Raw genomic sequence first — 57,671 nt, forward strand, 5'->3', positions numbered from 1 at the left:
ACGACGTCCGCTGGTCCGGCGAGCGGGGCAGGACGATCTTCTTCCAGAACGAGAAGTCCTACGACGCCCCCAACCAGGCCGCCGTCCAGAACGGCAGCACCAAGGGCTTCGCCGCCTACAAGGTCGACGACTCCGTCAACGAGCACGAGGGCTGGGGCCTGGGCAGCTACTGCTACTACAACGTCGACCCCACCATCCGCCAGGACCACGGCTTCGAAGCACCCGTCAAGCCCGGCGTGAAGTTCCACGACCTGCTCGTCGTCTCCCTCGGCGGCCAGGGCCAGTACGAACACGTCATCAACAACACCGGATCCCCCACCTCGGGCACCTCCACGGTCCCGTCCAACGTGGTGTCGTTCCCCTGACCCACAGGGATCCGCACCCCTTCGGGGCGTCCGCATGACGCGGGGCCCGGCAGCCGCTGCCGGGCCCCGCGCTCATATCAACGGCGCCGAGGGGGATCCGCCGAGCTTCTGCTCGGACCAGATGACCTTGCCGCGTTCGGTGTAACGGGTCCCCCAGCGCTCCGCGAACTGGGCGACCAGGAACAGTCCGCGCCCGCCCTCGTCCGTCGTCGCCGCGTAGCGCAGATGCGGCGAGGTGCTGCTGCAGTCGGCCACCTCGCAGATCAGGGCGCGGTCGTAGAGCAGGCGCACGGTGATCGGCTCGGTGCCGTAGCGGATGGCGTTGGTGACCAGTTCGCTGAGGATCAGTTCGGTGACGAAGGCCTCCTCGTCGAGTCCGTGGTCGTTGAGCCAGCGGATGGCCTCCTTGCGGACTCCGGCGACCGCGGCGGGGTCCGGGGCGACGTCCCACTGGACCCGGCGGGAGGGATCGAGGATGCGGGTGCGCGCCACCAGCAGGGCGACGTCGTCGCCGGGCCGGCTGGGCAGCATCGCCTCCAGCACGTCGTCGCAGGTCTCCTCCGGCGTGCGCACCTCACCGGCCAGGGCCGCGCGCAGCGCCTCCAGCCCCTCGTCGATGTCCCGGTCGCGCCGTTCGACCAGCCCGTCCGTGTAGAGCACCAGCCGGCTGCCCTCGGGCACCTCCAGCTCCGTGGCCTGGAAGGGCATGCCGCCGATGCCGAGCGGCAGACCGGGCGGGATGTCGGGGAAGCGCACGGTGCCGTCCGGCAGGACGAGGGCGGGGCCGGGATGACCGGCCCGAGCCACCGCGCAGCGCCCCGAGACCGCGTCGTAGATCGCGTACAGGCAGGTCGCCCCGGTGATCGCGCCCGCGCCGTCCTCCTCGTCCTGGTCCATCCGCACGACGAGTTCGTCGAGGTGGCCGAGGAGTTCGTCCGGGGGGAGGTCCAGCGTGGAGAAGTTGTGCACCGTGGTGCGCAGCCGCCCCATGGTGGCCGCGGCGTGCAGTCCGTGGCCGACGACGTCACCGACGACGAGGGCGACCCGGGCGCCGGAGAGCGGGATCACGTCGAACCAGTCCCCGCCGACGCCCGCCTGCGCCGGGAGGTAGCGGTAGGCCACGTCCAGGGCGTTCTGCTCGGGCAGACCGCTGGGGAGCAGGCTCCGCTGGAGGGTGACCGCCATCTGGTGCTCGCGGGTGTAGCGCCGGGCGTTGTCCACGCTGACCGCCGCCCGCGCCACCAGTTCCTCGGCGAAGGAGAGGTCCTCGTCGTCGAAGGGGGTCTCGGTCCCGGCACGCCAGAAGTTGGCCATGCCGAGGATGACCCCGCGCGCGTGCAGCGGGACGGAGAGCAGCGAGTGGAATCCGTGGGCCAGGATCCGTTCGGCCTGCTCGGGGTCGGCTTCGCGCCACTGCCGCGATGTGGTGAGGTCGGGCACCATCCAGGTGTGGCCGCCGCTGGTGCCGAGGCCCTCGGCACTGGTCGGCACGAAGCCGATGACCCGGCCGAGCGGATAGACCGGGAGGTCGGGCCCGGTGCCCCGCACGGCGGTGCGCCGCATGTCGAGCACGTCCCCGGAGGGCCCCTCGGGCTCCTCCCCGCGCACCACGGCGTCGGCGAGGTCGACGGTGACGCAGTCGGCGAATCCGGGCGCGGCCACGTCCGCGAGTTCCTGTGCGGTGGTGGTGACGTCGAGGGTGGTGCCGATCCGGGCCCCGGCCCGGTAGAGGAGGAGCAGCCGTTCCCGTACGGTTTCGGCGCGGCCGGTGACGGCCTGGAGTTCGGTGGTGTCCCGGAGGGTGGCGACCGTGCCGGGCTGGCCGCCGCGTTCACCGGTGCGGCGCAGGTTGACGGCGAGGAGCCGGTTCCCCGCGGGGCGCAGTTCGTCGGTGGCGCCGTGCCCGGAGGCCAGCAGGGCGGCGGTGCGCGGGTCCAGTCCCAGATCGTTGACGTCCCGGCCGTCGGCGTCGGCGGGCAGGTTCAGGAGGCGGCGTGCCTCGTCGTTGGCGAGGACGAGACGGCCGTCCGCGTCGATGATGAGGACGCCCTCGCGCACGGCGTGCAGCACCGCGTCGTGGTGTTCGTACATCCGGGTCATCTCGGCGGGTCCCAGGCCGCGCGTCTGGCGTCCCAGGCGCCGGCTCACCAGAGCGGCGCCGCCCGCCGTGAGGGCGAGGGCGATCACGGCCGCGCCCAGGGCGAAGGGGACGCTGGGGTAGGCGAGCCGGTTCACGGTCTCGACCTTGATGCCGACCGAGACCAGTCCGGCCGGGGTGCCGTCGCGGCGGTCCACGGGCACCACGGCGTTGACGGAGAGGCCCCTGCTGGCCTTGATGGTGCGGGTGATGCCCTCGCCCTCCAGGGCCGGTTTGTACGGGCCGATGATGGTCTTCCCGATCCGTGCGATGTCGGGGTGGGCGTAGATGATGCCGTTGGACCCGGCGACGACGACGTACTCCACTCCGGTGCTGCGCCGGATGGCCTCGGCGCGCGGCTGGAGCACGAGGGAGGGGTTGCGGCTGTCCAGGGCGGCCGCCACCCCGGGGGCGTTGGCGAAGGTCCGGGCGACGCTCAGCGACTGGGAGCGTGCCTCCTTCATGCTGTCGCGGCGGCCCTGGACGACGAGCGCGACGACGGCGGCCGCGACGAGCATCGCCACGATGCCCAGCATCAGGAAGAAGACCTGGCCGGCCACCGTGCGGACGCTGAAGAACGCGCGGAGCCTGCCGCCCCGGCCGGGGCGGGGGGCTTCGGGACGGGAGTTCCCGGGGCGGGAGGGCCCAGCCCCTTCACCGCCCGGGGGTCCGGTCTCCCGCCGATGCGGCTGCCGGGCCGAGCGGTGTATCCATGTCCGGAACCGACCTGTACCAGCCACATCTTCAGGTTTAACAACGATTTACGGCCTTCGCCTGTTCGGAAGCGATCACCCCTGCCCGCCGACGTGTGAACGGCTCACGGCCAGGGCATAGGACGGATTACCGACAGGAGGTGGTGTCCGTGGGCCGCATCAGGATCGTCCGACGTCCGCAGCTTCCCTCCAAACCGCCGCCACTCGACCTGCGCACTCCCTCCGGGCGCCCGCTGCCGTACTGACCGCCGGCGTCCGTCCGTCGCCCTCGGGGCCGCACTCCGTGCGGCCCCGAGGCGCGTTCCGGTGCCGGCCGGCACCGTCCCCCACGAAAGGCTTCCCATGCACGATGCGCACACGGACCGTTCCGCCCCGGACGAGGGCCCCGCGCCCGGTTCCCCCGGGGTCGCCGAGGAGGCCCGGGTGATCGTGGTGGGGGCGGGCCCGGCCGGCTCGTCCGCCGCGTTCCATCTGGCCTCGGCGGGGGTCGATGTGCTGCTTCTGGAGAAGTCCGACTTCCCCAGGGAGAAGGTCTGCGGGGACGGTCTCACCCCGCGCGCGGTCCATCAGCTGATCCGGATGGGCGTCGACATCGACGCGCCCGGATGGACCCGCTCGCGCGGGATGCGCTGGGTGGCCGGGAAGCACCAGGTGCACATCGACTGGCCCTCGCTGGGGGCGTACCCGGACTTCGGGCTCACCCGCAGCCGGCACGACTTCGACGACATCCTGGCCCGGCACGCGGTGGCGGCCGGGGCCCGGCTGCGGACCGGGGTGAAGGTCACGGGGCCGGTGACCGACGGCTCGGGCCGGATCACCGGGGTCACCGCGGTGGCCGGTTCCGGAAAGCCGGTCGTGCACCGCGCCCCGATCGTCGTCGCGGCCGACGGCGCCTCGGCGCGGATGGCCCTGGCGATGGGGCTGGAGCGCGACACCCGGCGGCAGATCGCCACGGCGGCGCGGCGCTACTACCGGAGCCCCGAGCGGTCCCGCGAGGAGTTCCTGGAGCTCTGGGCCGATCTCCGTTTCCCGCGCGGGGACGCCTATCTGCCGGGGTACGGCTGGATCTTCCCGATGGGCGACGGCCGGGTGAACGTCGGACTGGGGGCGCTCCCCCACCGCAGCCACGGCAAGGCCGATCTGCGTGCGACGCTGGACCGCTGGCTGGCGCGGACGCCGGAGGAGTGGGGGCTGCGCGAGGAGAACGCGGAGGGGCCGGTCCGCAGCGCCGCGCTGCCGCTCGGGTTCAACCGCCATCCGCTGTACACCCGGGGGCTCCTGCTGGTCGGCGACTCGGGCGGCATGGTCTCCCCCTGGAACGGGGAGGGCATCGGCCAGGCGCTGGAGGCGGGCGAGGTGGCCGCGGAGACGGCCGCGCTGGCCCTGGCCCTGCCGGCGGGCCCGCGACGGGAGCGGGCGCTGCACCATTACCCGGTGGAGATGAACCGCCGCTGGGGCCGCTACTACCGGCTCGGCAACACCGCGGCCGACCTGGTCTTCAGCCGGTCGGGGTTCCAGCCGCTCCTCAACCGCTATGTGATGGGCTCGCCCCGGCTCCTGGACGCGCTGGCCCGGCTGCTCACCAATCTCACCGAACGGCCCTCGCGGGACGCCGTGGACCATGTCCTCAACACGGCGGTGCGTCTCGTCCCCGCGCCCGGGGTGCGGCGCCGCTGAGGTCCGGGGGCCGGCGGGCGGCGAGCAGCAGGGCGATGTCGTCGGGGCGGTCCGGCTCCTGTCTGGCCCGGCCGATCACATGGTCGGCCGTGTCGGCCAGACAGGTCCCGTCGCACCCCTCGATGATGCGGCGCAGCCGTTCGACGCCGACGTCGATGTCGGTGCCCGCCTCCTCGACCATGCCGTCGGTGTAGAGGGCGAGAACGGCCCCGGGTTCCAGGTCCAGTGCGGTGACCGGGTAGACCGCGTCGGGGTCGACGCCGAGCACGATGCCGCCGGGCAGGTCCATGACCTGCGTGGTGCCGTCGGGGTGGCGCAGTACGGGTTGCGGATGGCCGGCCCGTACGGCGCACGCGGCGCCGGTCGCCGGGTCCAGGCTGATGTAGCAGCAGCTGGCGAACTGGCCGGGGTCGAGGTCGATGAGCAGCCGGTTGGTGCCGCTCATCACCTCCTGGGGGCCGTGCCCGCTGAGCGCGAACGCGCGTACGGCGCTGCGGAGCTGGCCCATGGTCGCGGCGGCGGCGACGCCGTGGCCCTGGACGTCCCCGATGACCAGGGCCAGCCTGCCGCCGGTCTCGATGACGTCGTACCAGTCGCCGCCGACGTCCATGCCCTGGGTGCCGGGGAGGTAGCGGCCCGCGGTCTCGACGCCTTCGACGACGGCGAGCCGCCGGGGCAGCAGGGCGTCCTGGAGCCCGCGGGCCAGGGCGGCCTCGGTGTCGTACCGCTGGGCCCGTTGCAGGGCCTGGGCGATCAGTCCGGCGAGGGCGGTGAGGACCGTACGTTCCTCCGGGCTGAAGCCGCGCGGCCGGTCGAAGCCGAGGATGCAGGAGCCGACGTGCCGGCCGGAGGCGATCAGCGGCAGGAAGGCCCTCGCTCCGTAGTCGGTGTCCATGGGCAGGCCGGGGTAGGCGGCGGCGAGCCGGTCCATGGACTCGTAGAAGAGCGGCCGGCCGGTGGTCAGCGTCTCGACGCCGGGGATGCGGACGTCCAGGCCGACGCCGTCGAACCGGTCGAGGAAGCCCTCGGGGAAGCCGGTCTCCCATTCCAGGTAGAGGTGGTGCTCCTTGAGCAGGTAGATGGCGAGCTGGCGGCCGCCGAAGGCGGGGAGCAGTTCGTCGGTGACCATGGCGGAGACCTGGCGGGCGGTGACGGCCTCGGTGAGGGCGATGGCGAGGGCGACCGGCCGGTAGAGGGCGGCGGAGCGGTCGGCCGGTGAGCCGAGGCCCAGTCCGGGCGAGGCGACGGAATCGGGGGTGTGCGCCGGCCGGTCGGTGGGGGTGAGGACGACGGTCAGGCCCTCGTTGCCCGGGTACAGGGAGACGGTCAGCCAGTCGGGCGGAGGGCGGCGCACCAGGAAGTGGACCGGGGCGTCGGAGATCATCGCGGAGCGGTACTGGTCCTCGTGCGCGGGGTCGGCGAGCCAGGGCACGACCTCCCAGAGGACCTGTCCGACCAGCGCGGACCTGGGCATGCCGAGGATCTTCTCGGCCGGCCGGTTGGCGTAGGTGATCCGGGCGAAACGGTCGAGCGAGAAGATGCCGGCCGGCAGCCGGTCGGCGGCCTCGGGGACGACCGGGGCGGTGCCGAGGTCCACGAGGAAGCCGGTGAGATGGGTGGTGGTGCCGGGACGGGCGGTGTTCGCCCGGCGCCCCGAGACCTCCAGCAGATGGGAGCGTCCGTCGGGGCCGCGCAGCCGCATCCGGCGGACGACCGGGCCGCGGGAGCCCTCGGCCCGGCGGGCCAGGGTCCACAGCCCGTAGACGTCCTCGGGGGCAAGCCGCGCGGCGAGCGCGTCGATGGTGCCGGGGAAGGAGTCGCGCTCGCTGCCGAGGATGGCGCAGAGTTCCTCGTCGGCGACCACGGCTCCGCTGCCGAGTTCCCAGTCGAAGCGGCCGATGCGCATGGGCGGCGAGCCGGCGGCGGGCAGCTGGACCGGGAGAGGCTCGTCGTCCCAGGTGGCCTCCGTCCCCGCGGACCGCAGTCCGGCCAGTGCGGAGCCGAGCCCTTCGGCGACGCCGCGCAGTCTGCGGCGGTCCGCGGTGCCGACGGGGCGGCCGGGGGTCGCCGCGCGCAGGACGACGAGGACCCCGACGGGCTCGCCGCCGGCCGAGACCGGGACGTAGAGCGAGCCGAACGGGAACGGCAGCCCCGCCATGAGCTGCGGGAAGCGGCGCATCGCCTCCTCGGTGTCGGCGAGGTGCACGGCGTGGCCGGAGCGGAAGGCCTCGGCAACGGGGAACGGGCGGTTCACATGCATCCGCCACCAGGGGCGGAACAGCCGGCCGGGCAGTCCGGCGAGGACGGCCAGCCGCAGGAGCCCGGGGCTCCGGGAGCGCAGATAGACGCCTCCGGCCTGTCCGCCGGCGGCCTCGATCGCGTTCACCACGGCCTGTGCGAGGACCAGCGACAGTTCGTCGGGCGCCCGGGTGTCGTCCTTCTCGCCGGGGCGGCCCTGACTGCCGGCCGGTGCGGTGCGCCGGGCCGTGCCGTACCGGGTCACACCGCCAGCATGCGCCAGGGGCGCCGCGACGCGCTATTCGGCGGAGGGGGCGGGGCCCACCGGCATGCGGGGGTTCGTCCGTCGTGCGAATCTGAAGGGTGCCCGTCGTCCGCGATCCGTCGAGGAGGCACGATCATGGGCAAGAAGCAGAGCCGGCAGAACCGCGGCGCCCGCACCGGGGGCCACGCGTACGGCGCGCCCTCGGAGAGCAAGGACCAGAAGTCCACCGACCAGGCGTCCGACCCGGCGAAGGCGATCTCCGAGCAGGTCTCCCACAAGCGCGAACGGAAGTTCGGCCACAACTGACCCGGGAGCCCCGCGCGACCGGTCCGGAAGCCCGTGCGACAGGGAAATTACTCTCAGGTATGTAGTGACTTCTCACGCATGCGCCAGTAGAACTCGTTCCCATTCGAGTGAGAGTGAGGAACGTCACATGGCGGCTGCAAGCTTACCGGACAAGGAGTCCAGCGGAGTATCCCGTCGCGGATTCATCGCGAGAACAGGTTTCATTCTGGGGGCGGCGGCGCTCTCCACGAGCGCCACCGCCCCCCGGGCGCGTGGGCGTACGGCCCCGGTCATCGGCAACGGGCAGCAGGTTCCGGTCCTGGTGATCGGCACCGGCTACGGCGGCTCGGTGGCCGCACTGCGCCTGGCCCTCGCCGGGGTCGACGTCCACATGGTCGAGATGGGGATGGCCTGGGACACCCCGGGGCCGGACGGCAAGATCTTCGCCAACACCACCTCGCCCGACGCGCGTTCGTACTGGCTGCGCACCAGGACCAAGCAGCCCCTCAGCAACTTCCTCGGCTTCCCGATCGACCGGTCGATCCCGCGCTACACCGGGATTCTGGACGCCGAGGAGTTCAGCGGGATCACGGTGTACCAGGGGCGCGGCGTCGGCGGCGGCTCACTGGTAAACGGCGGCATGGCCGTCACCCCCAAACGGGAGAACTTCGGCGCCATCCTGCCCACGGTGAACGCCGACGAGATGTACGCGACGTACTACCCGCGTGCCAACGCCGGTCTCGGCGTCTCCACCGTCGACCCGGCGTGGTTCGAGACGGCCGACTGCTACAAGTACGCCCGGGTCGGCCGCAAGCACGCCCAACGCTCCGGTTTCCCCTTCGTCTTCGTGCCCGATGTGTACGACTGGGACTACATGGAGCAAGAGGCGGCCGGCACGGTCCCGAAGTCGGCGCTGGCCGGAGAGATCCTGTACGGCAACAACTACGGCAAGAAGTCGCTCCAGAAGACCTATCTGGCGCAGGCCGCGGCGACGGGCCGGGTGACCGTCTCACCGCTGCACCAGGTGACCTCGGTCGCCCCCGCGCCGGGCGGCGGCTACACCGTCGTCATCGACGAACTGCGCACCGACGGAAGCGTCGCGGGCACCAAGACCGTCACGGCGGGCAAGGTGTTCTTCGCGGCGGGCAGTGTCGGCACCAGCAAACTGCTGACCCGGTTCAGGGCGACCGGGCTGCTGCCCGGTCTGAACGACGCGGTCGGAGCGGGCTGGGGCGACAACGGGAACGTCATGTGCGGGCGGGCCAACCACCTATGGGACCCGACCGGTTCGGTCCAGGCCAGCATCCCGTGCGGCGGGATCGACAACTGGGCGGCCGGGGGCGCGTTCGCCGAGGTGGCGCCCCTGCCGACCGGGATCGAGACCTTCGCCTCGTTCTATCTGTCCATCACCAAAAACCCGCACCGCGCACGGTTCACCTGGAACGCCGCGGCGGGCCGGGTCGACCTCGACTGGCAGACCGCGTGGAAGCAGCCGTCCATCGACATGGCGAAGACGATCTTCGACAGGATCAACTCCAAGGAGGGGACGATCTACCGCACCGATCTCTTCGGCGTCTACAAGATCTGGGGCGACCACCTCACGTACCATCCGCTCGGCGGCGCCGTCCTCGGCGAGGCCACCGACAACTACGGCCGTCTGCACGGCCATCCGGGGCTGTACGTCATCGACGGCGCGCTGATCCCGGGCAACACCAGCGTCAACCCGTTCGTCACCATCACGGCGCTCGCCGAACGGAACATCGAGAAGATCATCGCCACCGATCTGTGACCGCCGGACCGGGACGCGAACCGGCCCCCGCCCCGCGGTGACCGGCCCTCCCCCACGGTTCCGCGCCGCGACCGGGCTGTCCGCCGGCAGCCCGTTCAGTGGCCCGGCAGCACGCACACCGCGTCGAGTCCGAGCACATGGTTGAGCCGGCCGAACGCCAGCCAGGACCCGATGCTCATGCTCAGTTCCACGATCTCGCGCTGGCTGTACCGCGCCGTCATCCGCGCCCAGAACGCCTCGTCGAGACCGTGGTGGTCCAGCGCGTACCGCTCGGCGTACTCGGCGGCGAGGCGGGTCCGTTCGTCGAAGGCCTCCGTGGTGCGCCATTCGGTCACCGCGTCGGCGAACTCCTCCTCGACCTTTCGCCCGTCGCGTTCGGTGCGCCAGTCCAGGCAGAACAGACAGCCGTTGATCTGCGCGATGCGCAGCCGGGCGGCCTCGAACTCGCGCAGCCCCAGCGTGGTGTGCTCGTACACCGACAGCGAGAAGTTCGCGGCGGCCGTGCCGATGCCGGGGACCATGTCGCCCCAGACGTAGCCGATGGGCTCCTGGCCCTCGGGGATGTCGATGATCACGGCTGTTTCCTTCCCAGTCGGCCGGTCGCGGGGCGCAGCGGCACGTCGAGTGCGTCGTAGAGCCCGGGTTCCGCCTCCACCAGCCAGTCGATGGCGTTGACGAGCCGGCCGACGGCGGTGGCGTTGCCGCCCGCCGAGCGGTTCTCCCCCTCGTCGCTCGCCTCGACGGTGACCTCGATGCGGGGGCGGCCCTCGACGATCACCCGGTGGGCGCCGGAACCGTCGGGCGGGGACGGCCAGTCGGGTGCGCAGGAGGGGTGGATACGGGTGATGTGCTCGATGACGATGCGGGGTTCGCCCCCGACGATGCCCTGCACCTCGAAGCGGACGGCGCCCTGGGTGCCCGCCTCGAACACGCCCATGGTGCGGGTGGTGACGGTCGTCTCCAGGGCTCTGCGGGCCATCGTCTCGCGGATGTCGTCGAGTTCGACGCCGAGCGCCCGTGCCATCAGGCGTATCTGACCGCCCCACACCATGGTCGGGACGGAGGGGGCGAGCATCAGCGGCTCGTACTCCATGGGGTGTCCCATGCCGATGAGGTCGCGTACGGAGTCGGGCTGGTCGTACGTGGAGTAGTCGAAGATCTCCTGGCAGCGGATGGCGTCCACGGTGGTGCCGAGCCCGCTGATCAGCAGGGGCAGTACGTCGTTGCCCCAGCCGGGATCGACGCCGGAGACGAAGAGGGAGCCGCCCCCGCCGGCGACGGCGGCGAGCACCGGTTCGCGCAGTTCGGGCGGGGCGCCGCGCTGGTCGTAGAGGGCGTAGAGGGCGGGGGTGACGACGACGGAGCCGCCGGCGACGGCCCGGGTGATGTCGGCCAGGGCCTCGTCGGGGCGGATGTCGCCGGAGGCCGCGTAGACGACGGCCCGGGGGGCGGTGGCGAGCACCGCGTCGATGTCGTCGGTCGCCGTGACGCCGAGATCGCGGTCGAGACCGGCCAGCCGGCCGGCGTCGCGGCCCCTCTTGGCGGGGTCGTGGACGAGGACATGGGCGAGCTTCAGGGCCGGATGCGCGTCGACGGCGCGGATGGCCGCGCGGCCGACGTTGCCGGTGCCCCACACCACCGTGGGAATCATGCGGCGGAGGGTAGCGCGCGGGATGAAAGGTTCATAGTGCCGTCGCGCACCGGATTCAGCGGGTGCCGGGCGGCCTTCCGGAGCCGCCCGGTCCGCTCTCCCGGGCGCTGCTACTCGTCGATGGCTCCGCCGTACCCGGCGCCCTTCTCCGCGCCCCCGAAGGTGCCCGCGTCGAAGGTGCGGGAGCCGGTGGCCGTCACGCCGCCGGGGCCGGCCGGCAGGATCCAGACGATGCCGTCGCCCGCGTTCTCCCCCGGTGCGGCGGCGAGCAGGGCGGCCCGTCCGTCGCCGTCGTCGTCGGACAGCCGGACCTGGCCGCCCCAGCGGTCGCCCCGTTCCGCGGCGCCCGGGATGCCGGGCGCGTCCTGGTCCCAGGAGGCGGCGCCGATGGCGGTCAGCCCCTGGGCCGAGCCGCGCAGCAGCCAGACGGCGCCCGCGTCGGCGACCGTGCCGATGTCCTCGCCGGGCGCCCCGATCGCCACGTCGGCGAAGCCGTCCCCGTCGGTGTCCGCGACGGAGAGGTCGGCGCCCCAGCCGTCGCCCGCCTCCGCTCCGCCGGGGACGCCGGGGGTGTCCTGGGTCCACCACACGGGCGGGGTGCCGGGACCGCCGGCGCCGACCGGGCCGTCCCCGGCGCTGCCGTGGTACACGCCGACGACCCCGCCGGTCGTGGTGGCGCCGCCGTCGTCGGGGCTGTGCGGCTCCCCGGTGACGAGGTCGTCGTAGCCGTCGTGGTCGAGGTCGCCGGAGGCGACGGCGGGGCCGCCGCGCAGGTCGTGGTCGAAGCGCAGTCCCTGGACCTCGCCGAGCAGGACGGCGGAGCGGCCGTGCCCCGGTTCGGTGCCCGTGGTGACGCCGGACACGACGAGGTCGGCGAGGCCGTTGCCGTCGTAGTCCCCGGTGGTCAGGGCCCGGGGCGCGATTTCGTGCCCGGGGGTGCCGGGGACACGGTCGGTGCGGGTGGCGGGCGCCGTACGGGTCCGCTCGTCGTACTGGAACAGGGTGAGGTCGGCGCGGTCGATGACGGCGAGCTGGTCGCCGGGGATGTCGGGGCTGAAACGGGCCGCGGCGAGAGCGCTGCCGAAGGCGGCCCCGGCAGCGGGTGCCTGGGCCTGCAACCAGGCGCTGTCCGTACCGGAGAGGCCGGTGGGCGATCCCCAGAGGACGACGGCACCACCGGCGTCGGCCAGTGGCTCGATGTCCTCGCCGGGCACGCCCACGACCGCGTCGGCGTACCCGTCGCTGTCGAGGTCCCCGGTGGCCAGGGCCCGGCCGAAACCGTCGCCGGTCTCGGCGGCGCCGGGGACGCCGGGGGTGTTCTGGTCGAGGACGGCGCCCCGGACCGTGCCGATGCCGTCGGGGCCGCCGTACTGCACGGTGACGTAACCGGCGCCGGTGCGGCCGCCGGCCGTGCCGCCGGGGGCGCCGATGAGGACGTCCTCGTAACCGTCGCCGTTGAAGTCCGTGGCGCGGTCGCCCGCGCGGAGGCCGGCGGAGGGGCCGGCGTGGGCCGGGGGCGCGGCGACGGCGGCCCCGGACAGCAGGAGGAACGAGGCCGCGACGACGGCGGCGGGACGGTGGGTGCGCACGAGCGGCTCCTCGGCTCGAAGGCGACCGGGCGGAGTCCGAAGGGGGGTGGCCGGGAAGGGCCCGTCACCCTCCTGGCGCCGTGTTCGACGGCCGGTGCGGCACAAGGGTTGTACGGCACATGCGGACAGGGGTGGCAAGGAGCGGGTCCGCTCCCTGCCACCCCTGTTCATGCCCGGCTGTGCGGGCGGGTGACGTGTGTCCCGGTGGCTCAGTAGGCGCCGAAGACGTTGTCGATCGAGCCGTACGTCGCGGCGGCGTAGTTGCACGCGGCGGTGATGTTGGCGACCGGGTCGTAGATGTCCAGCGAGGTGCCGGAGACGTGGTACGCGTCGAAGGTGGGCTGGATCACCTGCAGCAGGCCCTTGGACGGGGTGCCGGCGACGGCGTTGGAGTCCCAGTTGTTGATGGCCTGGGGGTTGCCCGTCGACTCCCGCATGATGTTGCGGTAGATGCCGTCGTAGCTGCCGGGGATGCCGTGCTCGGCCATGACGGCGAGGGATTCCTTGATCCAGCCGTCGAGGTCGTTGGTGTACGTGGTGGCGGTCTTCTCCGCGACGGGCGCGGCGGCGACGGTCTCCTCGGCGACGGGGGCGGCCGTCGTGCGCTCGGAGCGGTCGGCGCGGTCGGTGTTCTCGGCGCGGTCGGCCGAGGCCTCCGCCTTCTTCTCCACCGGCTTCTCGGCCTTCTCGGCCTTGAATTCGGCACCGGTCTCAGCCTTGGGCGCGGCTGCCTCGGAGGTGGCGCCGACGACGAGCTTCAGACCGGGGTGGATGAGGTCGGGGTTGGATCCGACGACGCTCCGGTTGTCCTTGTACAGACGCTCCCAGCCACCGCTGAGGGAATGCCCCTGGGCGATCTTGTAGAGCGAATCGCCGGAGACCACGGAATAGGTCGTGGGCGCGGCCTTGCGCACGGCGATTTCCTTGCCGGCGAAGGAAGTCGGGGCCGCGGCCTTTTCGGCGACGACGGTCTTGGCGGGGGCGGCGGAGGCCGATCCGGCGGCGATCAGGGGAAGTGCGAGAACGACTCCACCCGTGCTCACGGCGATGAAGCCGCGGGTCAGGGCGGTGGACTTGGCACGACGGTGCTTACCCACGATGGGCATGGCGCTTTTCCTCTCCGTCGCCTGCGAGGTGAGCTGTCGGGTTCGGACTGGAGATGTCCGGTCGCACAAGGCGACTTCACCCCTAGCCGTTCCGGATTTCCGGACCGGCGGCAAACCTGGTTCCCCCGCTCCTGCCGTACGTGTGTGGTCGGGTGTCCGGACGGCGGCAGGATTCGGCGTTCCATCCGGATGGACCGTGACCGTAAGCGAGAAAGTCCGGGCCGAACAAGCCCGGAATTCCTGATCATTATCGAATTCCAAGATCAATGAACCGCGATATGTGTCACCGGCCACATGCGGGGACGTCATTTTTCTTGGCGCGCCAGGGAACCGGAATTGGCGATCTTGCGTCCGGGGCGGCAAACGTGACGCTGGCCACTGAGTCCGATATGGGTGATTTGATCCCTCGATCGAGGGCGTGACCCGCGAACGGGCACCCGGAACGGCCCCGTTGACAATCGGCGCGATCGGAATGATCAGGATAATTAGTGTGATTCGGACTATTCGCCCAGGCGTGGCGCGGCTCCGCCGGGGTGCGCCGTGCGGAAGGCCCCGGTCCGGGCGCGCGGGACCACGACCGGGGAGCCGTCCCCGGGGGCGCTCAGGATGTCCGCGTCCAGTGCGTAGACCTCCTTCACCAGGGCGTCGTCGACCGTCTCGCGCGGAACACCGGACGCGACGATCCGGCCGCCCTTCATGGCGACGAGCAGATCGGCGTAGCGGGCGGCGGCCGCCAGGTCGTGCTGGACCATGACGACGGTGCGGCCGGCCGCCGCGACCTCGCGGACGAGTTCCAGCACCTCGACGGCGTGGCCGAGGTCGAGGGCGCTGGTGGGCTCGTCGAGCAGGACGACCGGGGTCTGCTGGGCCAGGACCATCGCGAGCCAGCAGCGCTGGCGCTGGCCGCCCGACAGCCGGTCGAGCCGCTCGCCGGCCAGGTCCGCGGTGCCGGTGGCGTCCAGCGCCTCGCGCACCGCCCGCTCGTCCTCGCGGGACCACTGGCGCAGCAGGCCCTGGTGCGGGCTGCGGCCGTAGCGCACCAGTCCGGCCACGGTGACCGCCTCGGGGGCGCGCGGCGACTGGGGCAGCAGGGCGACGCGGTGGGCGGCGCGGCGGCGGCTCGTCGCCCAGATGTCCGTGCCGTCGACCAGGACGCTGCCGGACGCGGGGCGGTGGAGCCGGGCGGCGGTCCGCAGCAGGGTGGACTTTCCGCAGCCGTTCGGGCCGACGATCGCGACGACCCGCCCGGCGGGAACGGTGAGGCTCACCCGCTCGACGACGGGCCGGCCCGGGTATCCGGCGGAGAGGTCCCGGATGTCGAGGCCCGCCCCCTCGCTGGTCGGATGCGCGGTCATATGCGGTTCACACCTTTCCGGCGGCCCGGTCGGGACGCAGCAGTACCCACAGCAGGAAGGGGCCGCCGAGGACGCTGGTGACGACCCCGACGGGCAGTTCGACGGGGGCGGCGACGCGTCCGAGCGCATCGGCCGCGACGATCAGGGCGGCGCCGGCCAGCGCCGATCCGGTGACGGGCACCCGGGTGGGGCCGACCGCCCGCTGGGCGAGGACGGGCGCGGCCAGCGCCACGAAGCCGACCGGCCCGGCGACCCCGACGGCGGTGCCGGCCAGCACCACGGCGAGGGCGAGCGCCGCCGTGCGCATCCGGCGCAGGTCGACCCCGAGGGAGGCGGCCACCTCGTCGCCGAAGCGCAGCAGCTGGAGGCGGTGGCCGACGGCGAGGGTGGGCGGGACGAGGAACAGCAGGACCACGGCGAGCGGGAGGGCTGCGTCGCCGTCGCGCCCGTTGAGGCTGCCGACGGCCCAGAGGAACACGCCGCCCGCGGTGTTGTCGTTCTCCCTCGACATGATCAGATCGCTGAACGCGCCGATGAACGTGGAGACGCCGATCCCGGCCACCAGCAGCCGGTATCCGGCGCCGCCGGCCCCGCCCGCGCAGAGCACGACGAGGACCGCGGCACCGATGGCGCCGAGGGGTCCGAGCCACCAGAGCCCGACCATGCCCGTCGTGGAACCCGCGGCGGCGGCGACCACGGCGGCGGTGGCGCCCTCGTTGACGCCGACGAGGTCGGGGGTGGCGAGGCGGTTGCCGGCCAGGGTCTGGGTGAGGCAGCCGGCGATGCCGAGCGCGGCGCCGACCAGCACGCCGGTGAGGATCCTGGGCAGCCGGATCTCCCGCACGATCATCACGGTGCCCGCGTCGCCGGTGCCCAGCAGTCCGGAGAGGGTCGCCGACAGGCTCATCCCGGTCGAACTCGCCGTCACCGCGAGCACGACGAGCAGGACCAGCAGCGGGACGAGGAGGGCGGCGGCGAGCGCGCTGCGCCGGGGCAGGAGCCAGGAGAGCGTGCCGGTGCGGACGACGACGCTGTCGGGCGGGGTCACCTCCGCGTGGCCGGGGCCCCGGCCACGCGGGACGGTTCCGTCCCCGGGGCGCGCCGCCGGTGCGGGTGCCGTGTCCGTCATGCCGAGGCTCCGGCGGTGGAGAAGCGGGAGGAGCGGGCGATCCACACCAGAAGCGGGCCGCCGACGAAGGCGAGCAGCACGCTGACGGGAGTCTCCCAGGGCCGGATCACGACCCGCGCGAGCACATCCGCGACGAGCATGATGTCGGCCGCGATCAGGGCGGACAAGGCCAGTGCGGCAACCGTCCGGGCTCCGGCCAGGGCGCGCGCGGCATAGGGCGCGAACAGTCCGAGGAAGGCGATGGGCCCGGCCACCGCGACCGCGCAGCCCGCCAGCAGGGAGACGGCCGAGGCGACGACGAGCCGGATCCGGCCCGGGTGGTGGCCCAGCGAGCGGGCGCCGTCGTCCCCGAGTCCGAGCGCGGCGAGCGGCCGGGCGCTGCCGAACGCGACGAGCAGACCGAGCGCGATCAGGGGCAGCAGCGGCAGGAGGTCGGAGAGTTCGATCCCGGCGAGCGAACCGATGGTCCAGTAGCGGTAGGTGTCGAACGTGGAACGGGTGCCCAGCAGGACGTACGAGGTGAGCCCGTGGAAGGTCGCGGCGAGCGCCGAGCCGGCCAGCACGAGGCGCAGCGGTGATCCGCCGCCCCGGCCGGAGGCGGCGAACAGCAGGACGGCCGCGCTGGCGACCATGCCGCCGGCCAGCGCCCAGGCCAGGAGCGCGGTGGTGGACTCCGCGCCGAAGAAGGTGAGTCCCAGGACGACGGCGAAGGCGGCCCCGGAGTTGACCCCGAGGAGTCCCGTCTCGGCGAGCGGATTGCGGGTGGCCGCCTGGAGGAGGCAGCCGGCCGTGCCCAGACATGCTCCGACCAGGAGTGCGGCCAGGGTGCGCGGCAGCCGCACGTCCACGACGGCGAGGCGGAGTTGGGCGTCGGCGCGGGCCGCCGGGTCGCCCGTGAGGTAGCGCCAGGCCGCGCCCGGCGAACTGGATCCGGTGCCGATGAGCAGGGACAGCAGGGCGAGGAGGGGCAGCAGGAGGACGAGGACGGTCACCGCCCGGCGGGCCGTGCGCCCGTCCTCCGGTGGATTCCCGGTGGGGCGTGCCCCGGTGACGGGCCGTCCCCCTTGCACGATCGACATATGGTTAGCCTAACCTAAGTAAACCGACCGGTAGTCGGCGCCCCCCGGGCTTCCCCTGTCCGGAAGCGGCTCCCCCTGCCCGGAAACGGATTCCCCGGTCCGGGAAGCGGCCCGCGCCCGGTCCGGTTCCGCTCCCGGTCAGGCGGCACGTCCGCCGGACCACCCCTCATCACTCGAACGCATACGGAGACTTCTGGCCATGGCGCCCCATTCGACCCTCTTCTCCCGTGGCCCCTTCCGCTCCTCGCCGGCCGTGGCGCTCGTCGGCCTCTGCGCCCTGGCCCTGACGGCCTGCGGCTCCTCGGACCCGGACGGTTCCGGCGATACGGCCGGCAAGGCCGCCGGCACCCGGGTGACCGACGCGACCGGCACCTCGGTCGAGGTCCCCTCGGCTCCCGAACGCGTGGTGGTCCTCAGCGAGATGGACCTCGACGCGGCCCTCACCCTCGGGGTGAAGCCGGTGGGGCTGACGGCCGGCCGCGGTCAGAAGGGCGCCCCCGGCTACCTCGCCGACCGGGCGAAGGGCATCCCCGTGGTGGGAGCCGTCACCGGACCGGACATCGAGAAGGTCGTCCAGGCCGACCCCGATGTCATCCTCGCCGGACAGATCGCCGACCAGCAGGTACTCCAGCAGTTGCGCAAGGTCGCCCCCACCGTCGTGACCATCGGCGGGGCCAAGGACTGGAAGAAGGCGCTCACGCTCACCGGCAAGGCGCTGGGCCGGAGCAACGAGGCGGCCACCTTCCTCGGCGACTACGAGACCCGGGCCGCCACGCTCACGAAGGACCTCGGGTCCGAGGCCGGTGCGAGCGTGTCCGTCGCCCGCTACTCCGCCAAGGGCTCGGCCGTCATGCAGCAGGGCGTCTTCATCAGCGACGTGCTGAAGGACCTGGGCTTCACCCGCCCCGGCATCCAGAACGACAAGGGCGAGGGACACTCGACGCCGATCAGCGACGAGAACCTCGGGGAGATCGACGGGGACTGGCTGTTCATCGGCACCCTCACCTCCACCGCTTCCGACCGCGGCCTGCTGGACGAGCTGTCCCGCAAGCCCGCCTACCAGCAGCTGAAGGCGGTCCGCGCCCACCACGCGACCGTCGTCGACGGCAGCAAGTGGACGAGCCTGGGCGGCGCGCAGGCGGCCGTCTCGGTCCTCGACGACATCCGCGCGGCCATGGCCGGCTGACCCCGTGCCCCGTCACTTCGGTGACGGGGCACGGCACTCCGCCGCCCCTGCCCCCCGTGGATCAGGGGGCGGCGGTGGGTCCGCCCAGCAACTCCACAAGCCCGTCCGCCAATTCCGAACGCCACCACAGATAGTCGTGACCGCCGTTGAACTCCCGGTACGTGGCATCGGTGTAGCCGGCCGTCGCGAGGGTGTCGCGGAGGCGGCGGGCGGCGGGGAGCGCGACCCATTCCTGCTGCCCGAACGAGAGCCGGAAGCGGACCGGCAGCCGGGGGGATTCGGCGATCCGGGCGGTGAGCCACTCGGCGTCCGGACCGTCCGGCCACCAGAACGAACCCGACTGCGCCAGAACGGCGCCGAAGCGGCCGGGGGCCGACAGCGCGGTGTGGGCGGCGGTGAGTCCGCCCAGGCTCTGACCGGCGATCACCGTACGCGCGGGATCCGCCGTGACCGGCAGACGCGCGGCCGCCCAGGGCAGCAACTCGTCCGCGAGGAAGGCCGCGAAGTGCGGGGCGCAGGTGAGGTCCGCCCAGCGGGTGGCCGCGTCGACGGAGTCCGGCAGCAGGGCGACGAGCGGCGGGATCCGGCCCGCCGCCACGAGGTTGTCCAGCAGACGGGCGACGGCGAGGTGCGGCTGCCAGTGCTCGCCGTCCAGAAGGACGAGCACCGGAAGGCCGCTCGCCCCCTCGGTTCCCGCCGAACGGTACGTCCAGACCCGGCGGCCGCCGCCGAGCCGTGCGGAGTCCACCGTGTGCACGGAGACCTCGCCCCGTGCGATGTCCGGGCGCGGCTGCCAGTCGCGGTCGTCCGGAGCACCCGGCAGCCGGGCGAAGGAGACCGGGTCGCCGCTCCAGCGGCGGGGCAGCCACCGCCGGTTCAGCGGGTCGTGGCGGCGCCGGGTGCGCAGCCACGGCCAGTAGCCGGGGTCCCCGCGGTCCGGTCCGTCGCCCTCGTCGACGTAGAAGTCGTACGTGCCCTGCCAGTCGCGGCGCAGCCGCAGCGTCCAGTGCCAGACATCGGTGCCGGGCACCCGTTCCATGAGATTGGCCTCGGGTGCGCGCGGGTCGCCCAGTTTGTTCGGCAGCACCTGCACGGCGCGGGTCCCGGGGGCCCCGCGCCACAGGAAGGTCACGGCGGCGTGGTCGCCGGTGCCCAGGGGATCCGCTCCGACGAGCGGCGTTCCGCCCGCGGCCGCCGCCGCCCAGAACTCCTCGACGGCGTCCGGGGCCGGCAGGGTGCCCGCAGGTTCGGCGAGCCGCTCCAGGGGTTCCGGTCGCGCCGTTCGGGGCGGTCGCCGCGGGGTGTCCCGCGGCGGCACGGACGTGATCATGAGCGAGGCTCCAGAGGACGGGACGGGCAACTTAGGGTCACCTTACCTTTCGCGTCGAACGGTGGCCTCGCCCACCGGACCCGGGCCTCCCCGCCGCCGGCCCGCTCCCGTCCCCCGCTCCTCAGCCCTCCAGCAGCGCCCCCACGGCCGACGCGGTCCGCGGATACCTGCCGACGAGCACCGCGCCCGCCGTCCCCGTTCCGGCAGTCGCCCACGGCTCCTCGCTGCCCAGCAGCGCGGCGACCGCGTCGCACGTCTCCCGGTGGTTGCCGAGCAGGGCGCAGCCGGGCGCCCCGCCGGCGTCCGTCCCGTGCGGGGACACGGCATCCGGCACGACGCGCCACGGCGGTATCCAGCCGTCCAGCTCCGCCAGCCGGGCGGGGAAGGTGCGTCCGGCCTCGCGGATGAGCAGCGGGGCGAGGTCGACGCCGCCCGCCCGCAGGGTGGTGATCAGGGTCGGGAGCCACGGCAGGAGCACGGGGTCGGGCAGCCGGCCGAAGGCCTGGGACACCGCTTCCACGACGAGGTCGCAGAGCGCGGGCACCGGCTCCAGGGCATGCACCAGACCGCTCAGGTAGCGCGGATAGGCCGGCACGACCAGGGGGTTGTCCAGCAGTCCGGCGAACCGGGCCCGCAGCTCCTCGCGCGAGAGGTGGCCCAGCTGGACCTGCGCGGCCCACAGCAGGGCCGTCCTCGCGGGGTCCTTCGGGTGCGACTGGGCCAGCGCCAGCCGGAGCTGGGCGCGGTCGCAGCCCAGCGAGAGCGCCAGGCCCTCCATGCTGAACAGGAAGCCGAGCATGGCCGCGACCTGTCCCACGGTGGCGTCCTCGTCGGCGCACGCGGTGGGCAGCAGGGTGCAGTAGTGCGCGTAGCCGGTCTTGACGAAGGCCTCGATCCACGCGGGCAGGACGGGCTCGGCCGTCCGGTAGTACGCCAGCAGCCGGCGGATCCTGCGCAGCACGTCCGGTGCCCCGTCGACCGTCCGCTCGGCCGCCAGCACCTCCAGGGCCCGGGTGCCCAGCTCGTCGGCCAGCCGCCGGCTGCGCAGGTAGAGGATCGCGTCCTCGACCGCCTCCAGAACGGTGGCCGTCGTGCTCTGTGGCGCGTACGCGATGCGGCGCAGCCGCTGTTCCAGGACCTGCTCGATGCTGACGCCCTCGTAGCCCAGCTCGATCAGCGCACGCTGATGGGTGCCGAGGGCGAGGTCCCAGGACTCCTGGATCGAGCGCTCCCCCAGGCGCCGTTCGCCCATGATGGGCCGGGCGGCGCCCGGCGGCATCAGCCGGCGCAGCATCCACAGGACGTCGGAGCACGGCTCCAGCTCCGGACGGGAGGCGAGGTCCAGGAGCGCCCGGCGGACCCCGCGCTGTTCGAGGCGGAGGCCGAGGACGGCCAGCCGGTCGTGGACGTCACGGGCGAGCGGCGGCAGGGCGTCGTAGCCGACCCGGCCGATCCGGTCGCCGCCCATCATGATCTCCACGAGGCGGCGCACATCGCGCCGGCCGGGCACGGTGTCCTTCTCGATGCAGGTGACGGCCGCGTCCTGGAAGTCGTACGGCGTCGGCCGGGCCCGGTCGCGCATCCCGGCCAGCAGGATCGACGTCTCGAACACCGCGATGGCGTCGGCCGTGGAAGCGAGATAGCCGTTGCGCCGGGCGGCGCGCACGATCTCCACGCACCAGCCGAGCAGTTCGGCCTCGTCCAGTCGGTCCGGGACCGGCGCCTGGGCGAGGAAGCCGGAGAGCCGGTCGGTCGCGGGCGCCTCCGGCTCCGGGGCCGGGAGGGCGGTCGCCTTCGCGGACTTCGCGGACTTCGCGGCCTTCGCACCCGCCTGGCCGGCCAGCCGGAACGGCTTGACGCGGGTGCGCTTGACGTTCTTTGCCCAGAGGGACGCGGCGATCGACACCGAGCCGGGGGCGAGACCGAACTGCGTCTCGATGGCCGCGTGGCTGGACGGGATCAGGCCGTGCTGCCAGGTGGTGGCGGTGCGCGGGCCGATCTCGAAGGTGTCGGTGCCGTGGACGCCGAACTCCGGGACGCGGCTCGCCGCGTGGAAGGCGCCGCAGACGTAGAGGCAGTCGGCGGGGTCGGTCCCGGTCGCCGCCAGATGGTCCCGCATCCGCTTCCACATATGGCGTTCGCGGTCCTCGTCGACCCGCACCCGGTGGGGGTCGCCGGGGGCCAGATGCCGGAACAGGCTGCCGATCAGCAGCATGACCTGGCGGTAGGTGTCGTGGTCTCCGTCGCCGAGCGGCAGTTCCACGTACTGGTGCCACCACTCCGACCAGTGCCGCACCTTGCCGTGGCGCAGCAGGTGCTCCTCCAGTTCGGCGAAGCGGGGGCGCAGGTCGCCGATCTCGACGCCCACGGCGTCCCCGTGCAGCGCCGCCTCCTCGGTCCTGGCCTCCCCCTCCCCGGCCGCCGTGGGCTCGTCGGTCGGCGGGGCGGTGTCACCGGTGGGCTCGGACCGCGCGTCCCACTGGTAGACGTGGTCCGAGGAGCGGTCGACCAGGACCAGCTCGACGCCCGGGGTGTCGAGCGCGTAGGCGATGGCCTGGTATTCGGCGGAGGCCTCCGTGAGGGGGGCGACCACCGACAGCGGGGCCCAGTCGGCGGGGAAGCCGTCGATCTCCGCCGCGAACGCCTGGACGGCCACGGGCAGGGTGCAGTTGCGCAGTTCGGGCAGGAGCGGTGCCATGTCCTCGCACAGCTCCAGATAGACCACCTTGGGCTGCTTCTCGCGCAGCCGGCGGGCCATGGCGAGCGCGGACGCGGGCGAGTGGTGGCAGACCGGGAAGATCTCCAGCGGCTCGCGCACCGCGCGGTCCACGTCGTCGACGATGCCGAGGAGGATGCTCTCCAGGGCGTCGGGGCCGTCCGCGAAGGTCGCGGCGGCGTCCTGCAACTGGGTGCGCAGCGCCTCGAATCCGGGCCGGTCGGGGGCGGTCACGAGAGCGTGGCGATCGCGTCGCGGCCGCCCTCCAGGAACTCGGGCCAGGAACCGCCCTCCTCCTTGCTGCGCGGCTCGACGACCCCGTGCAGGTACTTGTTGAGGATGGCCAGGTCCTCGGGGTCGCGCCGGGCCAGCGAGCCGACGAGCGAGGAGGCGAGGGTGCGGGCGGTGAGGTCGCGTTCGCCGAAGAAGTCGCCGTGCAGGATCGCGTCCTCCAGGACGCCGATCTGCTCGGCGGTGGAGAGGGAGGACTCCAGCTTCTCGTCGTCGCTCGCGGCCGCCGCCGCGGAGGCCCGCAGATCGGCGAAGCTCCGCAGCAGGACGTCCAGGAGCGTCGGCGGCACGTCCAGTTCGATGCTGTGCCGGCGCAGCAGTTCCTCGGTGCGGAAGCGGACGATCTCCGCCTCGCTCTTCTTGTTGGTGACGACCGGGATCCGTACGAAGTTGAAGCGGCGCTTGAGCGCGGACGAGAGGTCGTTGACGCCCCGGTCGCGGCTGTTGGCGGTGGCGATGACGGAGAAGCCCGGCTTGGCGAAGACGATGTTGTCACTGTCCAGCTCGGGGACGGAGATGTACTTCTCGGAGAGGATCGAGATCAGCGCGTCCTGTACATCGCTGGTGGAACGGGTCAGCTCCTCGAAGCGGCCGATCGCCCCGTTCTCCATCGCCGTCATGATCGGTGAGGGGATCATGGACTCGCGGGACTGTCCCTTGGCGATGACCATGGAGACGTTCCACGAGTACTTGATGTGGTCCTCGGTGGTGCCCGCCGTGCCCTGCACGACCAGCGTGGAGTTGCGGCAGATGGCGGCGGAGAGCAGTTCGGCCAGCCAGCTCTTGCCGGTGCCGGGGTCACCGATGAGCAGCAGTCCCCGGTCGGAGGCCAGGGTGACGATGGAGCGCTCGACGAAGCTGCGGTCGCCGTACCACTTCTGGGTGATCTCCCGGTCGAGGCCGTCGGAGCGCTCGGAGCCCAGGATGAAGAGGCGGACCATCTTCGGGGAGAGCCGCCAGGAGAACGGCTTGGGGTGATCGTCGACGGATTCGAGCCAGGCCAGCTCCTCGGCGTACTTGATCTCGGCGGGGGCGCGCAACAGGTCGGACATGGAGGGGCCTTTCTAGGCGAGGAAGGTCTTGAGCTCGTGGACGAGCTTGCTGATGTGGCCGGAGACGACCGGGGTGCCGAGCGCCTTGAACCGCTCGCGGAACCAGGGATTGACCTGCTGGCGGCCGGAGCTGGTGACGGAGCCGACGGGGATGAACTTCACGCCCGAGCGGTGGACGGCCTCGATGCCCTCGAAGAGCGGCTGGGAGCGGTCGAACTCGTAGAAGTCGGAGATCCAGACCATCACCGTGTCCTGCGGGTCGGTGATCTTCGGACGGGCCATCGCCATGGCGACGGGTCCGTCGTTGCCGCCGCCGAGCTGGGTGCGCAGCAGGGTCTCGAAGGGGTCGTGCACCCAGGGGGTGAGGTCGAGCGCCTGTGTGTCGTACGCGATCAGATGGACGTCCACCTTGGGAAGTCCGGCGAAGACGGAGGCCAGGATGGTGCAGTTGACCATCGAGTCGACCATGGAGCCGGACTGGTCCACCACGACGATCAGCCGCTGGGGCGTCGTCCTGCGGACGGTGTGCCGGTAGTAGAGGCGGTCGACGTAGAGCCGCTCCTCCTCCGGGCTCCAGTTGGTCAGGTTCTTCCAGATGGTGCGGTCGAGATCGAGGTTGCGGAACACGCGCTTGGGCGGCACGGAGCGGTCCAGCTCGCCCACCGTGGACTTCGCGACCTGGGTCCGCAGCACTTCGGCGACCTCGTCGACGAAGCGGCGGATCAGGGCCTTCGCGTTGGCCAGGGCGATGCCCGAGAGGTTGCTCTTGTCGCGCAGCAACTGCTCGACGAGCGACATGCTGGGGGTCAGCCGCGCGGCGAGCACGGGATCGCCGAGCACTTCGCGCAGCCGCATGCGGCGGACCAGATCGGCTTCGAGGGAGCCGAGTTCGGGGCCCGTGCCCGGCGCGGCGCCGGTCTGACCCGAGCCGCCGGCCCGGCCGCCGCGCAGATCGCCGGGTTCGTGGCCGAGGGCACGCTCCAGCCAGCCCGCGTCCGACTGCCAGCGGGCCAGCTGCTCGGCCGTGACCGTGCCGGAGCCCGTGGAGAAGACGTTGAGGAGCACCTTGGAGACGAGGGCGGCGCGGCGCACCTCGGCGGCCCGGTCGCGGACGTCCTCGGGGTCCGGGGTCATCAGACCGTCGAACTCGCCGGCCAGCTCCGGATGGCGCTGCACGACCGAGTCGACGGACGCCTGCGGGTCCAGAAGCGCGGCGGGCAGCCCGAGGTCCTCGACGATGTCGAGTCCGGCGGATTCCAGGCCCGCCTGCTCCTCCGGGTCGAAGAGCCGGGCGAGCAGGCGCCAGTAGAGTACCTGGCGGCGGTTCTCGTGCGGATCGGCCTCGGGTGTGCGCGGCGCGAGCGCCGGGTCCGGGGGCGCGGCGGTGCGGGGATCGGTCATTTCCGCAGCAGCCTTCCCGCGCGCTCGCGGAGGACGGCGACGGCGTCGGTGGCGGCCTTCTCCGCCCTGACACCGGCCTTGTCCGTCGTCCCGCCGGCCCATGCCCCGCCGTGCAGCACGACGGTCTTCTTCCGGACGGTGGCCTCGACGGCCAGCGGCTGGAGGCGGTAGGCGCCGGCGTCCCAGCGGAGCAGGGCGAGGCAGGCTCCGGACGCGGCGACGGCCTCGGGCGTGAGCGGGCCCGCGGCCGGGACGCGGTCGGTGTCGACGGCCAACGGCTGCCCCGCGACCGTGAAGACGAGGCCGTCGTCCTCCTGGTGCGCGGTGTACCCCTCCAGGAAGACGGGGACGGCGATGCGCACCGGATGACGGTCCAACGGCGCGGTGAGCGCGTCGGACGCGGTGGGCAGCACGACCCGCGCGGTGACGAACGGGTCGGCCGGCTGTCCGGCGCGGGCGTGCCCGTCGCTCCAGATCAGGTCGCCTTCGGCGGTGACGGGCATGGCGTCGAGGTCCATCGACAGGCCGTCGCCGAGGGCCGCGAGCAGGGACATCCGGGGGCGGAGCAGTTGCCAGAGCCCGGCGCCGACGACCGTGTCCGGCTTGGGGGCGGACGCCGCGGCGCGGACCAGCCGGGGCGTGGAGCCGTCGGCCGGTTCGAGCACGGCGTGCACCTGGGCCTGGACGGCCGTGGGGTGTTCGTGCAGGTCGACCCCGAGGGGCAGCAGCCGCCCGGTCACCGTCTCCGTCGCGGGGGCGGTGGCCGCTCCGGGGACGGTCAGCAGCATCGCGCGGGCCCAGAGGTCCGCCCAGCGGCGGGCGGGCACCCGGTCGGCCGCCGTTCCCGGGCCCGTCGCGGCGAGTTCGGCGGCGAAGCCGTCGAGCAGGGTCGCGAGGCGGCGCAGCGAGGGGTCGGGGAGCAGCGCGGAGACGACGGGGGCCGAGGCCGCGACGGTGTCGTGGTCCAGGCCCGTCCATCCGACACGGGCCAGATCGGCCAGCCAGGAGCGGGCGGCGGCGAGCAGGTTGGCCGGCGGCGGCGTCCCGGTCCCGGCCGGGGAGGTGTTCTCCGCGGTTTCACGTCCCGTCGCTTCCGTGATGCGCTCGGTCAGCGCGTCGTGGACCGAGCCGAGCAGCGCGGTGCGGGCCCCCGCGAGAGCGAGGTAGTCGTCCTCGTCCGAGGATCCCTCCGCGGTCCGGGCGGTGGCCTCGGCGGTCCTGGTCGCGAGCGGGGTGCCCGCGAGCGCCGCGGCGAACGCGGCGAGTCCGGCGGCCCGGTCGGGGCGGGGGCGGAGGAGCCCGGAGACGAGGGCCTCGTCGAAGCCGTCGACGGCGGCCAGCGCCTCGTCGAGACCGGTGACGGGCGTGAGCAGGAGATCCGTACGCATCAGGCCACCGCCCGGGTCGGCGGGAACCAGTGCATCTCCGGCAACGGGTCGGTGCTCGGGGCGAGTTCCAGATAGGCGAGGTGGCGCAGGAACCTGCTGAAGACGGGGGCCGCGTCATTGCTGTCGCCCTGCGCGGGCCGGGCGGCGCTCATGTGCGCCGTGACGCCGTGCGCGGTGGGTTCCCCGTCCCCGTCCTCGGCCTTCAGATAGCGGGCGACGCGGGCGGCTCCGTACTGGAGCACGGCCTCGTTGACGAGCGCCCGGATGTGATTGCAGAACGAGCCCCGGGCTCCGCCGCAGGGCCGGTTGTTGTTGGTGCTGCAGGCGAAGGCATAGGTGCCGGCCGCGACCGACGAGACGTAGACCCGTCCGATGTCCGAGCCGCTCGACACCACGCCCTGCAAGCGCCCGTCGGCCAGTTCGACGAACGGGACCTTGGACAGTTTGCGTGGTCGTGCGGGCGCCGCCACCCGCGCCGTACTCGACCTCTCCCAGTCCGACAACGCGCCATCTCCTATGCACAGAGGGGGTGTCCGCGCCGGATCGGCGGGACTCCACTGAACCTACGTGCGACCACTGACAACGGGTCCGGAGGAGGGCGGAAGGCGGGGTTCCGGCGGTGCGGAGCCGGTGTGCCGACTGCGCGGGCGGGGCCGTCGCAGGACTACGGCGGTTTCAGAACTCGGCGGTGACAGGCTGGAGTTGGGGGCGTTTGGCGGTGCGGCCGTCGCCGGACGAGCGGCCGCGGAGCCGACGCCCGAGCCAGGGACCGAGGAATCCGGCCGCCCAGCGCAGTTCGGCGGTCGCCGTACGCCATCCGGAGCGGGGGGCGCGCGGTGGGAGCGGCGTCATCCAGCTGTCGTCGCTGCCGGGCAGATCGACGGCCTCGGCGACGGCGGCGGCGATCCGCGCGTGACCGAGCGGTGCGGCGTGCAGCCGGTCCGGGCTCCACAGGCGCGGGTCGGTGGCGACATCGGCGAGGCCGGTCTCGGCGACCGCGACCCCGTGCCGGGCCGCCGCCTCGCGGATGCCGGTGTTGAGTTCCCTCACCCGGTTCCTGACGGGCCGGGCGAGGGGGGCGATCTCGGCCACATCGGGGAAGGTCAGCGTCACCACGCGCGCACCGGCGGCCGCGAGCGCGGCGAACATCTCCTCCAGGTGACCGACCGTCTCCGCAGCGTCGAACCGGGGCCGGAGCAGGTCGTTGACACCGGCGACGACAGTGGCCAGATCCGGACGGAGCGCCAGGGCGGGTTCCAGTTGCTCGGCGCGGACCTGGGCGGCGGTCTTGCCGCGTACGGCGAGATTGGCGTAGCGCACGCCCGGACCGACGACCGCGAGATGTTCGGCGAAGCGGTCGGCCCAGCCGCGGAGTCCGACGGTGTCGTCGCCGTCGCCGAGCCCTTCGGTCTGACTGTCGCCCAGGGCGACATACCGCAGATACGAACCGTTCGGCATGGGGCCGCCTTCCTGTTCCGCCGCACCGCATTCAAGGATGTGAGTATTCAACTCCTTGACTAGTCGACGGGGTGCAGCGGGTCCCGGAATCCGCCCGAACCGGTTTCGGGCGGGGTCCGGGCACGGCCGGACCGAACGCCCCGCCCGGACACCCCGCCGGACCGCTTCACGTGCGGGTTCACGCAGTACGCGACCGCCGCCTCCCCGGCGCGTCGGAGCGCGGCGAGGAATCTCCGGCGGAGGTCACGGCCTCAGGCGGCCCACGGCCTCGGGCGTCAGATACCGGGCGAGCACATCGAGCGCGTCGGCGACCTCGCGCAGCCGCTCGGCGTCGTCCGTGCCGAGCGCGCGGCCGAGCGCGTCGTCGATACGGGACAGCCGGACCTCGGCCACGCGGTCGGAAATCTCGGGGGCCCTGCGGATCAACTGCCGCCTGCCGTCGGCGGGATCGGGAGCGGTCTCGACCGAGCCCGCCTTCTTCAGCCGGGCCACGGCGCCCGACACCTGGCTCTGCGGCAGTCCCGTGCGCCGCGCGATCGCGCTCACGGACGTGTCCGGATGACCGAGCAGGTCACTCAGCACGACGAGCGAGGCACGGGTACCGGTGCGGTGCGCGTCGGCATCCGAGGCCGGCTCGGGAAGGGACTCCTCCCCGATCTTCATCAGGGTCCGCCCGAGGAGGAACAGCTCGACGGGGGTCATCTCGGAGGACGTCATGGCCCGCATGCTACCCAGCCTCCATCACTGCCGATACATCGATGTCGATGCATTGCCCCTCGGCCCAACACCTCCGGCCCACCCGCGCCCGACCCCTCCCGCACCCGGCCGCACCCAGCGCGCCCGACCACGTCCGACCCACCCGCACCCGGCCAGTACATCGACATTGATGCATCACTCTTGATGTATCGAAATAGATGGACTAGATTACGGAGCACGGAACGGCACTCCCGCCGCTCCACCCGGCCCATCCCTGCCCGGAGGCATCCATGCTGCTCGCAACCGACGGCGCCACGCTCCACTACGAGGTCCGGGGCTCCGGCCCGCTGCTGCTCGTCTCCCAGAGCGGCGAGGGCGACGCCGCCCGCAGCACCGACCTGGTCGACCGGCTCGTGGACCGCTACCGCGTGGTCACGTACGACCGCCGCGGCCTCTCCCGCAGCCCTCTCACCCACCCCGAGCGGGGCGTGACCATGGAGCAGCACACCGACGACGTGCACCGGCTCCTCCACGAACTGACCGACGAGCCCGCGCTGATGCTCGGCTGCAGCATGGGCGCCGCCATCGGTCTGCACCTCGCGGTCAGCCACCCCGGGCAGCTCCGCGCACTCGTGGCGCACGATCCCGTCACCCCGTCCCTGCTGCCCCCGCGACAGCGGGCCCAGCACGTGGCCGAGCTGGCGCATCTGCAGTCCGTCTACCGCGAAGGCGGATTGAAGGCGGCCTTTCCCGCGATAGCCGCGGTGCTCGGCATCGATCCGACGCATCAGGACACCGAGCCGGACCTCACGCCCATGCCGCTCACCCCACGGCGGCTGGCCAACTTCGACTTCTTCATCGGCCAGGACTTCACGGCCGTCATCGGTGCCGAACTCGCCGCGAAGGCCCTGCGCGACTCGCCCGTGCGCATCGTCGCCGCACGGGGAAGCACCACGTCTTCCTCGGTCTTCGTCGGGCAGTGCGCCCGGCGCCTCGGGGAACTGGTCGGCCACGACCCCGTGCCGTTCCCCGGCGGACACAACGGCAACACCACGCATCCGCGCGCCTATGCGGCCCGGCTCCAGGAGGTTCTCGCCGACGTGTGAACCATCGGCGGCAATTGCGGGCCCGGGATTTCGGGGCGTATATTGAGTGTTTCTGTGTGCCCACGAAAAAAGGCCCCTCAAGGGGGCCTCACAAGAAACACCATATCTGCCAGGGAGCAAATTTGTCAACTCGGGAAAGTGCCGAATTGCAGAAGGAACAGCAATTCATCGACCGGCTCTACGACCGGGTCGACGTGCTGCGCGGGGTTGCCGCCCAGCAGGTCGAGGACGCCCTGACGCCGGTCGGGAACGGGCTCCAGGCCCGACTGGAACGCGATGTGCAGGTCGCCGAGCGCTCGGGGCTGCTGGCCGCGCTGAACGCGGTGGACGGTTCCCTGTGTTTCGGCCGGATCGATCTCACCGACGGCATCGCGCACCATATCGGCCGGATCGGAATCCGGGAGGACGACGACGCGCACACCCCGCTGCTCATCGACTGGCGGGCACCGGTGGCCCGGCCCTTCTATCTCGCCACCGGTCACACCCCAATGGGGCTGCGCAGACGCCGGCATCTCACCACAGAGGGACGCACGGTCACCGAGCTCCACGACGAGATCCTCGACGTCGCGGACACCCGGCGCACCGGGTTCGAGGACCCCAGCGGGGACACCGTGCTGCTCGCCGCGGTGAACTCGGCGCGCACCGGCCGCATGGGCGACATCGTGCGGACCATCCAGGCCGAGCAGGACCGCATCATCCGCGCCCCGCACCAGGGCGTCATGGTCGTCGAGGGCGGTCCCGGCACGGGAAAGACCGCGGTGGCCCTCCACCGGGCGGCCTTCCTTCTCTACGAGCACCGCGAGCTGCTGGCCAAGCGGGCCGTGCTGATCGTCGGTCCCAACCCGGCGTTCCTCAGCTACATCGGCGAGGTGCTGCCCGCCCTGGGCGAGACCGGGGTGCTGCTCGCCACGCAGGCCGAGCTCTTCCCGGGGGTGCGGGCCGAGGACACGGACACCTCCCGCGCCGCCGCCGTGAAGGGCGGGGCCGCGATGGCGGAGGCGCTGGCCCTGGCCGTGCGCGACCGCCAGACCCTGCCCGAGCCCGGTGCGCCGCTGATCGTGGCCCACGACGACGGCGATCTGATCCTCGACTGGGAGATCGCCTACGAGGCCCGGCAGGCCGCCCGGGACACCCGGCTGCCCCACAACCTGGCCCGCCCGCACTTCGCGTTCCGGGTCATCGACGCACTGACCGAGCAGTTGACCGAGCGCATCGGGGCGGACCCGTACGGCGGTCCCAACTTCCTCGGACCGGACGACATCGCCCAGCTCGGCAAGGCCGTCGCGGTCAGCGAGGCGGTGCACGAGGCCATCGACTCGCTGTGGCCGCCGCTCACCCCGGAGGGGTTCCTGGCCGGCTATCTGGCCGATCCCCTCTTCGTCCCGGACGCGGACGCCGACGCGATCCGGCGCGCCCCGGGCGAAGGCGGCTGGACCCCGGCCGATGTGCCGCTGCTGGACGAGGTGGCGGAACTCCTCGGTGTCGACGACAGCGCCGAGCGCGCCGCCGCCGAGGCCGAGCGGCAGGAGCGCATCGCCTACGCGCAGGGGGTGCTGGAGCTGTCGCGGGGTTCGGAATCGTTCGAGTTCGAGGACGAGGAGTCCGAGCTGCTGGCCGCCCACGACATCATCGACGCCGAGCGGATGGCGGAGCGGCAGGAGGAGGCCGACCACCGCAGCGCGGCCGAACGGGCCGCGGCCGACCGCACCTGGGCGTTCGGCCACATCATCGTCGACGAGGCGCAGGAGCTGTCCCCGATGGCCTGGCGGCTGCTGATGCGGCGCGCGCCGAGCCGGTCCATGACGCTGGTCGGCGATCCGGCGCAGACCTCGGAGGAGGCCGGTATCGGGGCGTGGAAGGAGATCCTGGAGCCGTACGTGGGCGACCGTTTCGAGCATGTCTCGCTCAGGGTCAACTACCGTACGCCTGCCGAGATCATGGAGCTGGCGGCGCGGGTGCGGCGCGCCCAGGACCCCTCCTTCGAACCGCCCGCCTCCGTGCGGTCCACGGGCGAGGCGCCGTGGCTGCGGCACACCGGCGAGGACCTCGCGGGCGGTGTGGCCCGCGCGGTCGCGGAGTTGACGCCGGCCGAGGGGCGTCTCGGTGTGATCGCGCCGCCGACGCTGCACGCCGAGATCGCGGCCCGGCTCGACGGCGTCACGGCCGGGGCGGAGCCGGATCTGACCCGCCCGGTGGTGCTGCTCGGCCCCCGGCAGGCCAAGGGGCTCGAGTTCGACCATGTGCTGGTCGTGGAGCCCGCGTTGTTCGGGGCGAACGATCTGTACGTGGCGCTGACCCGGGCCACGCAGCGGCTGGGGGTGGTGTACCGGGACGAGCTGCCGGAGTCGCTGCGCTGAGCGCGTTCAGCCGTGGGTCGCGCAGTGCAGCCGTGCCGAGAGGTGGTGCTGGAGGGGACGGCCGATCGCCGCGAGGTCGTGGACGAAGTCGAGCGCGCCGTCGTCGGTCAGGGTGTAGCGGCGGCGGGTGGCCTCGACGTCCTTGGCGGTGGGGCTGAGCGCGACCTGGTGGGTGGTGAGGTCGACGGTGCCGTCGGCCGCGCGGCCCGTCATCAGCTCGGCGATGCCGGTGGGCTGGGTGATCAGGGCCTCCACCTCGCCCTCCGGCCGCATCCGCCACCAGCCGCTCTCCCGGGCGGCGGGCCGCAGCGGCTGCCCGTCGGCGTCCAGGAGCCAGGCGCGTGCCTCGTAGTGGAGGAACGGCCGGCCGTCGTGGCTGAAGGTGACCACCTGGGCGTAGCGGAAGTCCTCGGCGAGGGTCGGGTAGCCGCCGCTGCCGTGCCCGGTCCAGGTCCCCAGCAGCCCGGTGACGGGGGCCAGCGCGGGGTGCGGCGCGGGGGTCTCGTCCGGTCCGTGGGCGTCGGGGTAGGGGAACGTCGGGGCGGGGCCGGGCATGGTGGGTGCTCCTGGATCGGGGTCGGACGTCGGGGTCCGGTGACGGTTCGTTCGCAGCCTAGGCCCTGTCGTCGCGATCCCGCCGCAGCGCCGGAGGGCGGGCCGCAGTGCGACGAGGGTCCCGGCGACGAGAGGTCCCGCACCACCGCCGCCGGACCGCCACGCCCGTCGCACGCACAGCCCCCACGGCCGCCCGGCCCGCACGGTCCGCGCAACAGGCACAACAGGCACAGTCCGCCCATCCAGTAGGCAACGCCCGCACCACAGGTGAGGCCCGCACCACAGTCCGCACCGGGGGCGACGCCCGCACGACGGCCGGAGGCCGGCTCCGTTGCGGGAGCCGGCCTCCGGGGTGGGGTGCTCAGGCCAGGTCGAAGCGGTCCAGGTTCATCACCTTGTCCCACGCGGCGACGAAGTCCTTGACGAACTTCTCCTTCGCGTCGTCCGAGGCGTAGACCTCGGCGACCGCGCGCAGCTCCGAGTTGGAGCCGAAGACGAGGTCGGCGCGGCTGCCGGTCCACTTGACCGCGCCGGTGGCGTCGCGGCCCTCGAAGGTGCTCGCGTCGTCCGAGGTCGCCTTCCAGGTGGTGTCCATGTCGAGCAGGTTGACGAAGAAGTCGTTCGTCAGGAGACCCGGGGTCTCGGTGAGGACGCCCTGCGAGGACTGCTGGTAGGTGGCGCCGAGGACGCGCAGACCGCCGACGAGGACGGTCAGTTCGGGAGCGCTGAGGTCGAGCAGATTGGCCCGGTCGAGCAGGAGGTACTCGGCGGGGAGCCGGTTGCCCTTGCCGACGTAGTTGCGGAACCCGTCGGCGGCCGGCTCCAGTTCGACGAAGGACTCCACATCGGTCTCGTCCTGCGAGGCGTCGACGCGGCCCGGGGAGACCGGCACCTCGATGGTGTGCCCGGCGTCCTTGGCGGCCTTTTCGACACCCGCCGCGCCCGCGATGACGACGAGGTCGGCGAGGGAGACCTGCTTGCCGTCGGTGCGGCCGGAGTTGAAGGACTCCTGGACGCCTTCGAGGGTGCGCAGGACCGAGGCGAGGCGGTCCGGCTCGTTGACCTCCCAGCCGGACTGCGGCTCCAGACGGATGCGGGCTCCGTTGGCGCCGCCGCGCTTGTCGCTGCCCCGGAAGGACGAGGCGGACGCCCAGGCGGTGGAGACCAGGTCGGCGACCGACAGGCCGGAGGCGAGGACCTGCTCCTTGAGGGAGGCGATGTCCGCCGCGTCGACGAGTTCGTAGGTCCGGGCGGGCAGCGGGTCCTGCCAGATCAGCACCTCGCTCGGGACCTCCGGGCCGAGGTAGCGCACCACGGGACCCATGTCGCGGTGGGTCAGCTTGAACCAGGCGCGGGCGAAGGCGTCGGCGAACTGCTCCGGGTGCTCGTGGAAGCGCCGCGAGATCTGCTCGTAGGCCGGGTCGAAGCGGAGCGAGAGGTCGGTCGTGAGCATCGTCGGCGCGTGGGTCTTCGCCGGGTCGAAGGCGTCGGGGACCGTACCGGCGCCGGCGCCGTCCTTCGGCCGCCACTGGTGGGCGCCCGCGGGGCTCTTGAACAGCTCCCACTCGTAGCCGAAGAGGATGTCGAAGAAGCTGTTGTCCCAGGTGGTCGGGGTGTCCGTCCAGATGCCCTCCAGACCACTGGTGATCGCGTCGGCGCCCTTCCCGGTGCCGTGGGAGCTCTTCCAGCCGAGGCCCATCTGCTCCATCGGGGCGGCCTCGGGGTCGGCCGCGACCGCGTCGGCGGGTCCGGCACCGTGGGTCTTGCCGAAGGTGTGGCCGCCGGCGATGAGTGCGACGGTCTCCTCGTCGTTCATCGCCATCCGGCGGAAGGTCTCGCGGATGTCGCGGGCGGCGGCGATCGGGTCCGGGGTGCCGTTGGGGCCCTCGGGGTTGACGTAGATGAGGCCCATCTGGACCGCGCCGAGGGGGTTCTCAAGCTCGCGGTCGCCGGTGTAGCGCTCGTCGCCCAGCCAGGTGGTCTCGGGACCCCAGTAGACGTCCTCGTCGGGCTCCCACACGTCGGCGCGTCCGCCGCCGAAGCCGAAGGTCTCGAAGCCCATCGTCTCCAGGGCGACGTTGCCGGTCAGGATGAGGAGGTCGGCCCAGGACAGGCTCTTGCCGTACTTCTTCTTGACCGGCCACAGCAGGCGGCGCGCCTTGTCCAGGCTGGCGTTGTCCGGCCAGCTGTTGAGCGGGGCGAAGCGCTGCTGTCCGGCTCCGGCACCGCCCCGGCCGTCGCTGATGCGGTAGGTGCCGGCGCTGTGCCAGGCCATCCGGACCATGAACGGGCCGTAGTTGCCGAAGTCGGCGGGCCACCAGTCCTGCGAGGTCGTCAGCACCTCGGCGATGTCCCGCTTGACCGCCGGGAGGTCGAGCGCGTTGAACGCCTCGGCGTAGTCGAAGTCCTCGCCCAGCGGATTGGCCACGGCGGGGTTCTTGGCGAGGATCTTCAGGTTGAGCCGCTCCGGCCACCACTGGCGGTTGCCGCCGCCCTGGGTCGGGTGGGGCGCGCGACCGTGCGCGACCGGGCAGCCACCGGCCTCCTCTGCCTTCGGGTCGGCGACGATCGCGTCGTGGTTCTCAGTCATGGAAATCCTTCCGGACGGGGCGGATCACGGTGCTGAGGAGCTACGGACGGTGGAGACTCCGGGCCGGAATCCGGGCGGTCCGCCCCTTCCCCGGCCTCGCGGCGTCTTCCGCGCTGCTGTCCTGTCCCTTGGCTGTCAGCCGGAACCGATCCTACGATGGACATAGTCCAAGTCAATACGACTGACAGGCGTGTACTGATTCATTGGTCGGACAATGCATAGTTAGGCTGGTGGGCATGAGTGACCTGCTGCAACGGCTTCGCGCACGTGGCTGGCGGATGACCGCTCAACGCCGGGTGGTGGCCGAGGTGCTCGCCGGGGACCACGTCCATCTCACCGCGGACGAGGTGCTGGACCGGGCCACGTCCCGTCTGCCGGAGATTTCCCGCGCCACGGTCTACAACACGCTGGGCGAGCTGGTCTCACTCGGTGAGGTGATCGAGGTGACCACGGACGGACGCGCCAAGCGCTACGACCCCAACGCGCACCGCCCGCACCAGCATCTGGTCTGCTCGGCGTGCGGCACCATCCGAGACGTCCACCCGGCGGTCGACCCGCTGGCCGGGCTGCCCGCGTCCGAGCGGTTCGGTTTCACCGTCTCCGATGTCGAGGTCACGTACCGGGGCCTGTGCCCGGGGTGCGCACAGGAGCGCTAGGGACCGGGAACGGTCTCGCCCGCCGCGGGGCCGGCAGCCGATTCCTCGGCGAGCGCGGCGCCGACCCGCGCGGCCGTCTCCCGCAGCCATATGTGAGCGGCGTCGTGCGTGTGCACGGGGTGCCACCACAGGGCCTCGCGCAGGGGGACGGCCTCGTACGGCGGCTCCACCACGCGCACGGCGGCGAGCGGGGCGAGGAGCCGGGCCAGGCGCGCCTGGATGAACGTGATGCGCGTGGTGCCCTGCACCAGGAGCGGCAGCAGGTGGAAGCTGTCGACGGAGACCTCCACCCTCGGCTCGATGCCCAGCATGCCGAGCTGGCGCACCGCGGGGGCGTCGTAGGTGCGCTGGTAGGTGACCCACGGCAGCCGGGCCAGGTCCTCGTGGGTGAGCCGGTCGGCGACGTCGGGGTGGTCGTCGGCGACGAGGAAGACCCAGCGGTCGTCGTACAGGTCGGTGGCGGGGAAGTCGCTGATCACGCCGTGCGGCATCAGCAGTCCGTCCGCGGCGCCCAGCAGGGAGGCGGTGTCGTCGACCGCGGTGGGCGGGGTCTGGGTGAAGCGCAGCCGGATGCCGGGGGCCTCCTCGTGGACGACCCGGGCCAGTTCGGTGCCGAACACGGCGACCGCGTAGTCCGACGCGGCCATCGTGAACGCGCGGGTCTCGCTCGCCGGGTCGAAGGCGGCCTGGCTGGCGAAGAGGCGTTCCATGACCTCGTAGGCGGTGGCGGTGCGGTGCAGCAGGACCTGGCCCAGCGCGGTCAGTTCGTAGTGGCCGCCGACCCGGGCGAGGAGTTCGTCGTCGAAGTGGCGGCGCAGCCGGGCCAGCGCGGAGCTCATGGCGGGCTGGCTGATGCCGACCCGCCGGCCCGCGCGGGTGACATTGCGTTCCTCCAGGAGGGCGCGCAGGGCGACGACGAGGTTCAGATCGAGCCGGGCGAGATTCATGGCGGTTCCTTGTGCGGTGGGGCGCCGGACGGGGAGGTATAAGCGTCATGGATGTCGATCATCCATGGAATCGATTTCCCTGATCACCGGGGGCGGGTCCAGATTAGTGCCACCGCAATCAGGAGGACATGCCCGTGAAATCCGCATCCGCGTCCGCGCCGTTCGCCGGACCGTTCGCCCTCGCCACGCTCTCCGCTCCGGACGGGCCCGCCTTTCCCGCGCTCGTCACGGCGGATTCCCGGGTCGTCGATCTGCGTACGGCGCTCGGCGACGAGACCCTGACCGTGCGGGGACTGCTGGAGGGCGGGGAGGCCGTCGCAGACCGGCTGGCCGGCATCGCCGCCGGTGCGGTGCCCGCCGGACGGCCGCTGGCGGAGTTCCGGGTGCACGCGCCCGTGGAGCCCCGTCAGGTGTTCCAGTCGGGGGCCAACTACCGGCAGCACGTCATCGATCTGCACGTGGCGCACCGCGACCCGGCCGACGACCGCCCGGAGGAGGAGCGGCGTGCCGAGGCCGCCGCGCTCATGGACCGGCGGGCGGCCGAGGACCTTCCGTACGTCTTCACCGGTCTGCCGAGCGCGCTCACCGGACCGTACGACGACGTCGTGCTGCCGGAGTGGGCCACGAAGCCGGACTGGGAACTGGAGGTGGCGGCGGTCATCGGCCGGCCCGCCCACCGGGTCTCCGAGGCGGAGGCCCTGGACCATGTCTTCGGGTACACGATCGCCAACGACCTCACCGACCGCGCCACGGCCTTCCGCCGCGACATGCCGCAGATCGGCACCGACTGGCTGCGTTCGAAGAACGCCCCGGGCTTCACCCCGCTCGGCCCCTGGATCGTGCCCGCCGCGTCCGTCCCGGACCCGGGCGCCCTGCGCCTCGTGCTGGCGCTGAACGGCGAGACCATGCAGGACGAGTCGGCCCGGGACATGATCTTCGGGGTGGCGCGGCTGGTCTCGTACATCTCGCAGAGCGCCCGGCTGCTCCCCGGTGACCTGGTGCTGACGGGTTCGCCGGCCGGGAACGGCATGCACTGGGGGCGGCTGCTGCGCGACGGCGACGTGATGGACGCGTCGGTCACCGGGCTCGGCTCCCAGCGCACCCGCTGTGTCGCGGAGGGAACGGCATGACCCTCGAACGGCACGACCCCGAGGGGGCGATCGCACGCGCGGCCAAGGCGTGCTCCAACTGGGGCCGCTGGGGCGAGGACGACGTGCTGGGCACGCTCAACTTCCTGGACGCGGCCAAGCGGCGCGAGGGCGCGGCACTGGTCCGGCGCGGCGTCAGCTTCTCGCTGGCGCAGCGGTTCGACATGGACGGCCCGCAGCGGGGCTGGCGGCGGCGCACCAATCCCGTGCACACGATGCTCGACACCGGCACGGACGCGGCGCTCGGGCTCCAGGGCTTCCCGCACGGCCTCGGCGGCGCGGACGACGTCATCGCGATGCCGTTGCAGTGCTCCACCCAGTGGGACGGGCTCGGGCACATCTTCTGCCACGGCCGGGCGTGGAACGGGCGGGACGCCGGCCGCACCGTCACCTCCGACGGCGACCAGGTCACCGGCATCGAGCACATGGCCCCGTACGTCGCCGGGCGCGGGGTGCTGCTGGACGTGGGCCGCGTGATCGGCGAGCACGGCGAACTGCCCGACGGTTTCGCCGTCACCGAGGAGCATCTGACACGGACGGCCCGTGTCCAGGGGGTGACCGTCGGCCGGGGCGATCTCGTCCTGGTCCGCACGGGTCAGCTGAGCCGGGTGCGCCGGGAGGGCTGGGGCGAGTACGCGGGCGGCCCCGCCCCGGGTCTGTCGTTCACCACCGCGGGCTGGCTGCACCGCGGCGAGTTCGCGGCGGTGGCCACCGACACCTGGGGCTTCGAGGTGCGGCCCAACGAGTTCGACCACGCCTTCCAGCCGCTGCACCAGGTCGCCATTCCGCACATCGGGCTGCTCATCGGTGAGATGTGGGACCTGGACGCGCTGGCGGAGGACTGTGCCGCCGACGGCGCGTACGCGTTCTGGCTCACCGCCGCCCCTCTTCCCATCACCGGCGCCGTGGGCTCCCCGGTGAACCCGATCGCCGTCAAGTAGGTTCAGTAACCGAGGAGTTGTTCATGAAGGAAGCACGCAGGGTCCTGGTGATCGGCGGCGGGGCGGCCGGCAACGCCGTCACGGTGCTGCTGCGCCGGTCCGGTGCGGAGGTGGATCTGGTCGAGGCCAGGGAGGACTGGAACGCCACGTCCGGCTCGGGCATCACGCTCCAGGGCAATGCCCTGCGGGTGCTGCGCGAACTGGGGGTCTGGGACCGGGTGGAGGCCTCCGGTTACGCCTTCGACGCGGTCGGCATCACCGCCCCCGACGGAACGGTCCTGCACGTCCAGGAGGACATCCGCAGCGGCGGCGACGATCTCCCCGCGACCGTCGGCATGCAGCGCCCGGCGCTCCAGCGGATCCTGATCGAGGCGGTGCGCGCGAGCGGCGCGACGGTCCGGCTGGGAACCACCGCCGAGGTGCTGGACCAGGACGCGGACGGGGCGCGGGTCCGGTTCGGCGACGGTTCCGAGGGCCGTTACGACCTGGTGGTCGCCGCCGACGGCATGGGCTCCGCCACCCGTGCGGCGGCCGGTTTCCCGGAGCGGCCCGAGCCGACGGGCATGGCCATCTGGCGTATCGCCGCCCCGCGTCCGAAGGGCGTGACCCGCACCGACCTGGCGTACGGCGGACCGGCCTACATCGCCGGGTACTGCCCCACCGGCGAGGACACCCTCTACGCGTACGCCGTGGAGGCCAAGCGCGACCGGGAGTCGATCCCGCCGGAGTCGTACGCGGAGCAGATGCGTCGGCTCACCTCCGCCTACGGCGGTTTCTGGCCCGAGATCACCGGCCACATCACCGATCCGGCGGCCGTGAACTACACCTGGTTCGACCGGATGCTGGTGGAGGGCTCCTGGCACCGGGGGCGGACCGTGCTGGCCGGCGACGCGGCGCACTGCTGTCCGCCGACCCTGGCCCAGGGGGCCGCGCTCTCCCTGGAGGACGCCTGGGTCCTGGCGGAGATGCTGGCCGGGGCGGACCGGTGGGACGACGCGCTGCTCCAGGCGTACTACGAACGGCGGATCGCCCGGGTCCGGCCGGTGGTCGAGGCGTCCGTGCAGCTCGGGCAGTGGCAGCTGGACGGGGTGCGCGACGCGGACGTGCCCGGTCTGATGGGCCGCACGATGACGATGCTGCGGGAGCTGCCGTGACCGCGCCCACCGTCGATGTGCACGCCCACGTCCTGCTGCCGGAGATCGAGGAGCTGGTCGCCGGACGGCCGGGGCTGGAGGAGGCGCGCGCCCTGGACGCCCGGCGCAACGGACCCGCCGCCCTCGCCGTCAACGGGCCGATGGTCCGCGAGCGGCTGCCCCGGCTCACCGACCCCGCCGTGCGGCTGGCCGCCATGGACGCCCAGGGCGTGGACGTCCAACTGGTCAGCCCCTCCCCCTCGCACTACCACTACTGGGCCGACGCGGAGACGGCGGAGCGTCTCTGCCGGCTGGCCAACGAGGGGACCGCCGCCCACTGCCGGGCCGCGCCCGACCGGCTGCGGGGGCTCGGCCTCGTCCCGCTCCAGCACCCGGACCTCATGGTCGCGGCGCTGGACCACGCGCTGGCGCAGGGGCTGACCGGTGTGGAGATCTCCAGCCACGCGCCGGGCCGCGAACTGTCCGATCCGGCGTACGCGCCCTTCTGGGCACGGGCCGAGGAGTCCGGCGCGCTGCTCTTCCTGCACCCCTTCGGCTGCACGCTCGACGAGCGGCTGGACCGGTGGTACCTCTCCAACACCGTCGGCCAGCCCGCGGAGAACGCGGTCGCGCTCTCGCACCTGATCTTCTCGGGCGTCCTGGACCGCCACCCGGGGCTGACGGTGATCGCCGCGCACGGCGGCGGCTATCTGCCCACCCACATCGGGCGTTCCGACCACGCCTGGGCGACCCGCTCCGACGCCGGGGCCGGCTGCGCCCACCCGCCGAGCGGCTATCTCCGGCGGCTGTACTTCGACTCCCTCGTCCACGACCCGCACGTACTGCGGGAACTGGTCCGCGTCGCGGGGGCCGACCGGGTCCTGCTCGGTTCGGACTTCCCGTTCGACATGGGCAGCGAGGACCCGCTCGGCGCGCTGCGCGCCGCCGGGCTGACCGACTCCGAGTTCCACGCCGTCCGAGGCGCGAACGCCGCCGCACTCCTCCGGAAGGACTGACCCATGCGTCTGCTCACCCATCTGCGCCATGTCGACCTGGCCGTGCCCGACTTCGAGAAGCAGCGGGACTTCTACGCCGGGGTCTGGGGCCTCACGGAGACCGCGACGGACTCCGGGCTCTCCTTCCTCGCCGCCGAGGGCTCTCCCGAGCAGTACGTGGTCCGGCTGCGCAGGGCCGAGGAGAAGCGCCTCGACCTGGTCTCCTACGGTGCGGCGAACGCCGCCGACGTCGACACCCTGGCCGAGCGGCTGCTGGCCGGCGGGGTGGAGCTGATCAGCCGGCCCGGGAAGGTCGACACCCCGGGCGGCGGCTACGGCTTCCGCTTCTTCGACATCGACGGACGCGTCATCGAGGTCTCCAGCGACGTGGCCGTGCGCACGCACCGCAGGATCGAGGAGAAGGAGTCGATCCCGGTCAAGCTCTCGCACGTGGTCCTCAACTCCCCCGACCTGAACCGCACCCGGGAGTGGTACGAGCGCCACCTCGGCTTCGCGCTCTCCGACACGCTCAGCTCCCCGCACATGGGCGAGGTCATGCACTTCATGCGGATCAGCAACCAGCACCACTCCATGGCCATCGCCCAGGGACCGCACACCTCCCTGCACCACGTCTCGTTCGAGATGCGCGGGATCGACGAGTACATGCGCGGGTCGGGCCGGGTGATGCGGGCCGGGTTCCGGAAGATCTGGGGTCCCGGCCGGCACATGGCGGGCGACAACACCTTCACGTACTTCCTCGACCCGCACGGCAACACCGTCGAGTACACGACGGAGCTGGAGATCCTGGACGAGGACACCTGGCACCCGCACGTCTACGACTTCTCCCGGCCCGAGGTCACCGACCAGTGGGGCACGGCGAACGCGATGAACGAACTCGTCGCCAAGGAGTCGTTCAACGACCCGGACCGGGGCGTGTTCACCGCCCCGCCCTGCTGACCCCTCCCGTCCCCGGCGGGGTGGGCGCCCCCGCGTCGCGCACCCCGCCCCTCGCCGACCCTCCGGAGTCCTGCCATGCGATTCACCTCCTACGAGTACCGGGACCGCGCCCGGGTGGCCGTCGTGTCCGAGGACGGTGTGCTCTTCCCGCTTCCGGGTGTGTCCTCGCTGACCACACTGCTGGAGGAGACCTCCGGACTGCCCGGTCTCCTCGCCGCGGGCGAGGCGGCCCTCGCCGGACCGGCCGGTCCCGACGCCCGTGAGGTGCGCCCGCTCGCACCCCTGCGGCCGTCCTCCCTGCGTGACTTCGTCACCTTCGAGGAGCACGTCGAAGGGGTGCGCCGGGCCGTGGACGGCGCCTCGGGCGTGCCCGAGCAGTGGTACGCGGCACCGACGTTCTACTTCACCAACCCGCACGCGGTGTACGGCCCCGGTGAGGACGTGCCCGTACCGCCCGGCTCGGAGCTGTTCGACTTCGAACTGGAGGTGGGCGCCGTCATCGGCCGCGAGGGCCGCGACCTGACCCCGGAGCGGGCCCGGGACCACATCGTGGGCTACACCGTCTTCAACGACTGGTCCGCCCGCGATCTGCAGTCCGCGGAGATGCGGGTCGGTCTCGGCCCGTGCAAGGGCAAGGACACCGCCACCTCGCTGGGCCCGTATCTGGTCACGGCGGACGAACTGGAGCCGTACCGCGATCCCGACGGCTTCCTGCGCCTCGCCCTCACCGCCGAGGTCAACGGGGAGACGGTCGGCCGGGACCTGCTCTCCCACATGAGCTGGACGTTCGAGGAGATGACCGCGTACGCCTCGCGCGGCACCCGCGTGGTGCCCGGGGACGTCCTCGGCTCGGGGACCTGCGGCAACGGCGGCTGTCTGGCCGAGCTGTGGGGCCTGCGCGGGAAGCAGGACCCGCCGGCGCTGCGCCCCGGTGACGTGGTCGCGCTGACCGTCGAAGGGATCGGCACCCTGCGCAACACCGTGGTGCCGGGGCCCCGTCCCGTACCCCTGCCGCGCGGCCGGCGCCGCTCCCGGGAGCGGGCGTAGCGGACGGCCCGGCCCGCCCGGCGTCCGGGCACCCCGGAGGGGCCCGCGGGCCCCTCCGGAACCGTGGTCAGTCCAGGATCTCCACATAACCCTCCGCGCCGTGCAGCCGGATCCGCTGCCCGTCGCGGATGAGCGCGGTGGCCCCGTGCACGCCCACGACGGCCGGCAGGCCGTACTCCCGGGCGATGACCGCGCCGTGGGTCATCTGGCCGCCCACCTCGGTGACCAGTCCCGCGATGCCGACGAAGAGCGCGGTCCAGCTGGGGTCGGTGAAGGCGGTGACCAGGATGTCGCCCGCCGCGAGGTCGGCCCGCGCCAGATCGAGGACGACCCGGGCCCGGCCCTCGACGGTCCCGGTGGAGGCGGGCACCCCGACGAGCGCCCCGGCCGGTGCGTCGTCCCGGCGGTAGGAGCCGTCGAGTGCCTCGCCGTCGGAGGTGAGCACGCGGGGCGGGGTGAGCGCGTGGAACGAGCGGAACTCCTCCTCGCGCCGCCGGACGAGGGCCTCGTCGACCCGGCGGGTGCGGACCGCCTCGCGCAGTTCCTCGTACGTGAGGTAGAAGATGTCCTCCGGGTCGGCGAGGGCTCCCTCGCGCACCAGCCGTCCGGCCTCCGCGAGCAGGGCGCGCTTGTAGACGAGCATGCGGCTGACGAGGGCGTACTTGGGGTACTCGCGGTAGCCGATGAAGGCGCGGACCAGGTCGATCGTCCGCTTGGTCTCCTCGGCCCTGCGCTCGCCGTCCGGCAGGGCGCGTACCCGCTCCAGAACCTCCCGCTCCTTCTCCCGCGCCCGCCGCAGGCCCTCGTCGAAGCGGCGGGCGGCGGCGCCGGGGCCGAAGTTGCGTACGTTGTCGAGGATCGCGGGCACCAGGGTGCTCGGGCTCTCGGCCCAGCGGGGGCGCGTGATGTCGATCTCGCCGGCGCAGCGCATGCCGTAGCGGTCGAGGAAGGAGGCCAGGGCGTCGCGTGCCCCGGCACCGCCCTCGGCCTCGGCCAGGCCGTCGAGGAAGCCGTCGTCGCCGAGGTCCCGGAGGCGGGCGAGGACCTCGGGCAGCGGGCGGACGACATCGGCGACGTCGAGCAGGGCCAGGCCCATCTCGGAGGTGATGTTGCCCGGCGCGGACAGGGTGAGGGTGTCGACGGCGTTCTTCTCGCCCAGCCACTCGCCCAGCTTCTCGCCGAGCCACCAGGTGCCCTCGTGCGAGGCCATGATGGCGCGCATGTTCAGCGGGTCGCCGAGCAGGGCGCGCTGTTCGGCCAGGGCCTCGTCCAGGAAGTCGAACAGGGCGGGTCCGCTCACCGTCCGGATGCCGCGCTCCAGCGCGTCGAGGGACGCACGGCTGCGCTCGATCAGCTCCTCGACGACGGACGGATCGGGGTGGGCCGAGGGCGCCGCGCCCGGGGCGGGCGGCGCGGGCGGGGGCGCGTCCGGCAGCGTCGGGACGAAGTCGCCGCGGTCGAGCACCGTCTCCAGCGCGTCCCTGACCAGCGGGTCGCCGCGCCCCATGGCCTCCAGCAGGGCGGCCCGCGCCGTGGGTACGGCCAGTCGGGGGGTGACGTCGACGAAGAGCCGGCCGCCCGCCTCATGCATGGGCGTCAGGGCCGTCCGCCGCCAGACCGAGAGCCCGAGGGGCTTCATGGCGTCGGTCATCATCTGCCCGTGCCCGACGGACACGTAGACGTGGTTCCCGTCGTCGTCGGCCTCGGGAACGGGGAACAGGGTGGTGATCGGCCGGCTCTGGACCACATGGAACGAGCCGTCGTCGGCCAGGCACCATTCGATGTCCTGCGGCCGGCCGAAGTGCGCCTCGATCCGCCGTCCGGTGTCCACGAGGCGCAGGACCTGTTCGTCCGTCAGCGCCGGTTCCCCGCGCAGCCGTTCGTCCACGGCCACGTCCTGGGTACCGCCGCCGGGGCGGGCCCGCAGGGCGCGGTGCTTGGGCGCGACGGCCCGGGTGACGATCTCGCCCCGGCGGACCCGGTAGCGGTCCGGTTCGGCCAGTCCGGAGACCAGGGCCTCGCCGAGGCCGAGGCCGGCGTCCAGGGTGGCGGTGGTCCGGTCGCCGGTGACGGGGTCGGCGGTGAACAGGATGCCGGAGGCGTGCGGGAGGACCATCTCCTGCACGACCACCGCCATCCGGACGGCCCGGTGGGCGATGCCGTGACGCCGGCGGTAGACGACGGCCCGCTCGGTGAACAGCGAGGCCCAGCACCGGCGGATGTGCCGCAGGACGTCCGCGGCCCCGACGACATGGAGATACGTGTCCTGCTGTCCGGCGAAGGAGGCGGTCGGCAGGTCCTCCGCCGTGGCGCTGGAGCGCACCGCGCACCCGGTCCGCTCCCCCAGCGCGGTGAGCGCCTCGGTGACCTCTTCGGTGAGACCGGCCGGCAGCGGGGCCTCCTCGATGATCCGGCGGATCGCGGCGCCGAGCGCGCGCGTCGCCTCCGCGTCGTCGGCGCCCTCCTCGTCCAGGCGCTCCAGCGCGCGGAGGCGCTCGTCCAGCTCCGGCAGGTGCGCCGTCGCGTCCCGGAACGCGTCCGTCGTCACGCAGAAGCCGGCCGGTACCCGGACGCCCTCGATCCGTGACAGCGCGCCGAGGTTCGCGGCCTTGCCGCCCACCCGGGCGAGCGCTCCGGCATCGATCGCGGTCAGATTCCGCACCCGGCGCGCACGCCCCGTGCCGCCTCCCCGCCCCTGGGGTCCGGTCCCGTATCCGTCGCCCGCTCCACGCACGTATGGCCCTCGTTTCCGCAGCTGGTGGCTGTCTCGGCCGTCGATTGTGCGGCACCACGGGGGCCTTGCGGCAAGGCCCCCGGTGCGCTATACGTTAGGAGAGGCAGGGAGAGCGATCTTCCTGCCTTCGCCATGTGTGCCGCGTGTCGTGCGGTGTGCGCCGCGCCGTGCCGGTCCCGGGGGCGGTCAGTCGGACTTCGGCGGTTCGCGCGTGTCGAAGGCGAAGAGCGTGTTGTCGTCGGCGGCGACGACCAGCGCGCGCCCCAGGACCGTTACGCGCGGGCTCGCGCCCATCTCCCCGGTCAGCCCGTCGGCCTGCGGGTCCGTGGTCCACAGGACCTCGCCGTTGTGCGGATCCAGGGCGACCACCCGGCCGGTCGCGGAGCTGAAGTACACCGCGTCGTCCCCCGTCGCGGGACCCGACGCCCCCTCCACGTCCGTCTGCCGGGACCACTTCTTCCGTCCCGTCACGGGGTCGAAGGCGGTGACGCGTCCGGTCTGGGCGCTGATGTAGAGGGTGCCGTCGGCCATGCCGGGTGTGCCGTCGTACGTCTCGGGCAGCCGCGCGTACGCGACCTCGCGCGTGACCGGGTCGACCCGGACCACCCCGTCGTATCCGTCCGACGCGGGTCCCTCCCGGTGCTCGCGGAGCAGCACGAGGCTGCCGCCGGCGACGCCCATGGGGGTGGCGGGGCCGTCGAGGGCGATCGGGGTGCCGAGGGCGCCCGTGGCCCGGTCGACGGTGGACAGGGTGGGCCGGCTCACCTCCACCGCGTCGATCTCCTCGTCCGCGGCGCACATCGCGAGCAGCCGCGCGCCCATGGCGACGGGGGCGCACCGGGTGCCCGAGGGGAACGGTGTCCTCCAGGCGACCCGGCCGCTGTGCGCGTCACGGGACTCGAAGCGGGAGTTGGCGGCGTTCACCGTGACGACGTCGGTGCCGAGGACGACGGCGTCCTCGGTCCGGCCGGTGACGGCCGTGGACTGGGCTCCGGAGGGTGTGGCCCACAGTTCGCGGCCGGTGGCGGCGTCGACGGCCACGACCTCGCTCGCGGGGTCCTGCGGGGCGTCCTGGGCGGCGAACCGGAATCCGATCACCGTGTCCTCGGTGGCGCCGGCGAGATGCATGCCCTGGACGGGGACGCCGGGGCTCTTGACCGTCCAGGCGCGTGAGCCGTCCGAGACGTCGATCCGGGCCGCGACGACGCCTCCGCCGCCGCAGAACAGCGCCTCGCCGCGCGCCACGCAGCGCAGTTCGTCCGGGATGTCGGCCCGTCCGCCGAGCACGGTCTCGTGCCAGCCCGCGAAGCCGGCCGGGAGCGTGGCGCCGGGTGTGGTGACGCCCCCGGCCTTCGGGTCCTCGTCGCCCTCGCCGATACCGCTCGCCGTCAGCGCGGCGAGTCCCCCGCCTATGGCGGCCACCGCGACGGCGGCCGCGAGCACGGGGCGCCACCGGCCGCGCAGCCTCCGGGCGAGGGTGTGCGGACCCGTGCCGTCCGACGCGCCGGCCGGGCCCGGGACCGGCGTGGACGGCGGCGGGGTGGCGAGGTGGTGCTGCGTGGCCATGTCGCGGGTGCGCCCCGCTCCGGCGTCGGCACCGGCCGCCCGCGCGGAACCGAGGTCGGCCGGCAGGTCGCGCAGCAGCACGAGGAGTTCGTCGGCGGAGGGGCGCACCTCCGGTTCCTTGTCCAGGCAGGGTTCGACGACGGCCCGCAGCGCCTGCGGCACCGCGTCCAGCGAGGGTTCCTCGTGCACCACCTGATAGGCGGTCAGATAGGGGCTGTCCGCGTCGAAGGGGCCGTGCCCGGTCGCCGCGTACACGAGGAGCGTGCCGAGCGAGAAGACGTCGGAGCGCGGTCCCACACCGCGGGGTGCCTGGAGTTGTTCGGGCGACATGAAGGGCGGGGTCCCGATGACGCGGCCGGTCATCGTGAGCGTCTGCTGGTCGGCTGCGCGCGAGATGCCGAAGTCGATGACGCGGGGACCCTCGGGCGAGAGCACGACGTTCGACGGTTTGAGGTCGCGGTGGACGACGCCGACCCGGTGGATGTCGCGCAGCGCCTCGGCCAGGCCGATGGCGAGCCTCCGCAGCTCCGGACCGTCCAGGGGGCCCTCGGCCGCGATGTGCTGGGCGAGGGTGTGCCCCTCGATGTACGTGGTCGCCATCCACGGCTGGGCGGCGTCGGGGGCGGCGTCGACGACGGCGGCGGTGAACGCCCCGCTGACCCGCCGGGCCGCGGCCACCTCCTGCCGGAAGCGGATGCGGAACTCCTCGTCGCCGGCGAACTGCTGGTGGATCAGCTTGATCGCGACCGGCCGCCCCGAGCTCGTACGGGCCAGGAAGACCGTGCCCATTCCGCCCGTGCCGAGCCGGGCCTCCAGCGGATAGCCGCCGATCTCCGCCGGATCCCCGTCGCGCAGCGACACTCGCTCCGACCTCCTGTCCCCCGTCCGCCCGTGCCGTCACGGGGCCGCGTATCTGCTGGCACACAAACTAGCCGCTGTGCAGGGCGAAGGGGCACGGCGGGGGACGGAGCGGACCCCGTGGGGGTCCGGCGCGGCGCGCGGGGGCGGTGTCCGCGCCTCCGGGTCCGCCGCGGGCCGCGTGGTCCGGTGCGCGGAACCGCCGCCGGAGGAGTTGGCGCCGGCGCGGGGGACGGGGATAGGTTCGGTCCCATGACGACCGGGACGGCCTCGCGCCACACACGGATCGGTGACCCGGCACTTCCCTGAGTGCCGTCCGGGCCCCCGGGGCCCCCTGTCACGAGGACCGGAGCCGGGCCGCCCGTGCTCCGCCGCCCTCGGTGTCGATCAGCGGACGAACCCCTTCGACACCCAGGAGCCCCCATGCCCGACACGACCCTGCTCGTTCCCACGCCGGACGGCCCGGCCGACGCGTTCGCCGCCTTCCCCGAAGGGGGCGGGCCCCGCCCCGGCGTTCTGATGTACCCGGACGCGTTCGGCATCCGGCCCGCCCTGCGGGCGATGGCCCGCGAACTGGCCGGCCACGGCTACGCCGTGCTCGTCCCGAACGTCTTCCACCGGCAGGGGCCCACGCCCGTGGTCGAACTCCCCGACTTCATCGGGGAGGACGACCGGCCCGGCCTCATCGCCCGGCTGATGCCGTTCATCGAGGCGCACACCCCCGAGCGCACGCTCTCCGACGCCGACGCCTTCCTGTCCTTCCTCACCGCCCGCCCCGAGGTCGCCCCCGGGCCCGTCGCGGTCACCGGCTACTGCTTCGGCGGGCTGCTGGCGGTGCGTACGGCCGCCGCCCACCCGGGGACGGTGGCCGCGCTCGCCTCGTTCCACGGGCCGGTCCACGCCGACGGGCTGGATGTCCTCTCCCGGCTCCGCGCGGAGGTCCACTTCGGCCATGCGGCCGGTGATCTGACGCCGGAGGCGCTGGCCGGGGTCAACGCGGCGCTCGACGCGGCGGGCATCGCGTACACCTCGGAGATCTACCCCGGCACCGTGCACGGCTTCACGATGCCGGACACCGACGCGTTCGACGCCGGGGCGTCGGGACACCACTGGGACCGGCTGCTGTCGCTGCTCGGGAGCGCGCTGCCCGCCGGCTGAGCCCCGTCCGGGGTCCGCGCGGTTCCGTGCGCCGTCCGGTGAAGCCTCGAGGGTGCGGCGGGCGACCGCGGTGAGCGGTGACCGCCCGCCGTCCCTGCTCCTTCCCGGTCAGCCCGCCGCGCGCTCCGCGAGGGGGCGGCGCCGGCGGGCCGGGTCGGCCAGCGAGGCGGGGGTCCAGGCGGCGTCCGCCCGGTAGAGGTCGGTGCCGGGCGGCACGATCGCGTCGATGCGGTCGAGCGTCGCGTCGTCCGGCGTCAGCGCGGCACCCTTCAGCAGGCCCTCCAGCTGGTCGAGCGTGCGCGGTCCGATGATGACCGAGGTGACGGCGGGGTGCGTGGCGGCGAAGGCCACGGCCAGTTCGGGCAGGGTGCGGCCGAGATCGGCGGCCAGCTCGGCCAGTTGTTCCACGGCGGCGTACTTGGCGGCGTTCTCGGGCAGGGCGGGGTCGAAGCGGAAGGGCTGGTTGGCCGCGCGTCCGGTGCTCAGGTCGACGGCGGCGCCGGCCCGGTACTTCCCCGACAGGAATCCGGCGGCCAGCGGGCTCCAGGTCAGGACGCCCATGCCGTGGCGTTCGCAGACCGGCAGCAGGGAGCGTTCGATGCCCCGGGCCAGGATCGAGTAGGGCGGCTGCTCGGTGCGCATCCGCAGCAGGGCCCGCCGCTCGGCCACGTACTGGGCCTCGGCCACGGCCTCGGCGGGGAACGTCGAGCCGCCGAAGGCGCGGATCTTGCCCTGGTGGACGAGGTCGCTCAGGGCCGACAGGGTCTCCTCGATGTCGGTGTTCTCGTCGGGGCGGTGGATCTGGTAGAGGTCGATCCAGTCGGTTCCCAGGCGCCGCAGGCTGTCCTCCACGGCCTTGATGATCCAGCGGCGCGAGTTCCCGCCCCGGTTGCGCCCCTCCCCCATCGGGAAGTGCACCTTGGTGGCGAGCACGACGTCGTCGCGGCGGCCCTTGAGCGCCTTGCCGACGATCTCCTCGCACTCACCCGCCGAGTACATGTCGGCGGTGTCGACGAAGTTGATCCCGGCGTCGAGCGCGGCGTGGATCACCCGGGCGCCGTCCTCGTGGTCCGGGTTGCCGACCGCCCCGAACATCATCGTGCCGAGGCAGTGCACGCTGACTTCGATGCCGGTGCGGCCGAGCATGCGATAGCGCAAGAGAACTCCTGGTGAACGGCGCGGACTGCGGACTGTCGTGCGGAGCCTACGAGTTGGAGCACACTCTCAGTCAAGAAACCCCGGGCGCACGGCCGGTGACGCTCGGCCCGCCCCGTGACGGACGGCCGTCCGGACTCGTTGGCCCGGCATGGACTGCTTCCTCGACCTCCACGGCCCCGTTCCGGTGACGGGCGCCGCGCTGCGGGGACTGCGCCGGGTGGACACTCCGGCCCACGAGCCGGACACCTGCATGTGGTGCGTGCGGACGGACCGTTCGGAACCCCGCCGACGCGCTCTTCGAAGAAACGATCCTTCGCCGGTGACGGACACAGCGCCGCGGTGAGCCGGGCCGACCGGCTCACCGCGCTCGTCCGCGCCGGCGGCGGCGTACCAGCGCGGTCGCCGCACCCGCGACCGCGCACAGCAGGAGAACGATCGCCGCCGCCCGGTACAGCGCGGGCGTGGCCCAGGACGGACCCGGCCACACGGACACCGGAACAGCGGCGGTGTCGTTGCCGGCCGTGCCGTCGTGGCTCACGCGCCCGGACGCACCGTCCGACACGGTCACCCGCCCCGGCCCCGGGGGATGCGCCACGTCGATCCGGAGCGTGAAGGGGAAGGTGGTCGACGCCCCCGCGGATCCGGCCGGGGCCCGGCACACGTACCGGCGGGCGGCCGGCTGGCGCGCGGAAGGCTCGGTCAGCGGGGTGCCGTCGGGGGCGAGCGCCCGGCAGTCCTGGTCGATCACCTCCTCGTCGCGCTCGGCTTCGTACGGGGAGTGCACGACGGTGGTGCCCGGTGGCACGTCGAACTCGACCCGTGCCGTGGCGGGCAGCGCGCCGGGGCCCTCGTTGCGCACGCCGACGCGCACCGCGGCCCGGCTGCCGACGGGGCCGGTGACGGTACCGCCGACCGCGGCGAGGTCGGCCGCGTTGCGCACCGACACCTTCACCTCGGCCGTGCCCCGGCCGCCCGTCCCGCCGTCCTTCCCCCCGGACGTCGCGTCGGACGTCCCGTCGTCGGGAACCAGGCGGAGGCCGGGCCCGTCACCGTCCTCGTACCGCGACGCCACCTCCGGCGGAGGGACGTAGTCCGTCCCGAGCGCGGCCGCCTCGAACAGGATCCTCGGATAGGTGGCGTCGCGGTCCGCCCGCAGGATCTCGGGCGTCCGCAGCCGGTACGTGGCGCCGGGCGGGACGACGACCTCGGACGCGGGCAGCCGGCACCACGCCGATGTGCCGCCCCGGTAGCCGCAGTTGCGGTGCCGGCCGGTGAACTCCAGGCCCTCGCGCGCCGTCATGAAGAACGAGACGCCCCGGGCCGGGACGTCGCCCGTGTTGCGTACGGTGAGGGTCATCGACACCGTCCCGCCCGGGTCGACGGTGTGCGCGCCGGCGCGGGCCTCGACGGCCAGTTCGGGGGCGCCCACGACGACACGGGTGCTGCCCGTGAGCGCTCCGGGCCGGCCCGGAGCGCTCACCCGGTAGCGCAGCACCGCCGTGTCCCCGGGCGCGGCTCCCCCGGCCGCTCGCAGCCGGAACGACTGACCGCTCCGCTGCCGGGCCGTGGCGTCGTCCGGGACGGCGCAGCGGAAGACCGGCGGGTGCGCGGGGCAGGCGTCCAGGGCCGTCTCGACGGCCGCGACCCCCTTCAGCTCCGTCGCGTCGAAGGTGACGGTGGCGCCGGCCGCCCGGGTCTCCTCGACGCGCAGTCCGGCGGGGCTCTGCGGATCACGGGGGACGTACAGCACCGGGGGCACGACGAGCCCGGGTCCGGGGGGCTCGGCGCAGCCGGCCGGTCCTGCCACGAGCAGCCCCAGGAACAGGACGAGGGCGAAGGCCCGCGGCGGCCGGACGCGGACGGATCGGTCCTTCGCCCCGGCCGGGTGCCCCGGTTCCTCACGCGCGTCCACCGGCACCACCCTGCCAGGACGACATCACGTCCCCGCATCGGCCCGGTCACATCGCTCCGACGCCCCTTCAGATCAGCCGGAAGAGGCCGGCGGCGGCCCGGACGTCGGTGAGGTCGTCGACCGCGCGCAGGTTGTCGCAGAGGCGGTCCAGGACGGAGTCCTCCCCGGCGGCGTGCGGCGCGCCGACGGCCACCCCGAAGACCCGGAATCCGAGACGGCGCCGGGTGGTTCGCCAGTCGCGCAGCCACTCCTCGGTGACGGCGCACTCGTCGTCCGTGATCATCACGATGTCGCCGTGCGCGCGGCCCGTCCGGCCGTGCTCCCGGTCCAGCAGCTCCGCCGCCGCACCCAGCGGGGTCTCGTAGCTCGTGCCGCCGCCGAGGAAGGTCTCGGCGAACTCCATGACGTCGGCGGTCGCGGCCGGTTCGCCCGCGGGGAAGCGGAAGACCTGGTGCCGGCCGGGCGAGGAGAAGAGGATGCCGGCGAAGTCGCGCCGGGCGTGGCGGGCCTGGTCGAGCAGGGCGAGGGCGCAGGCCTTGGCCCAGGCCTCCCTGGTCACGCCACCGGGCCCGGCCTCGTACATGGAGTGCGAGGTGTCGACGCAGACGATGATCGCGCCCCGGCCGGTGGCTCGTTCGCCCCGGTGGTCGTAGAGCATCAGCTCGCCCGCCGCATGGCGGGCGGCGAACACGGCGCGCAGGGCTGGCAGGCCGAGGTGGGCGAGTTCGGAGGGGACGACGCGGGAGAGGTCGTCGCCCAGGGTGACGCCGACGAGTTCGCCGGAGGCGCCGCTCACCCTGCGGGACCGTTCGCCCTCGGCCATCCGGCGGAAGCGGCCGATCAGATCCGCCCAGCGGGCCAGCCGTCCGGTCCCCATCCGCCGGGCGAGGCGCAGCCGTTGGTCGAAGGGCAGGCGTTCCTTCTCCGCCGCGCCGACGCCCCAGGCGCGCAGGAGCGCGGCCTCGGTGCGGGTCGCGGTGACGGCGCGCGCCGTCGCGGTCCGCGTGGCGGCGCGGATCCCGGGCACGACAGCGGTGAGCGCCCGCTCCGCGTCACGGGCCGAGGTCCGCGCCGCTTCACCGGCCCGCTCGGCCGCGCGCACCGCCCGGTGCACGGCTTCGGCGTCGGCACCGGCCGTGGCGGCGCCCCCGACGGCGTCGCGGAGCGCGTCGGCCACGGCGGTGGCCGCCTCCGCGCCGCGGCGCTCCGCCTCCCGCGCCCGCCGCGCCAGTTCCTGTTCCCTGCCGGTCTGCTCCAGGATCCTCCGCAGCTCCGGGGCCAGGGCCAGTACGGCGAGGGCCGCCGCGCCGGGGTCGCCGGCCGCGAGCCCGCGCAGTTCGCCGAAGGCGGGCGTCTCCAGGAGCGCGGCGATGATCGCGTGGTGCGGCAGCCGTGCCGGATCCATGTCTTCGCGGGCGCGCAGACGGGGCCGGGCGGCGTGGACGGCCGTGAAGACGTCGGCGAGGAGGTCGTCCGCGCCGGGGTGGCGGGCCTCCAGTTCCGCGGCCAGTTCGCGCAGGGCCGTCGCCCGTTCGAAGGTCTCGTGCCGGGTGGCGGTGTCGAAGGGGCCGTCGGCGAGCACGGCGGCGGTGCGGTGTTCGGCGGGGGCCGACGATCGGGCCAGCCAGGGTCCGGCGCGGCGGATCAGCTCCGCCGTCTCGGGGTCCTCGCTCACGGCGTGTCCCCGGAGGCCGTGCCCACCATGTCCGTGTCGAGGCCCAGCGCCTCGGTGAGCACCCGGCTGCGCACCGCCTGCCGGCGGGCCGTCACCCGGTCGATCGTCGCGGTGGAGCGCCCCGCCCGCTCGGCCTCGCCCCGCAGTTGCTCCAGACGCGTTCCGGCCGTGGCGAGCCGCTGGTGCGCGTTCCTGATCACCCAGTCGCTCAGCGCCTCCCGGGACTGTCCGGCCATGGCGTCGAGCTGGGTCTCCAGTGCGTCGAGCATGTCGGCGAGTTCGCGCACCTCCCGGCCCCCGGGGTCGACGAGGTGGAGCACCTCGCGTGCGACGGTGGGCCGTTCGGCGGGCGTGTTCCACAGGACGTGGGTCAGGACCGGGAGGTCCTCGGCGGCGGCGGCCGTGCGCCCGTCCAGATAGGCGGAGGCCTGGAGAAGGCGAACGGCCTGCCGCCAGCGCCGGTCGGAGGCGACGACGTCCTTGCGGCGCAGGGCCGCGCGCAGGGCGCAGACCGCGTCCACGACCGGGGCGGGCACGTCCACGGCGGGCACCTCCTCCGCCACGGCGCGCCCCAGCGCGGCCAGCTCCACCGTCGTCCTGGCGGGCGGGCCGGGGCGGCTGACGGCGGAGCGGACGAGCGCGGCGAAGTTCTCGGGGTCCTCCAGGTAGCCGACCTCGATCCGGACGAGCAGCCGGTCGTAGATCGCTGCGGTGTCCTCCCCGGCGGGCAGTTCGTTGCTCGCGGTGATCGCGCCGATCAGGGGGCAGCGGACGGGTTCGCCGCCGTTCTCCGGGTGGTAGATCCGCTCGTTGAGGTAGCCCAGCGTCTCGTTGAGGGCGGCGGTGGAGCATTTGAAGATCTCGTCGATGAACGCGATGTGGGCGGTGGTCGCGCGCCCGTCGTAGACCTGGCGGTACTCGCCCCGGGCCAGGGCGGCGACGTCGATCGGCCCGAACATCCTGGTCGGGGAGGTGAACCGGGAGAGCAGGATCTCCCAGTAGGACGCTCCGTCGATCCGGCCGGTGAGTTCCCGGGCCAGTTCGGACTTGGCGGTGCCGGGCGGACCGAGCAGCAGCGAATGCTGACCGGCGAGCAGGGTGACGACCAGGGTGCGGACCACGTCGTCCCGTTCGTAGAAGCGCGCGGACAGCTCCCGGACGACGGCGCGCAGACGCGACGCGGTGGTGTGCGCGGGAGGGCCGCTCACCGGGTCCGGCCCGTCCGGCGGCCGGAGCGTGCCGCCCGTGTCCTGAATCCCGTGTGCGTCCATGACCCCACCCCGCATATGTCCGTACTCACGCGCCCTGTCCGGGTTCGGCCGGTGCGCTTCCGCCCCGTCCGGCACCCCAACGGAACCACACGCCGCACCGCTGACGTCTGGCGCAGCACAGACACGTGCCGGAGGGTGGAGCGGAAACCGCATGAAACGGGACACGAGGGCGATGTCGGACGCGGCCGGAGGAGTGGGGTGCCTCGTCGCCGGAATCGGCGCGGCAAGTGCGCCACTGGCCTGGGCGCCGCGGGCCTCGGGCAGCGTCTTCGGCGGCTTCGAGGGCGAGAACCGCGATCCGAGCGTCCTCTTCGTCGATCTCCCGCTGGTCGCGCTCGGCGGGGCGCTGCTCCCGCTGGTCGCCTGGATGCTGGCGACGCGCTGGACGGGGCGTCCCTGGGCAGCGGCGCTGATGAGTCTGGCGGCTCTCTCGCTCGGTATCTGGGGCCTGCTGGAATGGTGGGTTCCGCGGCACCCCGGAGAGGCCGGCTACGAGCCCGGCGCCTGACCGGTCCCGGCCCACCACCCGAACCGGCACGCGGGGGCGGGGAGGGCCGGGCGGCTGCCGTCCCGCCGGGCTCACCACCCGAACGGCGCCCGGAAGCGTGGCCCGCGCGGGCACGGCACCGGCTATACCTGAGCGGTGGGGCCGCGCCGCAGCGTGTGTCCGTCCGCCCCACCCGGAAGGGGTCCGGCCGTGTCGCGTGCCGAGGACCGTCCCGCGTCGGCCGCCGCCGGGGCGCGCACACCGGCGGCGCTGGACGCGCGCCTCGTGGAGTGCCGCGCCTGTCCCCGCCTCGTGGCCTGGCGCGAGGAGACCGCCCGCACCAAACGGGCCGCGTTCCGGGACTGGACGTACTGGGGGCGTCCGGTGCCCGGTTTCGGCCCGCCGGACGCGGCCCTGGTGATCGTCGGGCTGGCACCCGCCGCGCACGGCGCGAACCGGACGGGCCGGATGTTCACCGGCGACCAGGCAGGTGATCTGCTGTTCTCGACGCTGTACGGGCTCGGCCTGGCCTCGCGGCCCACCGCCACGCACCGGGGCGACGGCCTGGAGCTGTACGGGGTCAGGGTCACCGCGCCCGTGCACTGCGCGCCGCCCGGCAACCGCCCCACCACCGGGGAGCGCGACACCTGCCGTCCCTGGCTCACCGGCGAACTCCGCCTGCTGGCCCCGACGGTGCGCGCCGTCGTCGTCCTCGGCGGCTTCGGCTGGCAGGCGGCCTTCCCGGCCCTGCGGGAGGCCGGCTGGGAACCGCCCCGACCGCGCCCCGCCTTCGGCCACGGCGTCCGCACGGAACTGCGGCCCGGAGCGGCGGAGTCCCGCGCCCCGCTGTCGGTGTTCGGCTGCTACCACGTCAGCCGCCGGAACGTCTCCACCCGGCGCCTGACCCCGGCGATGCTGCGCGAGGTCCTCCTGGAGGCCGCGCTCGCGGCCGGTCTGCCCACCGCACCGGACGGCCCGTACCCCGATCCGGCCTGATCCGGCCTGAACCCGCCGGCACGCCCTACTCCTCGTGGACCCGCCGCCGGCGCGCCCGGTGCGCGGCATCGCCCTGGCCCCCGCCGTTCACCTCGGCCAGGGACAGCAGGGAGGCGCCGCTGTTCCACAGCCCGAGGTGATCGCGGTGCACGGCGATGATGCCGTGCTGGAGGGCGAAGCCCTCGGAGGGCCGGCTGAACCACGACGTCGTGACGAACACGGCCACATCGACCCCGAAGTGCACCTTGGCGCCCAGCAGATCGCGCATCTCGCGGCTGGCGATGGTGCGGGTGGGGGCGTAGCGCTTGCACTGGACGACCATGCTCCGGCCGTCGGGGAGGCGTCCGACGACATCGGCGCCGTGGTCGTTCGCGCCGCCGACCCGGCGCACACCGGTGCATCCGTCGCGCCGGCACAGCACCGCGACCTGCTCCTCGAACTCGGTGCCCGTCATCGCGTCCATCTCGGCGAGCGTCCGCCGCCCCGCCCGGATGCGGTCGTCCTGCCGCCACCGCCGGTCCCGCTCAC

General features: G+C 73.4%; 43 protein-coding genes, 1 pseudogene and 1 riboswitch (1 of these 45 running past the window's edge). Of the genes and pseudogenes, 17 read left to right on the plus strand and 27 right to left on the minus strand.

Annotated features, from left to right (window positions below; genetic code table 11):
* Positions 1-365, plus strand: a pseudogene (locus ACZ4FH_RS24230) (coagulation factor 5/8 type domain-containing protein); the annotation flags it as partial.
* 72 nt (positions 366-437) lie between these two features.
* Here ACZ4FH_RS24230 and ACZ4FH_RS24235 read toward each other — a convergent pair.
* Positions 438-3,038 carry a SpoIIE family protein phosphatase gene (locus ACZ4FH_RS24235; RefSeq protein ID WP_467307571.1) on the minus strand — a complete coding sequence of 867 codons (2,601 nt, stop codon included), beginning with the start codon at positions 3,036-3,038 and terminating at the stop codon, positions 438-440.
* 519 nt (positions 3,039-3,557) lie between these two features.
* Here ACZ4FH_RS24235 and ACZ4FH_RS24240 point away from each other — a divergent pair.
* Positions 3,558-4,892 (plus strand): geranylgeranyl reductase family protein, encoded by a 1,335-nt coding sequence (locus tag ACZ4FH_RS24240; RefSeq protein WP_467307302.1) that lies wholly within the window; start codon positions 3,558-3,560, stop codon positions 4,890-4,892.
* Here ACZ4FH_RS24240 and ACZ4FH_RS24245 read toward each other — a convergent pair.
* A complete protein-coding gene (locus ACZ4FH_RS24245) occupies positions 4,843-7,395 on the minus strand; it encodes a SpoIIE family protein phosphatase (protein ID WP_467307304.1) in 2,553 nt (850 codons plus the stop codon). The two genes, ACZ4FH_RS24240 and ACZ4FH_RS24245, sit on opposite strands and share 50 nt — an antisense overlap.
* Positions 7,396-7,530: 135 nt before the next feature.
* On the opposite strand from ACZ4FH_RS24245, the gene ACZ4FH_RS24250 reads away from it, so the two are divergent.
* Together ACZ4FH_RS24250 and ACZ4FH_RS24255 are read left to right on the plus strand one after the other, a co-directional pair.
* Positions 7,531-7,701 (plus strand): hypothetical protein, encoded by a 171-nt coding sequence (locus ACZ4FH_RS24250; RefSeq protein WP_383637005.1) that lies wholly within the window; start codon positions 7,531-7,533, stop codon positions 7,699-7,701.
* A gap of 127 nt (positions 7,702-7,828) precedes the next feature.
* Positions 7,829-9,469, plus strand: a complete 1,641-nt coding sequence (locus tag ACZ4FH_RS24255) for a GMC oxidoreductase (protein ID WP_467307306.1) — start codon at positions 7,829-7,831, stop codon at positions 9,467-9,469.
* A gap of 95 nt (positions 9,470-9,564) precedes the next feature.
* Here the strand turns inward: ACZ4FH_RS24255 and ACZ4FH_RS24260 are convergent, their stop codons facing one another.
* The 7 genes from ACZ4FH_RS24260 to ACZ4FH_RS24290 all read right to left on the minus strand — a co-directional run bounded on the left by ACZ4FH_RS24260 (position 9,565) and on the right by ACZ4FH_RS24290 (position 17,378).
* On the minus strand, positions 9,565-10,044 hold the full coding sequence (locus tag ACZ4FH_RS24260) for a carboxymuconolactone decarboxylase family protein (RefSeq protein ID WP_467307308.1): 480 nt from the start codon (positions 10,042-10,044) through the stop codon (positions 9,565-9,567).
* Positions 10,041-11,120 (minus strand): NAD(P)H-dependent amine dehydrogenase family protein, encoded by a 1,080-nt coding sequence (locus tag ACZ4FH_RS24265; RefSeq protein WP_467307310.1) that lies wholly within the window; start codon positions 11,118-11,120, stop codon positions 10,041-10,043. Before ACZ4FH_RS24265 ends, ACZ4FH_RS24260 begins: the two co-directional genes overlap by 4 nt.
* Before the next feature lie 110 nt (positions 11,121-11,230).
* A complete protein-coding gene (locus tag ACZ4FH_RS24270; RefSeq protein WP_467307311.1) occupies positions 11,231-12,709 on the minus strand; it encodes an FG-GAP repeat protein in 1,479 nt (492 codons plus the stop codon).
* Positions 12,710-12,918: 209 nt separating this feature from the next.
* Positions 12,919-13,815 (minus strand): LysM peptidoglycan-binding domain-containing protein, encoded by an 897-nt coding sequence (locus ACZ4FH_RS24275; RefSeq protein WP_467307313.1) that lies wholly within the window; start codon positions 13,813-13,815, stop codon positions 12,919-12,921.
* A gap of 3 nt (positions 13,816-13,818) precedes the next feature.
* A riboswitch (cyclic di-AMP (ydaO/yuaA leader) is annotated at positions 13,819-14,004 on the minus strand.
* A gap of 311 nt (positions 14,005-14,315) precedes the next feature.
* Entirely contained in the window at positions 14,316-15,170 is an 855-nt protein-coding gene (locus tag ACZ4FH_RS24280; RefSeq protein WP_467307314.1) for an ABC transporter ATP-binding protein, read from the minus strand.
* A gap of 7 nt (positions 15,171-15,177) precedes the next feature.
* Entirely contained in the window at positions 15,178-16,299 is a 1,122-nt protein-coding gene (locus tag ACZ4FH_RS24285) for a FecCD family ABC transporter permease (RefSeq protein WP_467307317.1), read from the minus strand.
* A complete protein-coding gene (locus ACZ4FH_RS24290) occupies positions 16,296-17,378 on the minus strand; it encodes a FecCD family ABC transporter permease (RefSeq protein WP_467307319.1) in 1,083 nt (360 codons plus the stop codon). The genes ACZ4FH_RS24285 and ACZ4FH_RS24290 overlap by 4 nt, the downstream gene beginning before the upstream one ends.
* Positions 17,379-17,577: 199 nt before the next feature.
* Here ACZ4FH_RS24290 and ACZ4FH_RS24295 point away from each other — a divergent pair, with 199 nt between their 5' ends.
* On the plus strand, positions 17,578-18,564 hold the full coding sequence (locus ACZ4FH_RS24295; protein WP_467307321.1) for an ABC transporter substrate-binding protein: 987 nt from the start codon (positions 17,578-17,580) through the stop codon (positions 18,562-18,564).
* 61 nt (positions 18,565-18,625) lie between these two features.
* Here the strand turns inward: ACZ4FH_RS24295 and fes are convergent, their stop codons facing one another.
* The 8 genes from fes to ACZ4FH_RS24335 all read right to left on the minus strand — a co-directional run bounded on the left by fes (position 18,626) and on the right by ACZ4FH_RS24335 (position 28,917).
* Complete coding sequence (fes, locus tag ACZ4FH_RS24300; RefSeq protein ID WP_467307323.1) at positions 18,626-19,894, minus strand: enterochelin esterase; 1,269 nt, start codon at positions 19,892-19,894, stop codon at positions 18,626-18,628.
* A 121-nt stretch (positions 19,895-20,015) separates the two neighbouring features.
* Positions 20,016-22,844, minus strand: coding sequence for a DUF5682 family protein (locus ACZ4FH_RS24305; protein ID WP_467307324.1), 2,829 nt, complete (start codon positions 22,842-22,844; stop codon positions 20,016-20,018).
* Positions 22,841-23,953 (minus strand): ATP-binding protein, encoded by a 1,113-nt coding sequence (locus ACZ4FH_RS24310; RefSeq protein ID WP_467307326.1) that lies wholly within the window; start codon positions 23,951-23,953, stop codon positions 22,841-22,843. Before ACZ4FH_RS24310 ends, ACZ4FH_RS24305 begins: the two co-directional genes overlap by 4 nt.
* A 12-nt stretch (positions 23,954-23,965) precedes the next feature.
* Complete coding sequence (locus ACZ4FH_RS24315) at positions 23,966-25,354, minus strand: VWA domain-containing protein (RefSeq protein WP_467307328.1); 1,389 nt, start codon at positions 25,352-25,354, stop codon at positions 23,966-23,968.
* Positions 25,351-26,772 carry a hypothetical protein gene (locus ACZ4FH_RS24320; RefSeq protein ID WP_467307573.1) on the minus strand — a complete coding sequence of 474 codons (1,422 nt, stop codon included), beginning with the start codon at positions 26,770-26,772 and terminating at the stop codon, positions 25,351-25,353. The genes ACZ4FH_RS24315 and ACZ4FH_RS24320 overlap by 4 nt, the downstream gene beginning before the upstream one ends.
* The gene (locus ACZ4FH_RS24325) at positions 26,742-27,245 is read right to left on the minus strand and encodes a hypothetical protein (RefSeq protein ID WP_467307330.1); all 504 of its coding nucleotides are present in this window, start codon (positions 27,243-27,245) and stop codon (positions 26,742-26,744) included. The genes ACZ4FH_RS24320 and ACZ4FH_RS24325 overlap by 31 nt, the downstream gene beginning before the upstream one ends.
* A gap of 172 nt (positions 27,246-27,417) precedes the next feature.
* The gene (locus ACZ4FH_RS24330; protein WP_467307331.1) at positions 27,418-28,200 is read right to left on the minus strand and encodes an SGNH/GDSL hydrolase family protein; all 783 of its coding nucleotides are present in this window, start codon (positions 28,198-28,200) and stop codon (positions 27,418-27,420) included.
* Positions 28,201-28,443: 243 nt separating this feature from the next.
* The gene (locus ACZ4FH_RS24335; RefSeq protein ID WP_467307333.1) at positions 28,444-28,917 is read right to left on the minus strand and encodes a MarR family winged helix-turn-helix transcriptional regulator; all 474 of its coding nucleotides are present in this window, start codon (positions 28,915-28,917) and stop codon (positions 28,444-28,446) included.
* 269 nt (positions 28,918-29,186) lie between these two features.
* On the opposite strand from ACZ4FH_RS24335, the gene ACZ4FH_RS24340 reads away from it, so the two are divergent.
* Both ACZ4FH_RS24340 and ACZ4FH_RS24345 read left to right on the plus strand, forming a co-directional pair.
* Positions 29,187-30,002: an alpha/beta fold hydrolase gene (locus ACZ4FH_RS24340; protein ID WP_467307334.1), complete on the plus strand. Its 816-nt coding sequence runs from the start codon at positions 29,187-29,189 to the stop codon at positions 30,000-30,002.
* A gap of 146 nt (positions 30,003-30,148) precedes the next feature.
* On the plus strand, positions 30,149-32,359 hold the full coding sequence (locus ACZ4FH_RS24345) for a HelD family protein (RefSeq protein WP_467307335.1): 2,211 nt from the start codon (positions 30,149-30,151) through the stop codon (positions 32,357-32,359).
* Between the two features lie 6 nt (positions 32,360-32,365).
* Here ACZ4FH_RS24345 and ACZ4FH_RS24350 read toward each other — a convergent pair whose 3' ends face one another.
* Together ACZ4FH_RS24350 and katG are read right to left on the minus strand one after the other, a co-directional pair.
* Entirely contained in the window at positions 32,366-32,914 is a 549-nt protein-coding gene (locus ACZ4FH_RS24350; RefSeq protein ID WP_467307336.1) for a heme-binding beta-barrel domain-containing protein, read from the minus strand.
* A gap of 361 nt (positions 32,915-33,275) precedes the next feature.
* The gene (gene katG / locus ACZ4FH_RS24355) at positions 33,276-35,504 is read right to left on the minus strand and encodes a catalase/peroxidase HPI (RefSeq protein WP_467307337.1); all 2,229 of its coding nucleotides are present in this window, start codon (positions 35,502-35,504) and stop codon (positions 33,276-33,278) included.
* 236 nt (positions 35,505-35,740) lie between these two features.
* On the opposite strand from katG, the gene ACZ4FH_RS24360 reads away from it, so the two are divergent.
* Positions 35,741-36,160, plus strand: coding sequence for a Fur family transcriptional regulator (locus ACZ4FH_RS24360; protein ID WP_467307338.1), 420 nt, complete (start codon positions 35,741-35,743; stop codon positions 36,158-36,160).
* Here ACZ4FH_RS24360 and ACZ4FH_RS24365 read toward each other — a convergent pair.
* On the minus strand, positions 36,157-37,107 hold the full coding sequence (locus ACZ4FH_RS24365; protein ID WP_467307340.1) for a LysR family transcriptional regulator: 951 nt from the start codon (positions 37,105-37,107) through the stop codon (positions 36,157-36,159). The genes ACZ4FH_RS24360 and ACZ4FH_RS24365 overlap by 4 nt on opposite strands.
* A gap of 128 nt (positions 37,108-37,235) precedes the next feature.
* Between ACZ4FH_RS24365 and ACZ4FH_RS24370 the strand changes: the two genes are divergently transcribed.
* The 6 genes from ACZ4FH_RS24370 to ACZ4FH_RS24395 all read left to right on the plus strand — a co-directional run bounded on the left by ACZ4FH_RS24370 (position 37,236) and on the right by ACZ4FH_RS24395 (position 43,328).
* Positions 37,236-38,237 (plus strand): fumarylacetoacetate hydrolase family protein, encoded by a 1,002-nt coding sequence (locus tag ACZ4FH_RS24370; RefSeq protein ID WP_467307341.1) that lies wholly within the window; start codon positions 37,236-37,238, stop codon positions 38,235-38,237.
* Positions 38,234-39,196, plus strand: a complete 963-nt coding sequence (locus tag ACZ4FH_RS24375; RefSeq protein ID WP_467307342.1) for a cyclase family protein — start codon at positions 38,234-38,236, stop codon at positions 39,194-39,196. Before ACZ4FH_RS24370 ends, ACZ4FH_RS24375 begins: the two co-directional genes overlap by 4 nt.
* 23 nt (positions 39,197-39,219) lie before the next feature.
* Positions 39,220-40,350 (plus strand): FAD-dependent oxidoreductase, encoded by a 1,131-nt coding sequence (locus tag ACZ4FH_RS24380; RefSeq protein WP_467307343.1) that lies wholly within the window; start codon positions 39,220-39,222, stop codon positions 40,348-40,350.
* The gene (locus ACZ4FH_RS24385; protein ID WP_467307344.1) at positions 40,347-41,345 is read left to right on the plus strand and encodes an amidohydrolase family protein; all 999 of its coding nucleotides are present in this window, start codon (positions 40,347-40,349) and stop codon (positions 41,343-41,345) included. Before ACZ4FH_RS24380 ends, ACZ4FH_RS24385 begins: the two co-directional genes overlap by 4 nt.
* Before the next feature lie 3 nt (positions 41,346-41,348).
* The gene (locus ACZ4FH_RS24390; protein WP_467307345.1) at positions 41,349-42,281 is read left to right on the plus strand and encodes a VOC family protein; all 933 of its coding nucleotides are present in this window, start codon (positions 41,349-41,351) and stop codon (positions 42,279-42,281) included.
* A gap of 75 nt (positions 42,282-42,356) precedes the next feature.
* Positions 42,357-43,328, plus strand: coding sequence for a fumarylacetoacetate hydrolase family protein (locus ACZ4FH_RS24395; protein WP_467307346.1), 972 nt, complete (start codon positions 42,357-42,359; stop codon positions 43,326-43,328).
* A gap of 67 nt (positions 43,329-43,395) precedes the next feature.
* Here ACZ4FH_RS24395 and rph read toward each other — a convergent pair whose 3' ends face one another.
* Both rph and ACZ4FH_RS24405 read right to left on the minus strand, forming a co-directional pair.
* Positions 43,396-45,990: a rifamycin-inactivating phosphotransferase gene (rph, locus tag ACZ4FH_RS24400; protein ID WP_467307347.1), complete on the minus strand. Its 2,595-nt coding sequence runs from the start codon at positions 45,988-45,990 to the stop codon at positions 43,396-43,398.
* Positions 45,991-46,248: 258 nt separating this feature from the next.
* Complete coding sequence (locus ACZ4FH_RS24405; RefSeq protein ID WP_467307348.1) at positions 46,249-48,489, minus strand: serine/threonine-protein kinase; 2,241 nt, start codon at positions 48,487-48,489, stop codon at positions 46,249-46,251.
* A 420-nt stretch (positions 48,490-48,909) separates the two neighbouring features.
* Here ACZ4FH_RS24405 and ACZ4FH_RS24410 point away from each other — a divergent pair, with 420 nt between their 5' ends.
* Complete coding sequence (locus tag ACZ4FH_RS24410) at positions 48,910-49,644, plus strand: dienelactone hydrolase family protein (protein ID WP_467307350.1); 735 nt, start codon at positions 48,910-48,912, stop codon at positions 49,642-49,644.
* Positions 49,645-49,752: 108 nt separating this feature from the next.
* Here the strand turns inward: ACZ4FH_RS24410 and ACZ4FH_RS24415 are convergent, their stop codons facing one another.
* The 4 genes from ACZ4FH_RS24415 to ACZ4FH_RS24430 form a co-directional block, all read right to left on the minus strand.
* Positions 49,753-50,802, minus strand: a complete 1,050-nt coding sequence (locus tag ACZ4FH_RS24415) for an aldo/keto reductase (protein WP_467307351.1) — start codon at positions 50,800-50,802, stop codon at positions 49,753-49,755.
* Between the two features lie 358 nt (positions 50,803-51,160).
* Positions 51,161-52,714: a COG1361 family protein gene (locus ACZ4FH_RS24420; RefSeq protein WP_467307353.1), complete on the minus strand. Its 1,554-nt coding sequence runs from the start codon at positions 52,712-52,714 to the stop codon at positions 51,161-51,163.
* A 67-nt stretch (positions 52,715-52,781) separates the two neighbouring features.
* On the minus strand, positions 52,782-54,389 hold the full coding sequence (locus tag ACZ4FH_RS24425) for a VWA domain-containing protein (protein WP_467307355.1): 1,608 nt from the start codon (positions 54,387-54,389) through the stop codon (positions 52,782-52,784).
* Complete coding sequence (locus ACZ4FH_RS24430; protein ID WP_467307357.1) at positions 54,386-55,660, minus strand: AAA family ATPase; 1,275 nt, start codon at positions 55,658-55,660, stop codon at positions 54,386-54,388. Before ACZ4FH_RS24430 ends, ACZ4FH_RS24425 begins: the two co-directional genes overlap by 4 nt.
* Before the next feature lie 151 nt (positions 55,661-55,811).
* On the opposite strand from ACZ4FH_RS24430, the gene ACZ4FH_RS24435 reads away from it, so the two are divergent.
* Positions 55,812-56,168, plus strand: coding sequence for a hypothetical protein (locus ACZ4FH_RS24435; RefSeq protein ID WP_467307358.1), 357 nt, complete (start codon positions 55,812-55,814; stop codon positions 56,166-56,168).
* Positions 56,169-56,357: 189 nt separating this feature from the next.
* The gene (locus ACZ4FH_RS24440; protein ID WP_467307360.1) at positions 56,358-57,143 is read left to right on the plus strand and encodes a uracil-DNA glycosylase; all 786 of its coding nucleotides are present in this window, start codon (positions 56,358-56,360) and stop codon (positions 57,141-57,143) included.
* A gap of 25 nt (positions 57,144-57,168) precedes the next feature.
* Here ACZ4FH_RS24440 and ACZ4FH_RS24445 read toward each other — a convergent pair whose 3' ends face one another.
* Positions 57,169-57,671: the 3' portion of a restriction endonuclease gene (locus ACZ4FH_RS24445; protein ID WP_467307361.1), read on the minus strand. Its footprint extends 202 nt past the window's final position; only the last 503 of its 705 coding nucleotides appear in the window; its start codon lies beyond the right edge, outside the window — the gene reads right to left on this strand; the stop codon is at positions 57,169-57,171.

It is taken from the genome of Streptomyces sp. NPDC024555, assembly GCF_055559335.1.

Excerpts from the sequence above, each read along its gene's own strand:
- ACZ4FH_RS24340 (WP_467307334.1), top strand. The coding sequence starts at position 29,187 with ATGCTGCTCGCAACCGACGGCGCCACGCTCCACTACGAGGTCCGGGGC.
- ACZ4FH_RS24315 (WP_467307328.1), bottom strand. The coding sequence starts at position 25,354 with ATGACCGATCCCCGCACCGCCGCGCCCCCGGACCCGGCGCTCGCGCCG.
- ACZ4FH_RS24360 (WP_467307338.1), top strand. The coding sequence starts at position 35,741 with ATGAGTGACCTGCTGCAACGGCTTCGCGCACGTGGCTGGCGGATGACC.
- ACZ4FH_RS24350 (WP_467307336.1), bottom strand. The coding sequence starts at position 32,914 with ATGCCCGGCCCCGCCCCGACGTTCCCCTACCCCGACGCCCACGGACCG.
- ACZ4FH_RS24285 (WP_467307317.1), bottom strand. The coding sequence starts at position 16,299 with ATGACGGACACGGCACCCGCACCGGCGGCGCGCCCCGGGGACGGAACC.
- ACZ4FH_RS24435 (WP_467307358.1), top strand. The coding sequence starts at position 55,812 with ATGAAACGGGACACGAGGGCGATGTCGGACGCGGCCGGAGGAGTGGGG.
- ACZ4FH_RS24390 (WP_467307345.1), top strand. The coding sequence starts at position 41,349 with ATGCGTCTGCTCACCCATCTGCGCCATGTCGACCTGGCCGTGCCCGAC.
- ACZ4FH_RS24430 (WP_467307357.1), bottom strand. The coding sequence starts at position 55,660 with ATGGACGCACACGGGATTCAGGACACGGGCGGCACGCTCCGGCCGCCG.
- fes (WP_467307323.1), bottom strand. The coding sequence starts at position 19,894 with ATGATCACGTCCGTGCCGCCGCGGGACACCCCGCGGCGACCGCCCCGA.
- ACZ4FH_RS24380 (WP_467307343.1), top strand. The coding sequence starts at position 39,220 with ATGAAGGAAGCACGCAGGGTCCTGGTGATCGGCGGCGGGGCGGCCGGC.
- ACZ4FH_RS24375 (WP_467307342.1), top strand. The coding sequence starts at position 38,234 with ATGACCCTCGAACGGCACGACCCCGAGGGGGCGATCGCACGCGCGGCC.
- ACZ4FH_RS24410 (WP_467307350.1), top strand. The coding sequence starts at position 48,910 with ATGCCCGACACGACCCTGCTCGTTCCCACGCCGGACGGCCCGGCCGAC.
- ACZ4FH_RS24250 (WP_383637005.1), top strand. The coding sequence starts at position 7,531 with ATGGGCAAGAAGCAGAGCCGGCAGAACCGCGGCGCCCGCACCGGGGGC.
- katG (WP_467307337.1), bottom strand. The coding sequence starts at position 35,504 with ATGACTGAGAACCACGACGCGATCGTCGCCGACCCGAAGGCAGAGGAG.
- ACZ4FH_RS24240 (WP_467307302.1), top strand. The coding sequence starts at position 3,558 with ATGCACGATGCGCACACGGACCGTTCCGCCCCGGACGAGGGCCCCGCG.
- ACZ4FH_RS24235 (WP_467307571.1), bottom strand. The coding sequence starts at position 3,038 with ATGCTGGGCATCGTGGCGATGCTCGTCGCGGCCGCCGTCGTCGCGCTC.
- ACZ4FH_RS24290 (WP_467307319.1), bottom strand. The coding sequence starts at position 17,378 with ATGTCGATCGTGCAAGGGGGACGGCCCGTCACCGGGGCACGCCCCACC.
- ACZ4FH_RS24335 (WP_467307333.1), bottom strand. The coding sequence starts at position 28,917 with ATGACGTCCTCCGAGATGACCCCCGTCGAGCTGTTCCTCCTCGGGCGG.
- ACZ4FH_RS24310 (WP_467307326.1), bottom strand. The coding sequence starts at position 23,953 with ATGTCCGACCTGTTGCGCGCCCCCGCCGAGATCAAGTACGCCGAGGAG.
- ACZ4FH_RS24365 (WP_467307340.1), bottom strand. The coding sequence starts at position 37,107 with ATGAATCTCGCCCGGCTCGATCTGAACCTCGTCGTCGCCCTGCGCGCC.
- ACZ4FH_RS24295 (WP_467307321.1), top strand. The coding sequence starts at position 17,578 with ATGGCGCCCCATTCGACCCTCTTCTCCCGTGGCCCCTTCCGCTCCTCG.
- ACZ4FH_RS24255 (WP_467307306.1), top strand. The coding sequence starts at position 7,829 with ATGGCGGCTGCAAGCTTACCGGACAAGGAGTCCAGCGGAGTATCCCGT.
- ACZ4FH_RS24275 (WP_467307313.1), bottom strand. The coding sequence starts at position 13,815 with ATGCCCATCGTGGGTAAGCACCGTCGTGCCAAGTCCACCGCCCTGACC.
- ACZ4FH_RS24280 (WP_467307314.1), bottom strand. The coding sequence starts at position 15,170 with ATGACCGCGCATCCGACCAGCGAGGGGGCGGGCCTCGACATCCGGGAC.
- ACZ4FH_RS24395 (WP_467307346.1), top strand. The coding sequence starts at position 42,357 with ATGCGATTCACCTCCTACGAGTACCGGGACCGCGCCCGGGTGGCCGTC.
- ACZ4FH_RS24330 (WP_467307331.1), bottom strand. The coding sequence starts at position 28,200 with ATGCCGAACGGTTCGTATCTGCGGTATGTCGCCCTGGGCGACAGTCAG.
- ACZ4FH_RS24370 (WP_467307341.1), top strand. The coding sequence starts at position 37,236 with ATGCCCGTGAAATCCGCATCCGCGTCCGCGCCGTTCGCCGGACCGTTC.
- ACZ4FH_RS24265 (WP_467307310.1), bottom strand. The coding sequence starts at position 11,120 with ATGATTCCCACGGTGGTGTGGGGCACCGGCAACGTCGGCCGCGCGGCC.